This is a genomic window from Actinoplanes sp. NPDC004185 (assembly GCF_053603475.1).
Window position 1 is genome coordinate 55,692 of the sequence record NZ_JBSGFR010000013.1, and the last position, 55,691, is coordinate 111,382.

Here is a 55,691-nt window from a genome sequence, read left to right on the forward strand (position 1 = left end):
GGGTCTCAAGGCGCTGGCGGACTGCGGCAGCTGGATCGTGGTCGGCCTCAGCGGCGACTACTTCCGCAACAACTGCGGCAAGACCGTCGAGGGTCTGCGGCAGATGCCGAAGATGCTCCGCGAGCACCCGCTCGAACTGATCCACATCTCCGAGTGGCGCGACAACCCGGGCAAGGCGTTCGGGCTGACCCTGTTCGACGTCGCCTCGTTCGCGGTTCCGGGCGTGGGCGAGGTCGGCGGGGCGCTCAGCAAGACGCTCGGCGGGCTCAGCAACCTGTTGCGCCTCAGCGTCACCAGGCTCTCCGGTGGGCTGGGGCGGTTGGAGCGGTTCGCCCTGCGCGTCGTCGACGTGCCGGGCGCGCCTGCGGGCCGGATCGCCCGGATCACCGGTGTCGGGCTGCGGCTGGAGAACGGCGTCGCCAAGTTCGACGAGGCGATCGCCCTCATCGACGACAAGATCTACAAGGTCGGTCCCACCACCGCCCGGCTCGACGCGCCGGTCGGCGACCTCGAGGGTGCCGTCGTCCACTTCGACGGGGGCCCGGTCTCGGTCGAGAACGGGGTCGTCAAGATCCGGGACCTGGTGCTCAAGCCCGGTCGCGACGTCGACCTGCCCGAGACGCCGGCCGCCTGCCGGTTACTCGCCGCGGCGAAGGCAGCGAAGGCAGCAGCCGCGGCGGTGCCCTGCAACGGCACGCAGCCCGACGGGAGCTGGGTCAACCAGGAGAACGGCGTCACCCTCACCCTCAACCCGGCCGACAACGCGGCGGCCGACGCGGCGCTCGCGGCGGCCAAGAAGGTCGAAGAGGGCGTCAAGGGAGGTCCGCGGAGCCTGACCCAGCGGGTGCAGGAGTTGATCCAGACGGTCCCGGGCTCGACGCGGGAGGGTTACGACTTCCGGCTGAAGGGCGCCGACTCGCTCAAGCGCAAGCTGGCCGCCGACCGCAAGAAGGACCCGGACCTGACCCCCACGGAACTGGTCGGAGGCATCGGCGACAACATCCGGTACACCACGTTGTTCGAGGTGGACCGCTACGTCTCCGGAGTGCGGGACGCCGTCCGGACGCTCAAGGCCAAGGGGTACGAGCTGACCAAGGTCAAGAACGGCTGGAACGGCAGCATGGGCAACTACAAGGGCATCAACCTCACCTGGCGTGATCCGGAGACCGGCCACCTGTTCGAGCTCCAGTTCCACACCCCCGACAGCTTCTGGATCAACAAGGGCGAGCACCTCTACTACGAGATCAAGCGGCTCCCCGACGGCGACCCGGCCGACACCGGAGAATGGGGTCTGACCAAGCAGATGGCGAAGGATCTGTCCACGGAGATGTGGTCACACGCCGATCTGCCGGGCGGGGCCGACGAACTCGACTTCGCCCTGGGAAGGTGATCAGGTGAACCAGTACTTCGCCGTCACCGACGACCGGCACGACACCAAGGATCCGGTCACTGTCGTCCGGGTCGTCGAGGGCGCCGGGCCGTACGGGATCACCCGGCTCACCGACGATGCGGCCTGGGTGCGGACGACACTTCTGGACCGGATCGAGGCCGGCGAGGTGCCGTACCAGCTCCGGTCGATCACCCGGAAGGCCGCCGCCCGCATCCGGGAACGCCGGGAGAAGAAGATCGCCTTCCGCTACTCGATCCTGGTGCGGGACGAGGATCCGACCGACGAACCGATAGGTGTCCTGCGCGAGTGGGATGCCGCGAGCGGCGACGCGTCGTACGCGGAGACGTTCACCCGGGACGGCGAATGGGAGCACACCAGCGTGCGCCTGGACATCGAGCGGGGCAGCGACATCCGGAACCGGGTCGTGCCCAGCGACGCCGCCACCGTGCACCGGTTCATCGAATCGCTGCAGCGGCGATAGGACGAGGGAAGCAACGCGCCGGCCGGGTGGCTGTGACCACCCGGCCGGCGCGCTTCAGTGCTCCTTCTTGATGACGAAGTAGGAACCGCGGATGGTGCCGGCCAGCTTCGACTTCTGCCGGGCGAACTTGAACGACCCGAGCTCCTCCGGAACGTCCATCCCGTCGGAGAGCTTGAAACCGACTGCCCGCTTGCCGCCGTCATCGATCGTGTACATCACGTTGATCGACAGGCCGCTCTCGTAGAAGACGTAGGCCATCCGGATGTTCTCGACCTGAAAGGCTGTCGCCTCGAGCGGCCGGGAGGAGATGACCAGGCCGCGTTCCTCCTCGAGGATGCTGCTCACCCAGGCGATGGTCGACTCGGCTTCGCTCGCGGGCTCGACCGTGAAGGTGTGGTCGTACTTGTTCTTGAAATAGCGGGCCTCGTTCGCCCGCAGGCCGGCCAGCGCATCCGCCACCGGCGACGACTCCAGGCCGACGGTCGAAACGGTGCCGAAATCCACGGCATAAGACATGACAGATCCTCCGCGTGTCGGCACGTCCCTATCCGGCCGTGATCAGCGTAGCGGTGTGCATGGCCAGTCAAGGTAGGGTTCGCCGCCATCGCGGTGATCTCGGCGCAAGACTTGCAAGGAGGTCGGCACGGACACCGCCGCGCCCTGGAGCGTCGACTGGGACACCACCGGCTTCGACGGCCTCGTGCTGCTCAGCACCCGGGCCACCACGGCCGGCGGCACGCAGACGACGGACGGCTACCAGGTCACGGTGGACAACAAAGCCCCGACCGGGCTGACCGTCCGCTTCCCCCGCCGGAACGGTTACATCGGCCAGGGCGGCGAGCTCGCCGTGGACGCGACTGACGACATCTACGTCATCGGCTCCGAGCTGGTCATCGGTGACACAGTGGTCTCGTCGAAGGACCTGACCGGCGGCGGAAACCTCGATCTGCGCTGGAACGTCAAGGTCCCGAACGGAAAAACCACCACGACGATCCGGGTACGCGACCAGGCCGGCAACGCGACGGCGCTGACCAGGACGGTCACCGTCGACAACGACCGGCCCGCGATCACCGGCAGCACGACCGCAGGCGGCGCGGTCCGGGGCACCTTTGAAGTCACCCTCAGCGGCTACCGGGACGCCAGCCCGATCGCCGCGTTCGAGGCCTCCCTGGACACGGCGCGGCAACTCCGCTCGTACGCCCAGGAGAACTCCCGCACGGTCACCATCAACAGCCGCGAGGTCCCGAACGGCAAGTACACCCTGGGCTGGCACGCCATCGACGCGGCCGGCAACGAGGCGGTCCTGAAGCGGCCCCTCACCGTGGACAACAAGGCCCCCACGGTGTCGATCACCAAGGCGCCGAAGAACAAGGCCAAGGTCAAGAAGAAGTTCACGGTCACGGCCAAGGCGAGCGACACGTACGGGATCGCGAAGGTGCAGCTGCTGATCAACGGCAAGGTCGCGCAGACGGATGCAAAAGCGGGCTACTCGTTCACCGTGAACCCGAAGAAGTACGGGAAGAAATTCACCATGCGGTTCCGGGCGTACGACAAGGCCGGCAACACGAGCTACACCCCCACCCGAACGTACAAGCGTTAGCCGGCCGCGACCGCTGATCAAGCAGTGAACACTCACAGTGTTCAACAAGTGACTCAGAGCATTGAGGTATGGATGGGGACTTCATAACCTCGAAGGATGTCGATATCAACCGTGGGCCGCGTCGCTCGTGCCGGCATAGCGGAACCACCGGAACCGGCACTCTTCGCCCCACCCGACGGCTCGCCGGCCTTGTTCATCGAACCGGTGGACAGGCTGCGGCATGCTTTCCAGGCCGGCTATCCGCTGGAGCGGTACCGGCGCCTGTGGCGCTTCGGCCAGACTCACGAGGTCAACAGTTGTATCCGCGGCCACCTGGGATACGGGCGGGAGAAGAACGCGGCTCTGTGGGACCTGAACAAACAGGACTTCGCCAACGCCCCCGTACCCAACGGCGCCGCCGCGCCGTTCGTGATTCGGCTGTCGGATTTCACCGTCGTCTTTCAGCCGAAGCCCGATCTCCGGCTCAACTCCTTCATCGGCGCCCTGCAGGCGATGATCCGCACGCAGACACGCGAGACCGGATGGCGGGTAGCCCCGCTCACCGGGGAGGTGTCCTTCGACGATTGGCGCACTCAGATCGATCTTGTCACCCGGGTTCGTTTCCGTATGACCAGGTCCGGTTCCGAGCAGACGCAGAGCCGCCTCATCGCCCTCCTCGGAGAGTCCGGAGCCGACCTGGCATCCGTCGAACTCCGCGCAGCGGACGGCCTTGAGACTTCCGCTCCCCTGGTCATCGAGTTGGCCCACCTTGCCGAGAGCGGCTACGGCGAGTTCGCCGCCAAAGGGCTGGTGGGGCAGGGTTCCGGAACCATGCGTGAATGGAGCAGCAATCTCGGTGGCGAAAGCATCATGACCGAAGTCGAGCTTGAGGCAGACAGCGGCGAGGCGTCCTGGAAGGCGCTGGATGAGCAGCTCGCCGAGATAAGTCCGCCCCCTCCCGGCGACGCTAACTCTGAGCCTTGGGAGTGAGCAGATAGTCGTCGGCGTCGGGGCTCCACTTCAGGTCGACCGCGTTGCTTGTTGCGGCTGCTTTGCAGAATTGCAGGAAGCTTCGGTATCCCAGCTTCTTCTCGCTGAAGTCCGGCGCCACCTTGCGGACCTGGTTCTTCAGGCCCGACAGGGCCGCGGAGCCGTTGCTTCCCGCCAGGTCCGAGACCACACCGCGGAGCAGCGCGAACGCCGCCTCCCTGTCCCCGTGCTCCGGCAGCGCCACCTCCGGGTCCCCCTTGGCCGACCCACCGCCGACCAGCTCGACCACGTTGTGCCCGGCCAGGTAGCGGAGCATTTCGCCGAATGCCCGGAACCCGTAATCCGCCTCGTTGAACGTCGGATCCTTTCGCAGCAGTGTCCGCTTGAGCGTCGACGCAGTCACCGTTCCACTGGAACTGCGCTGCAGCCCCGCCACCGTCTGCGCCACCAGAGCCGAGAGTGTCTCCACGTCGCGTACCGGCTCGCTCGGCGCCGGCTGCGGCTCCTTTACCGCTACCGCCGGGATCTCCACGCCTTCCAGGCGGTCGTAGTAGAGGAACTCGTCGCAGGCCGGCGGGAGCAGGGCCGAGGTTGATCTTTCGACCCCGACTCCGATCACCCGCTTGTTGAGCTCGCGCAATTTGTGCACCAAGGGAGTGAAATCGCTGTCGCCGGTGCACAGCACGAACGTCGAGATGTACGACCGTTCGAACGCCACCTCCAGCGCGTCCACCACCATCTTGATGTCCGCCGCGTTCTTGCGGGAGGCGCCCATCCGCTGCGGGATGTCGATGAGTTCGACGTGCGAGCGGGTCAGCATGCGGCGGTCCTCGTCGAAGTACGACCAGTCCGCGTACGCCCGGCGGACCACCACCCGGCCCCGCTCGGCCAGCGCGTCGGCCACCGGGCGCAGTTCGAACGACATGCCGCCCAGGTGGTCACGGGCGCTGATCGCCAGGTTCTCGTAGTCCAGGAACATCGCGATGCGTTCTTCGTGATCCACCCGCTCAGCGTACGCAGGCAGAACAGCCCCGCGGACGAAGCGTGAGAGGATCCCGCCCATGGAAAACGACCGGCTCGCCCTCGCGCAGGACCGTACGACCGACGCCGCGACGCTTTACCAGCTGGCTTCCGACCCTTCCGTTCAGGTTCGCGCCGCCGTCGCCGCCCGGCCGGACGCGCCGGCGGAGGCGCTGCGGCCACTCGCCCGGGACCGTGACCGGACCGTCCGGCAGGCGGTCGCCGCGAACCCGGCCACCAGCCAGGGCAACCTGCTGCGCCTCGTCGGCGACGCCGACCGGTGGGTGCGCTGGGCGGTCGCGGCCAACCCGTCGTGCGATGCCCGGGTACGCCAGGTGATGGTCAAGGCGCAGGACAAGGAGTTGCGCGGGCTGCTCGCCGAGATGGGTGAGCTCGAGCCCGAGCTGGCCGCCATCCTCGTCAAGGACGCCTCCCCCGAGGTACGGGAGCGGCTGGCCAGTCACACCTACGACCCGGACGTCATCGCCGCTCTCCTGCAGGACCGGACCGTCCGGGTGCGCAAGGGTCTGGCCATCAACGAGCAGACCACCGCCGAGCATCGGCACGCCCTGGCCCAGGACTCGTCACCCGACGTCCGCGCCGCGCTGGTCCGGGCGTTGCCGCTGGACGAGGCCGACCTGCAGACCCTGGTCAACGACCGGTCGGTGGAGGTGCGACGTTCGCTGGCCACGTCGGCCGTCACCCCGCAGCACATCCGGCAGGCGCTGGAGAACGACGCCGACGAGACGGTGGCCGACGACGCCCGCCGGTATCAGGCCACCGCGGCACCGGTGACGGCTCCCCGCCCCGGGAACCGCCGGCCGATCGGCAAGCGTTTCCCGGGACGGGCCGGTCGCTGATCAGCCGGCGGTGAGCTGGAGTGCCCCTCGGAGCAGGGCTACGGCCCGGGGCGCCACCGAAGCCTCGTCCAACGGGCGGGCCGGGTCGGACAGCATCAGGCTCGCCGTGACGAGGTCACCGTCGGCGGCGCGGGCGAAGTAGTTGAGGGTCAGTACGCCGGGCTCCGACCCGCCCTTGAACCACACGGTCGGGAACTCCGCGGTGGGCAGGCCGACACCGCCGTCGTTGATGGTCAGAGCCGCGTTCACCGCCGGCTCGTGCTGCCGCCACAGGCCGGCGTACGCCTGGCACATGTCCACCGGTGAGCCGAACCATTCGACCTTGTCGATCATGCGCGGGTTCGGCCAGGCGGTGATCGACGTGAGCGGCACCCGGTCGAGCAGCGGCAGCATCCGCGCCCGCAGGGCCGGGCTCAGGGCGGCGTACGACGACGCGGCGGCCGGGTAGTGCCACCCCTTGAGCGCGAAGAACTCGCGGGTGGTCAGCACCGGGGCGTTCGGCGCCGAGTTGCCGAAGCGGGTGAACTGCCGCCGCACCGCTTCCCGGCCCACCCGGTGGATCAGGTGGTCGGTGGCCGTGTTGTCGCTAATGGCGATCATGTGGTCGGCGTACTCGGTGAGGGTGTGCACCGTGCCGTCCGGCTCGTTCTGCATGACGCCCGACGGCAGCGACTTCCAGGCCGGGTTCAGCGGCAACTCGGTGTCCCAGGACAGCCGGCCGGACTTCACGGCCTCGGCGAGAGCGCCCAGCACGTACAGCTTGAAGGCGGATCCCCATGGCCGTACCGTGTCGGGATTTCGGCCGTGCACCAGCCGGCAGCCGGCCGGCGAGATCCGCATGGCCGCGAAGGAGACCCGCGGCGCGAGGGTGCGCAGGCTGCTGTCGACGGCGGTCCAGGTGGTCGGGGCCGGCAGGTACGGCGTCAAGCGCAGTCCGGTGATCAGGCCGGAAGCGTTGACGGTGAGGCTGACCAGCAGAGTGCCGGCGGGGCTGGACACGAGCTGCCGCAGCTCCGTCGGTGACGACGAGATGACCGCGGCCGGCGTGAACGGGGCCAACGGGCGCAGCGCCTCGTTCAGATCGGCGGCCAGCAGGGCCTGGTCGAGGTGCTGCGCCAGCTCGTCGGCCGGCACCGGCAACCGGGCCGAAGCGTCCATCAACCAGGCGAACTGGGTCTCGGCCGGCGAAGCGGCCAGTACGGGCGCCGCCGGCAGACCGAGCGTCAACGTCAGTGCCGCGATGACCGCGACAATTCTCCGGACCATCAGAACCCCCGGGGGTACGGGCGAGGTCAGACCGGCCGGATGAACAGCCCGGCCACCGTCCCCTCGCGACGGAAACTCACCTGGGCTGTGCTCTGCCCGGCCTCGAAATGCATCAGGACGTCGACCACCGTGAACTCCCCGGCGGCGTGCACCACCGGATCGCCGAACCGCTCGAACGCGCCGACGCTGCCGACTACCACCGCCCAGACCGAGGCGAGGGCCTGGGTGTCGAGCTCCCGCCGCATCGTCTCGTCGAAGTCGCCGCGGACCCGGTCGAAGCGAGCGGCCGCGAGGTGGGTGAGCAGGTCGAGCGCCTTGTCGCCGGCGCCGGGCAGGATCCCGGCCGACATCGGCTCACCCGTACGCGGATCGACCGGCCGTCCGAACCGCTGGAACGCCGCCTGCCGCGTGGTGCCCAAGACGTCTCCGATCTCCTGCCAGGTGTGTCCCTCGGCCCGCGCACGATCGACCGCGGCGCGCAGGGAGTCCTGGGCTTCGAGCACCTGCCGGTGCACAGCCTGTACTTCCCCGAGGGTCCCGCCGACCCTGGATGATGTCAAGCCTGAATTGACAGATTGGCGCTGTCGCCGAGCCGCACTGCGACACGTCGAGTTGCAAAACCGCTGCTTACGCCCTGGTCCAGGACGGGCGTCGAGCGGATTACCGCAGTATTCGCAGTCCACAGCACGTAATGGTAATCCGTGACGGCGCAGCACGGAATACCGCACGGAAAGACTAGGACGGATGAGTGGCGAGGTGCCGCGTCAGCAGCGTGGCCACCTGCTCGGATGCCTTCTCGGGCAACCAGTGCGACACCCCGGCAAGCGTCTCGAACTGGTAGGGACCATCGACGTAGCGGGTCGAGTCCGGAGCTCCGCAGAGACGCCCGCATCGCGTCGCCGTTCCGGCGCGACAGCATGAGCTCGGGCAGCCACGGCACTTGCAGAGCGGCCATGTACCAGGACCGCACTGCCTGGCTGCTGGACGCAAGGGACCGCAGGAAGGCCTCCGGATGCGGTACTGACAGGGCAGCCACCGAGATGACCCGGTCGGGGTGGTGGCCGGCCACGTGCCAGGCCAGGCCGCACCCCAGTCGTGACCCACCAGATGGAAGCGTTCGGCGCCGGCCGCGTCGGCCAGAGCCAGCACGTCCGCCGCCAGCCGGGAGATCGCGTACGCCCGGCGGCCCGCCGGCCTCCCACCGGCGGAGTAGCCGCGCTGGTCGGGGGCGAGCACCCGATAGCCGGCGCTGGTCAGGGCCGGCGTCACCGCGTCCCAGCAATGCCGGTCCTGCGGGAAGCCGTGCAGCAACACGACTACTTCTCCCGTTCCAGTGCCACCGGCCGCGTGCGTGTCGGTCACCTCGAAGATGAGGCCCTCGCTGGTGAAGCGTTCCATCCCCGCATCCTCATGGACGGTCGCCGATACGGCCAGCGATGACATACTGCGGACCGCATCGAGCTGGGGGAGAAAGTGATCACTGGAACGGACTCCGTCCTGGTGCTGGGCGTTGACCCGGCCGGCCTCGTCCACCGGTTCTTGCGGTCGTGGTCCGCTTCCTGGCCGGCCATGCGGGTGACGATCGGCGAGAGCGACACGGTCCCCTTCCAGGACTGGGACGGTACCGGTGCACTGCCACCAGGACCTGGGGAGATCCTCGTCGCCCGCGACGAAGCGATGGAGAGCCGTACGAGATGGTGGTGGTCGGCGCTGGGCTCACCCTGCTGACCGTCGTCAGCCCGGACGACGCCGACGACTTCACCGCGACGATCATCGAGAGGCTGCTCACCGAAGCGACGACCCTGTCGTGAAGGGCAGGTCGGTGCGCACGCCCTCAGGTGCGGGCCGGATATCCGAGGAGCTCGACCATGTCGCCGGTCGCCCCGGCGAAGGCTTCGTGGATGTCGTCGTCGAAATGGCTGTGCCAGTCACCGGACTTCCCCTTGCTCGTCACGAGCCGGCCCGATCGTCACGCTGCGCGTTCCCAGCAGGATTCGAACCTGCGACCTCGACGTTCGTAGCGTCGCGCGCTGTCCAGCTGCGCCATGGGAACTTGTACCGCGTACCCGGAGAGGGATTCGAACCCCCAACCTTCCGACCCTGAATCGGACGCCTCTGCCGTTGGGCCACCCGGGCAGGAAATGGTTTCACCGAATGCGTTCAGGGGCGATTCGGCAATGAAAAAGCCGCCCTCTCCTCGGCTCGAGGGGGGCGGCACAGACGCAGGCTCTGCTGCGTCAACCGCTCCACCACCCCAGCTCAAGGCGGGTCTGAAGGCCGCGAAGGAACAGCTCGGCCGGCAGGTCGGACAGGGTGAGCGAATAAGCGGTCTGCTGCGACATGACGGTCAACTCCCTTCAAGGCCTCGGTGCGGTGCCGGTAATAAGAATGGCCGACCTCGCCGTTGGAGTCAACGCATTATGACCGCTCACGTGCCGGCCGGGCCGTTGTCGATGAACGCGTAGGTCGTCAGCAGCGGCGCGTCGCCCAGTTCCTCGGCGATCAGGCCGGTGCGCGGGAAGACCTGCAGGAAGGCGCCCTGATTGCTGATCGCGTACGTGGGCCGGCCCTGCTTGTCCTTCGCCTTCAGCCGGCTGATCGTGAACAGCTGGCCGTCCCGGCGGGTGTCGCAGGCGGTCGCCTCCACGGTCAGCGGTCCGCTGCCGTTGTTCTTGATGCCCATGCAGGACTGCTCACCACCGGCGCCGGCCTTCGCGGTCTTGATCAGGAACTTGTCGCCAACCGGGGCCAGCACGAACAGCCCGAACTCGGCCTCGCCGTCGGTCAGATTGAGCCGGCCTTCGTCGTCGACCGCGACGATCGACTCGCTGGACGGGATCGGCCTGATCACCACCTGCCGCCGGCCGGCCAGGATCGGGTCCTTGGTGCTCACCGCGGGCTTGTTGCCGCTGCCCGCCGTGGTCGGCTTGATCGGGGCTGGCGTCGTGCCCGCGGACGCCGGGGTGGTGAAAGCGACCGGCTTGCCGGACTGCCGGTCGCCGCGGGTGCACGCCTGCTGGGTGAGCACGAGGCCGGCGGCCAGCACGCCGAAGAGAACAGTGGAACGACAGGTCCGCACGGGATTCCTCCAGATCGATGTGTTCCGACCCGGCCCATGCTGTCGATCAACCGGCGGCCACGGCGCGATCGCGGCCCACAGTGGCACGAATCCTGGAGGCGGCTATCCGGTGATCGGCAGCGCCGTCGCGAGCGGCCAGGCCACCACGAGTGACCCCACGAGCGCGATGAGCCACGCCGGCGCCGAGAAGCGGTGCAGCACGGCGCTCCAGACCGCCTGCCACAGCAGCAGCACGGCGAGCAGCGGCACGATGAGCAGCACAAAGCCGAAGGTGAGCCCGACCACCGCCGCGCCCGTCAAGGCGACCACGGCCACCGCGGAGACGGCCAGGACACCGAAACTGTTGCCGTTGGTGACCCGCTCGGCGGCGTACGCGAGGACAGCGAAGCCCGCCCAGAGCAACGCGAGCAGCCACCACCTCGACCCGCCGGGGATGGCGTAGGTGAGGCCGAGGTGGGTGGGCACGGCGATCGCCGTGGCCGCGTACCCGATGAGCAGGGGTGTGGCGAGTGCGAGCCGCAGCCTTCCCGGCGGGGTGACCGGCTCGCGGTCCGGGCCGACCGGGCCGCGCAGGCGGAGATAGCCGAGGATCACGGCCCCGGCGACGCCGGTGAATCCGATGACATATCCACCGATCGACAGCGGCAGGTGATTGGTCGGCAGCACCCGGGCGAGCACGGCGGCGACCGCCGTGGCGCCGGCGGCGACCGCGAGGACCCCGCCGAGCTGCGACACCGAGAGCCGCGGCCACCGGCCCCGGGGGCTGCCGAAAACCAGCCGGGCGAGGGGGAACATCCCGGCCATCAGGGACAACAACAGCATCGCGGCCCCGGCGATCCGGCGGATCGGCGACGGCATCGCCGGCTCCTGCACGGGACGGCCGAAGCTCTCGTCCAGCCAGGCGGCGGTCTCCCGATGGGTACGGGGCGAGTAGAGGATGGAGATGTGCTCGACACCGGGCACGACCACCATCCGCCCAGCGGCGCGTTCGGCCTCGGCCCGGAAGCCCGGGAACTCCAGCGCGCCGACCAGCAGCAGCAGCCGCGCCGGACGCTGCGGCAGCACAGTGGAGGCGTCCGGCAGCGAGAGCGCGACCGTCGCTGCGATCTCTGGGTGCGCCACCGCGTAGCGGGTCACGGCCGAGGCGCCCATCGAGTGGCCCACCAGCGCGATCCTGGACGGGTCGACGTCAGGCAGCTGCCGCAGGTGCGTTGCCGCCACGTCGAGGTCGCGCTGCAGGGCGGCGGTGGAGGAATCGGTGGCGGCAGCATTGTCCGGCAACGGCCTGGCGTTGGCACCGTGGCCGGAGAAGTCGAGCAGCACGACCACATAGCCCCGGGCGGCCAGGGAGTCGCCGAACTGGGTCATCAACCGGGCCGAGCCGGCGAAGCCGTGAGCGACCACCACTCCTGGACGGCGGGCACCGGCGGGTGGATGAACCTCGTCCAGCGGCACGCCGCTGACGACCACGTGCGTGCGGGTCGCCTCGCCGGACGGGCCGGCCAGCAGCCACACCCCGACGACCGCCACCAGGACGGCGAGCAACGTCACGACAAGCACACCGAAGCGGGACCGGGCAGCGTTGACCACGCACGAGTGTGACATCAAACCGGCTTCCTTCTAGCATCGTCCTGGCGACCGCACGGCGTCGACAGTCCGAAGAGGGAGCCCTGTGGGTGGTCCACGCGCGTTGAGGCTGGTCCCGATCAGCCCGTCGGTGCGATGGCCCGATCAGACTCTCGACGTCGCCGCCCTGCGCGCCGCCGGCCACCGGCCGGTTCCGTTCCGGGACGTGGTCCTGAAGGTCCATCAGCGGTGCAACCTGGCCTGTGACTACTGCTACGTCTACACGATGGCCGACCGGAGCTGGCGCGACCGTCCGCTGATCATGGAACCGGCGACCTGGCAGGCGACCGCGGCACGGATGGCCGAGCATGCGGCCGCGCACAGCCTGCCCGCGATGCGGCTCGTGTTGCACGGTGGCGAGCCACTGCTGGCGGGCCTGAAGAGGCTGTCCCGCCTGGTGGCCGACTTCCGCGCCGCCTTCGACGGTGGCTGCCGGCTGGACGTGCAGATCCAGACCAACGCGGTGCTGCTGGACACCGGGCTGCTCGACTTCTTCGTACGGGAGAACATCCAGGTCGGCGTGAGCCTGGACGGGACAGCGACTGACAACGACCGCCACCGACGGCGCGCCGACGGCCGGGGCAGCTTCGCGGAAGTCGATCGGGCGCTTCGCCTCCTCGACAGCCCGCCGTACCGGGGGGTCTTCGCGGGGCTGCTCTGCACCGTCGATCCCTCGACCGAGCCCGTCGCGGCCTACGAGGCGCTGCTCGCGTATCACCCCACCGAGATCGACCTGCTGATTCCGCACGCCAACTGGTCCGCACCGCCCGAACGGGACTCCGCCGACTGGCTCATCTCGATCTTCGACCGGTGGTATGGCGCCCCCCGGCAGGAGACACGTATCCGCCTCTTCGAAGATGTGATCGCGTTGCTGCTCGGCGCCCCGAGCCGGTCCGAGCAGGTGGGGCTCAGCCCGGTGGCGGTGGCGGTGGTCGAGTCGGACGGCGCCATCGAACAGGTCGACTCCCTCAAGTCGAGCTATCCGGGCGCCTGCGGCACCGGACTCACCGTCTTCGACGATCCGCTCGACGCCGCTCTCGACCATCCGGGCATCGTCGCCCGGCAGATCGGCGTCGACGCCCTCTGCCCGACCTGCCGGGCCTGCCCGATCCAGCGCGTCTGCGGTGGTGGTCATTACGCCCACCGCTACCGGGTCGGCACGGGTTTCCTCAATCCGACTGTCTACTGCGCTGACATGCTGAAGGTGATCGGGCACATCGGCGATCGCGTGGGCACCGACCTGCGCCGCCGGATCAGACCTGCTTGACGTGGGTCTTGACCACCTCGGCCAGCTCCGGCGTCCACTCCATCGGCTGGTGAACGGACTTCGTGTGCAGCTCCACGTGCTGCAGCAGCTCCCCCTCCTCCGGCGTCGTGAACTGGGCGGGACAGTCGTTGTTGAAGTCGGCGCAGCGGATCGAAACAGTCATGCGCCAGGGCTACCCGGCGCCTTCCGCCTGAAACGGCGGGGAACGGGTACTGCCGGTTCAACCGACGAGAGGACGTGGTGATGAGCATCGAGCAGGAGCCCGAGGACATGGTCGAGTCGGCCGAACAGGGTGACGCCCCCACGGTGCCCGAGGGGGAGGACGTCCGGGTGGGACCGGAGGAGTCCGATGAGCCACAGGCCGGAGGCGCCGAGCCGACCGACTGAGCGCTATCCGGCGCAGTGGAAGTACGACAGCGTCGTGTGGGTCTTGGTCTGCTGCTCCCCGGTCAGGTCGATCTCGTACGCCCGCAGCACCGACGCGAGCTGGGCGGCCACCGGGACCGCGGCCCGGGCGGCACAGCGGGTGGACAGCTCGAGGATGCTGGAGCCGTCCGGATAGGTCCAGCGTTCGACGGCCAGCCGGAAGTCCGCGCCCTGGGGGAGAATCTTCTCCCGGCGTACGTCGACCGGCCCGAAGATCGACAGATCGCCGATGCGGATCCGGCCGGGGAGCAGCGCCAGCTGCTCCTTGGAGAACAGGGTCCGCAGCGGCCGATAGCCGCGCACCGCCTTGCGCACGTCGTTCTTGCCGAGCCGCCGGGCGATCGCGCCGGTGCAGACGAACTGTCCGGGCATCGCGTCGACCTCGACGCCGAACCGCTTCGACCGGCGCAGCCGCGCCGGGAGCTCGTCGGCGACACACGGCCGCAGTTTGACCACCGAGTCGTCGGCGCGGTCCCCGACGCTGCGGATGCGGGCCACCACCCCGTGCCGCTTCAGCTTCAGATCGTCGGTGTCGAGGAAGTACACCTTGCGGGCGGACGCCCGGGAGAAGTCGACGCCCAGCGACGCGCAGGTGGCCTCGTGCGCGGTCACGGGCACGACCAGCTTGAGCTCTACCCGGTCCGCGTGCCGGGCCGAGGCGAGCAGCCGGTCCAGCTCACGGCCGGGCAGCTGCCAGAACTGCTGCGCGTCGGCCGTCGTTGCCGGATCCTGCACGAGCTGCATGTGGGGGTTCCTCCGGTGTCAACCATGGTCGAACAGATCCGGGTTCCCCAGCGTACGCAAGACATGCGTACCCGTGTTGTGCCGTGCGTCATGGCCGCGCCCGGATGCGCGGCGCCGGCAGGACCGGCACCGCGCATCCGGGCGGTCACGCCGGCCGGCGCCGGTTGAGCAGCGGGACCAGGTTGAGCAGCAGGCCGACCAGGGCCACGCCGGTCACCAGGTTGACGCCGGGGTGGAAGCCGCTGAAGTCGGTGCCCGCTCCCCCGTCGACGAGCAGCGCCGTCAGCACGGCCAGCACCAGGGCCGCGCCCACCTGTCCCGAGGTCTGCACGAGACCGGAGGCCAGGCCCTGCTCGGAGTCGGCGATCCCCTGCGTCGCCTGGGCCATGATCGAGCTGAAGCCGAACGCGAAACCGCCGCCCAGCAGCAGCATCGTCGGCAGGACGGTCACGGCGTAGTGCGGCGCGTTGCCCGCCGTCAGCAGGAACCACGCGTAGCCCAGCAGCAGCGAGGTCATCGAGCTGATCAACAGGCGCGGGGTGCCGTACCGGTCGATCAGCCGGCCCACGAAGGGTGACCCGAACGCGACCAGCAGGCCCGCCGGCAGCAGGGCGAGCGCCATCCGCAGCGGCGACCAGTGCAGGACGTTCTGCAGGTACAGCGTCATCATGAACTGGAAGCTCAGGTAGGAGCCGAACAGCGCGATCATGCTCAGGTTGGCCCGGACGACCGTGCCGGTGCGCAGGATGCCCAGCCGGATCAGCGGGTGCCGGACCCGCTTCTCGGTGATGACGAAGCCGGCGAGCAGCACCACGGACAGCAGCAGCGAGCCCAGGGTCAGCGGGGCCGTCCAGCCGCGGTCCGGTGCCGACACGACGGTGTAGACGGCCAGCAGCATTCCGGAGGTCAGGGTCGCGGCGCCGACCAGGTCGTGGCCGCCGCCCGCGGCCGGGCGGTCGCGCGGGATCAGCGCCATGCCCGCGACCAGGGCCCCGATCGCCAGCGGTACGGGGATCAGGAACGTCCACCGCCAGCCGAAGCTGGTGAGCAGCCCGCCCAGGATCAGGCCGGACGAGTAGCCACTGGCGCCGAAGACGGAGAACACCGACAGCGCGCGGTTGCGGGCCGGGCCCTCGTGGAACGTGGTGGTCAGGATCGACAGGGCGGTCGGCGCGGTGAAGGCCGCGGCCAGGCCCTTGACGAACCGGGTGGCGATGAGCAGCGTGCCGTCGTCGACGAGACCACCGACGAGCGAAGCCACCGCGAAGACGGCGAGGGCGAGCAGGAAGACCTTGCGCCGCCCGAGCAGGTCGGCGGTACGCCCACCCAGCAGCAGCAGTCCGCCGTAGCCGAGCACGTAGCCGTTGACGATCCACTGCAGCGACGTGGTCGACAGGCCGAGTTCGATGCCGATGGACGGCAGCGCCACGCCGACCATCGAGACGTCGAGCCCGTCGAGGAAGAGCACCGCGCACAGGACCGCGAGCACACCCCAGAGTCGCGGGGTCCAGCGCTGGTCGACCGGCGTGGTCGGAGCTGCCGCCGGGAGGGCGGCTTCTGAGATAGTCACGAGCCAGAAGTTACATGCGTGCGCATCAAATGTCGAAGCATCAAATCCGCGTGCATATAATTTGAGTGCATCTACTTCCCCCAGCCGTTAGGATGCGCGACATGACGTCCGAGCCCGCCCTGGTTGAGCGCTGGCGCTCGCTGTTGACCAGCTACAACGAGGTCGCCGGACACCTGGAGCGGGCGCTGCAGGAGACCCACGGGCTCACCATGGGCGAGTTCGAGACCCTCGACCGGCTGATCACGGTCACCTGTGAGAAGCGCCGCATGCAGGAGCTCGCCGCGGACATGTACCTGAGCCAGAGCGCACTGTCCCGGACAGTCGCGCGCCTGGAGAAGGGCGGGCTGGTCTGCCGCAGCCTGTGTGAGGACGACCGCCGGGGGATCTTCGTCACGGTGACGGAGGAGGGGCTGCAGCGGCACACGGACGCCCGGGCCACCCACCGGGCGATCCTCGCCGAGCACCTCGGCGCCCCGGCCACGGCCGGCTGAGGCAGACCCCGCGCCGCCGGGTCACTCCGCCGTCGAACGGTCCTGCCAGGTACAGAGGCAGACCTTGTTGCCCTGCGGGTCCGCCAGCACCCAGAAGCTCGGCGCCTCCGCGTCGCTGACCACGGTGCCGCCCGCCGCCACCGCCGCGTCGATTCTCGGCTGGACCTGGGCCGGGTCCACCCACACGTCCGGGTGCCAGCGCTGCCGGGGCTCCTCGCTGCCGGACTGCTGCAACCACATGACCGGCAGTGCCCCGTACGGGTCACGTAGTTCGTCGCCGGCCGGTTCCATCGCCAGCACGGCGCCCCAGAACGGCAGGACCGCGGCAAATTCCGGGCTGTCCAGCGCAAACTCGAGCCGGGACACGGTCGCGCCTTCGGTGGCCGTGCCGGCGTCGGCGGCGATGGTGGAGATCGTGCGGGCCAGCCGCAGGTCACGACCGGTCACCGCGCCGACGTCGTGGCTGGTCAGGCGGATGTCGACGTGGGTGTAGCGCAGGTCGAGATCCGGGTGGTGGTCCATCGCCTCCGCGGCCGCGCCGATCGCGTTCACGATGGCGAGCCCGGCCGCGAAGTCCCGGGTGCGGATCCTGGTCTGGAGCCCACCGAGCAGGTAGACCCATCCGGCCGGGGCCTCGTCGGCGATCTGCTGTCCCGTCAGCTTGGTCATGCAGGGATGCTCGCATACCGGCGGCGCTGCCGCGATCAGCTCCAGCCGGCGTCCCGGCAGGCCTTGGTGAGCGCATCGGCGTCGGCCTTCCAGGCCGTGGTGCTGTCGTTGGCACTGTCACCCACGGCCAGCACCCGGTCGGCGATCGCCTCGTTGTCGGTACCGGCGGCGGACTTGCTGACCTTGTCGGCCAGGGCGAGCCGGGCCGCCGCCGTACGAGCCTCCGGATAGCCGTCGGCGAAGTCGGTGCACGCGCGCCCGGCCGGGGCGTCGAGCACGCCGCCGCCCTGCTCCTCGCGGGCCGACCTGCCCACCGCCAGTCCCACCAGGACCACCGCGAGCACCACTGCCCCGATGATGACCTGACGCTTGTTGAGACTCAGCTTCACAACACTCCTCTGGAGAACGTACGGGCCGGAATCCGGTAGGCAGATTATCCGCCGGCCGGGCTCCGGCCCGTCAGGACGAGGGTGCGCGTGCGGGGGATCAGCCGGCGCGGTGCGGCAGCTTCCAGCCCGGCCGCGGGAAGTGGCAGGTGTAGCCGTTCGGGATGCGCTCGAGATAGTCCTGGTGCTCCGGCTCGGCCTCCCAGAACGGGCCGGCCGCGGTCACCTCGGTGACGACCTTGCCCGGCCACAGCCCGGACGCCTCGACGTCCGCGATCGTGTCCAGCGCGACGCGCTTCTGCTCGTCGTCGGTGTAGAAGATGGCCGACCTGTAGCTGAGGCCGATGTCGCCACCCTGGCGGTTCAGCGTGGTCGGGTCGTGGATCTGGAAGAAGAACTCCAGGAGCTCACGGTACGACGTGACGGCCGGGTCGTAGACGATCTCGATCGCCTCGGCGTGGGTCCCGTGGTTGCGGTACGTCGCGTTCGGCACGTCGCCACCGGTGTAGCCGACCCGGGTCGAGACGACGCCCGGGCGCTTGCGGATCAGGTCCTGCATTCCCCAGAAACAGCCTCCGGCGAGTACGGCCTTCTCTGCGGTCATCGCGATACACCTCTTTCTCGGCGGCCGCAAGACGGCGGCTGCCTGCCCCACGAACGGTAGCGCGCCGCGGTGCCCGGCCGCGGGCCAGCGGCGACCCGATCAGGTGCGGTTCGCGCCGGTGGGCTTAGCGGTCCTGCTCCTGGGTAGGTGAAAGGGCTGACGCGCTGGTCAGCACGGGTCGGCGTCGGAAGCAGGACGGAGATGATCATGACCGAGACACAGTCGCGCACTGTGTGGCCGGCGGAGGCGTCGACCGCACAGCTCGTGAGCCAGATGACCGAGCAGGTGTCCACCCTCGTGCGGGACGAGCTGGCGCTCGCCCGCGTGGAGATGGTGGAGAAGGGCAAGCGCGCCGGGACCGGCGCCGGGCTCCTGGGCGGGGCCGGCGTGCTGGCCATGTACGGCGTGGGCGCCCTGCTCGTGACCATCGGAGCAGCCCTGGCAGTCGTGTGGCCCACCTGGCTGGCGGCCCTCGTGGTCACCGTCGTGGTGTTCGCCATCGCCGCAGTGGCCGCGCTGCTGGGTAAGAAGCAGGTCCAGCAGGCCGTACCGCCGGCGCCGACCGCCGCAGTCGACAGCAGCAAGCGGGACGTGGACGCGGTCAAGGCCGCCGTCCGGGACGGGAGGCACGGATGAGCAGCGACACCACCACCCGGCTGAACGGCACCGCCCCGCAGGATCCGGCGCAGCTGAAGGCCGAAATCGCGCGTACCCGGGAAGACCTGGGCCAGACCGCCGCGGCCCTGGCCGCGAAGACCGACGTGAAGGCCCGCGTACGCGCCAAGGCCTCCGATGTCGCCGTCCGGACCACCGCGCTGGCGGGCACGGTCCGCGACCGGGCCGCGACGACGGTACGCCGTCCCGTGCCGGTGGCGATCGTCGCCGCGGTCGCCTCCGCGGCCACGGTGGCGCTGGTGCTGATCCGCCGCAGCCGCCGCTGACCCTCGACGCCCGGCAGCCCGTCCCACACCGGGGCGGGCTGCTGCCGTTAAGCGAGCTGTTTTCCGGTTTCGTCGGTTTCCAGGGCCGATCCGAGGCGTAATAGGGCATGTGAAAAGTCTTCTCACTGTGCTCAGCACCCTCGTCCTGACCGTCGCGCCGATTCTCGTCCCGGCCACCCCGGCAGCCGCGGTGACCCCGGCCGACGCAGCGCCGGCCTATCACGTGGTCCGCCCCGGCGAGACGATCAAGAGCATCGCCCGAGCCCGCGGCCTGCGCCCCCGTGACCTGCGCGCCTGGAACGGCATCGTCAAGCCGAACCAGCCCAGCGCGGACGGGGTGCTGAACCTGGCCCGCCCGGCCGCCGGACGGCTCTCCGGCTGGCGGTCCTCGATCGAGGTCGTGACCCCGGGGACGGTGAACTGGGATCCGGCCAAGAAGTGCCCGGTAGGCCCGGCCGACCTGCGCAAGGTCTGGGTCACCTACATCGACTTCTACGGCGTGTCGCACCAGGGCAGCATCATCGTGCACCGGACCATCGCCACCCGGACCCAGCGGGCGTTCCGGACGCTGTACCGGATGCGCTTCCGGATCCAGGGCATGAGCCCGATGACCCTCAACGCGCCCTACATCTCTGACATGGCCGCGGTCACCTCGGGCTACAACTGCCGGGTGGTCAGCGGGAGCAAGACCTGGTCGCAGCACGCGTACGGCAAGGCCATCGACGTCAACCCGGTGCAGAACCCGATGGTCCGCGGCTCGTACGTCGACCCGGCCGCCGGCACCGAATTCCTGCGGCGCGACGTCTACCGCCGCGGCATGATGCACCCGGCCGGCGCGGTCCGGGCGTTCACCGACCAGGGCTTCTACTGGGGCGGACGGTGGAACAGCCTCAAGGACGACATGCACTTCAGCATGAACAACCGCTGATCACGTCCGCGAGGTGCCGTACGCGGCGAAGGACCGGCGGTCACCGTGCCAGGTCTGGGCGGCCAGCGCGGCCAGGTCCGCGTCGTTGAGCCGCACCCGCGCGGCGGCGGCGTTCTCGGCCAGGCGCGCGGGACTGCGGGTGCCGGGGATCGGCACGACGTCCGGCCCCTGGGCGAGCAGCCAGGCCAGGGCGAGCTGACCGGGTCTGATCCCGTACGCGGCGGCCATCGCGGTCAGCTCCTCGACCAGGGCGAGGTTCGCGGTCAGGTGCTCACCGGCGAAGCGCGGATCGTCCCGGCGGAAGTCACCGTCGCCGTACGAGGCCGGCAGCACCCCGGTCAGCAGCCCCCGCCCGAGCGGGCTGTACGGCACCAGCCCCACCCCGAGCCGCCGCGCCGCCGGGACGACGTCCCGCTCGGGCTCACGCCACGACAGCGACCACTCGAACTGCACGGCCGCGATCGGGTGCACCGCCACCGCCTGCCCGAGCTGCCCCGGGTCGACCTCGGAGAGCCCGAGGTGCCGGACCTTGCCCGCGGTGACCAGCTCGGCCATCGCGCCGACCGTCTCGGCCACCGGCACGGCCGGGTCGACGCGGTGCAGGTAGTACAGGTCGATGGTGTCGACGCCGAGCCGCTCCAGCGACACGTCGCAGTACCCGCGCACGTGGTCGGGCCGGCCGTCCAGCCGTACGCCGTGCTCGCCGCGGACGATGCCGAACTTGGTCGCCAGCACGACCTCGTCCCGCCGCCCGGCGATCGCCCGGCCGATGAGCCGCTCGTTGTGCCCGCCGCCGTAGCTCATCGCGGTATCGATCAGCGTGATCCCGAGGTCGAGGGCGGTCCGCAGAGTGGCCACGGACTGCTCGTCGTCGGCCGGCCCGTACGCCTGCGAGAAACCCATGCAGCCGAGGCCGAGCGCGGAGGTGGACAGGTCACCCAGATGTCGATCCATGCCCTCCAGCCTGCGGCGGTGGCTTTCATATGTCCAAGACAGCTTTGCGCTTCGATTAATCGCGCAGCACGATGAGTGGATGGAGCTGCGCCAGTTGACCTACTTCGAGGCCGTCGCCCGGCACGGTGGCTTCACCCGGGCCGCCGAGCAGCTACGGGTGGCCCAGTCCGCGGTGTCGGCGCAGGTCCGGGCGCTGGAGGCCGAGCTGGGCACTGCCCTGTTCGCCCGGACCACCCGCCGGGTGGCGCTCACCGAGGCAGGCGAGTTGCTGCTGACCCGTTGCCGGCGGGTATTCGGCGAGCTGGACGGCGCCCGTACGGACCTCGCGGAGCTCGCGGCCGTGCTGCACGGGCGGGTGACACTCGGCTCCATGGCCGTGCTCGGCGGCTATGACCTGCCGGCCGCGCTCGCCGGCTTCCACACCCGTTATCCGGGCGTCTCGCTGGCCCTGCGCACCGGGCTGATCGCCGGGTTGCTGGCGCTGCTGGACGCGGGCGAGGTCGATCTGGTGCTCGGGCCGGTCCACGACGACCTGCCGGCCCGGTTCACGGCCCGGCACCTGGTGGACGAGCAGGTCGTCCTGGTGCTGCCGCCCGGCCGAGCAGCGGTCCGGGACCTGGCCGAGGTGCGCGACGAGCCGTTCGTGTGCCTGCCGGCGGGCAGCGGACTGCGGGCCATTCTCGACCGGGCCGCCGCGGCTGCGGGCTTCGAGCCGCGGGTGCAGTTCGAGACCCACAGCGCGGCCAGCATCCGTGAGCTGGTCGGGGCCGGGCTGGCCGTGGCCCTGCTGGCCCGCTCGGCCACGGTGGCTCCGGGACCGGCCGTCACCGTCGTACGGCTGGACCCCGCGCCGGCCCATCCGGCGATCGGCCTGATCCAGCACCGGGACCGGCAGCTGAGCGCCGCGGCCCGGGCCTGCCGTCAGGAGCTGATCAGGCGGGCCGGAGCAGCGCCACCAGGAAGTCCGCGCCGGGGCCGAACGGGCGCACATCCCAGGTGGCCAGCAGCACGTCCTCGGCCAGCCCGGCGGCGGTCGCGTCGGCCCGGAAGTCGTCGAACTCATAGCCCCGCTCGGCGCCGAAGCCGATCACCACCCGGCCGGTCCCGCTCAGGTGGGCGCGCATCCGCCGCAGGATCTCACCGCGGGTGTCCGGGGCCACGAAGGTCATCACGTTGCCGGCACAGACGATCACGTCGAACCGGTCCGGCAGCTCCAGCTCGGCCAGGTCGCCGACCTGCCAGTCGGTGTCCGGGTAGTCCTGCCGGGCGGCCGCGATCAGCTCCGGGTCGAGGTCCACGCCGGTCACCCGGTGGCCGGCGGCGGCAAGCCGGCCACCCACGCGGCCGGTGCCGCACCCCGCGTCGAGGACGCGCGCGCCGCGCGGGACCATCGCGTCGATCAGCCGCGCCTCGCCGCCGAGGTCGGCGCCGTTGCTCGCCATGGTCCGGAAACGCTCGACGTACCACTGCGAGTGGCCGGGATTCGCCGCGATCTGCTGAAGCCAGAGGTTGTCCACGTCGAAGAACACTGCCAGACGCGACGGGCCCGGTCTCACGAAGAGACCGGGCCCACATTGATCCGGGACCTACCAGTTACGGAAGTTGTCCTGGGACTGCGCGTTGAACTCGTCCGTCAGGAACCGGCGGGCCGGGTTGGTCCGCGGGTCCTTGAGCTTGAGGACGTCGAGGCCCTTGACGATGTCGTTCGAGAAGACGTAGCCGTTGTACCAGTACGCGGACCACGAGCCGCCCAGCACGAAGCTGTCGGCCGAGAGCGGGCCCCGCTCCCAGTACGCGATCTCCTTGGGCTTGCGGGAGTTGGTGAAGTCCCAGACCGAGACGCCGCCCTGGTACCACGCCTGCACCATGATGTCGCGGCCCGGGACCGGGATCAGCGAGCCGTTGTGGGCCACGCAGTTCTCGTTCTCGGTGTTGGTCCGCGGGATCTTGAAGTAGCTGCGGAACTCCAGCTTGCGGTTCTTGCCCTTGCCGACGATGTCGTAGACCGCGTCGGCGCCCCGGTTCGGGCCGATCTCCGGGTTGCAGGTGGCCGCGCCGCCACCGCCGAGCTCGTCGGTGAAGACGACCTTGGTGGCGCTGTTGTTGAAGGTGGCCGAGTGCCAGAACGCGAAGTTCACGGTGTCCCGCACGCTGGTGATCACCTTCGGCGCGCTGCGCACGGAGATGTCGAACAACACGCCGTCACCCATGCACGCACCGGCCGCGATGTCCTTCTCCGGGTACGCGGTGATGTCGTGGCAACCGGTCGTCGGGGACTGGCCCTCGGTGCCACCCGGGTAGCCGCCGTCCGGGAACAGCACCGGGGTCGCCACCACGGCGGCCGCGGTCGGGTTCTGCACCGGCACGCGCACGACCGAGATCTTGTCGTGCGGCAGCGGGCAGTTCGGCTGGTCCGTGCCGGCCAGGTTGTACGACGACACGTACAGGTAGATCGAGTTGTCGCCGCGCTTGCCCGGAATCATCGTCTGGGTGTGCGAGCCGCAGTCGGTCTTGACCGACTTCAGGTACTTGGGCGACAGCGGGTCGCTGATGTCGAAGATCTTGATGCCTTCCCACCGCTCGCCGGGGGCGGCGGTGGTGGAGCCGGTGTTGTCGCAGGAGTCGTTCGTCCGCTGCGAGTCGGTGCCGAGGAACAGCAGGTTCCCCTTGACCGAGACGTCGTTCTGCGAGCCGGGGCAGAGCACCTGCGCGGCGACCGCGGGCTCCTCCGGGTCCTTGATGTCGTAGACCGTGAAGCCGTTGTAGTTACCGGCGTATGCGTAATCGTCCTGGAAGGCGAGGTCGGAGTTGGTCGAGGTGGCGAACGGGCCCGTCTTCGGCAGGTTGGCGACCTGGTTGAGGTTGGGGGTGCTGGCGACCTCGTCGACACCGGGCGGGGTGCCGGGATCGAGTGCGGGGGCCTGTGCGGCGCCGCTCGACGGCGCCGACAACAGTCCGATGAGGACCGCTGCCGTGCTGACGCACGCCAGGCGCTTGAGCTGCCGCCCTCGTGAGGCAGAGTGCTTCATGGAGCTCCTTCCGGCTGCTGGCGCACCGAGGGGCAGGATGTAGTCACGGTCGGTGCGCATTCACCTTCGTCGCTACAGTAGTGGCCAGAAGCGGCACGCGGGGGACATTGTTATCCGGGCGAGAGGACCTGATGACTCGGCAAAGGACATTCACGCTGGTCAGTGCGGCAGCCGTGGTGCTGGCGGCCGGCGGGACAGCGCTGGTCGCGCAGGCGGGCGACGACCGTTCGGCTGCCGCGCCGCGTCCCGCCGCGAGCTCCGCGCCGCCGGTCCGCGTCGTGCTGCCCGGCAAGCCCGGCGAGTCGGCCCGGGTGAGTGACTCCGATCAGGTACGCGCACCCGACGGCTCGACGTACAACACGATCGATGTCGCCTTCGTGCAGATGATGATCGTGCACCACACCCAGGCGATCGAGATGGCCGACCTCGCCCCGGAGCGGGCCGGTGGCACCGGGCTGCGCGCGCTGGCCGCCCGGATCAGCGCCGCCCAGGGCCCGGAGATCACCTGGCTCAAGCGCTGGCTGCAGGACCGCAAGCTGCCCGCGACCGACCCGGGGCACGACCACAGCACCATGCCGGGCATGCAGTCCCCGGCCGACCTGGCGGCGCTCGGCGCGGCCCGCGGCGCCGACTTCGACCGCAAGTTCGTCGCGATGATGACCGCGCACCACAAGGGCGCGATCCAGATGGCCGGCGACGTGCTGGGCGGCGGCAGCGACGAGGTGCTGCGCGAGACGGCCAACGAGATGGCCGTCGAGCAGGGCAGCGAGATCCGGCGGCTGGAGCAGCTCTGATCCTTGTTGCGTCGGTCACCTGATCGAGCTCGGGAGATGCGTTCCGTCCCGGTTCACCGATAGGTTGTCCGGTGTGGATATGAGGAGTGTGCTTCGCCGTGCGCGGCTGCCACTCGTCGTCTCCCTGTTCCTGGCCGCGCTGCTCGGGGCCCCGACCGCAGCCGGCCCGGTCACCGATCCCCTGCCGGCGCCCGTCATGGCCGCCGCGGCAGCCGCCCCGGCCGCTCCGGCGCCCGCGCCGCTGCCCGAGGAGATCGTCACCGACCCGCCGGCCGCCGCCACGGCACCGGCCGGGCCCGTCCGGCTCGCCGCTCCCCTCCTGACCGACCAGGTCAGCACCGCTGCCACCGCGCCGCGGGGTCCCCCGCACACCGCCTGAACGTCTCGTCACGCCCTCGGCTCGGTTCGAGGGTGCTCGATTACTGGCCTCTCGCGGTGGACAAGGGATAGATCATGGACTTCGCTGTAGAAATCTTCGTCGGCAACAGCGGCCGGATGGCCGCCATCTGGCTCACCCTGATCCTGCTGGCCCTGGTCGCGCTCTTCGCGCTGGCCCTGCCGCGCGGCGTGCACCGCCCCCGGCAGATCTCCGCCTGGCTGGCCGCCAACGCGGAGCAGAAGCGCGCCGAGGCCGAGCGCCGGGCCACGGAGGCGGCCGAGGCGATCCGGTACGCCGACGAGATCACTGTGGCTGCCCGGGGCGCGGCCCACACCGCCGAGCGCCGCCGCGAGGAGTGCCAGCGGGCGCAGGCGGCCGTCGAAGGCGCCTGGCAGGCGTACCAGCGGGCGGACGCGTCCCTGGCCCGGGCTCGCCGCGCCGCCGCGTACGGGGTGCCGCAGAGCCCGATCACCGACGAGGAGCGCGCGGACCGGGCCCAGGCCCTGCGCCGCTCGGCCCAGGCCGCCTACCGCCGGGGCGATCTCTCCGACACCCAGCTGCTGGACGCGCTGACCCACCGCAACGGCTGGGACCCGGCCCTGCACCCGGTCGAGCAGGAGCTGTTCCTGGCCCGGGCCGCCGTCACCCACCGCTTCAGTGCCTACCAGGACGCGCTGGACGCCGAGCAGGCCGCCTGGCAGGCCTCGGACATCGCGACCGCCGCCGTACGCAGCCTGCGCCAGGAGGTGGCCAACGCGGAGGCGCTGGCCGAGGCCGCTCGAGCCGTCCTCCCGGAGAACGCCCTCCCGGCCCGCAGCGCCCGCCGCGTCCCGGCCGCCGCCTGAGCGGCGTCGAGCTGAGGTCTGCGCGGCGTCGCGGGTCCCGGCGGTGCCGTCAGGCCACGCCACCGTTGACGTAGATCGTCTGGCCGTTGATCCACCGGGCCGGGCCGGCCAGCGACGAGATCACCTCGGCGATGTCCTCCGGCCGGCCGAGCCGCTCCATCGGGTTCATCTTGGCCATCCGCTCGATCGTCGCCTCGTCCTTGCCGTCCAGGAACAGCGCGGTCGCGGTCGGGCCGGGCGCCACGGCGTTGACGGTGATGTCGCGGCCGTGCAGCTCCTTGGCCAGGATCGGGCTGATCGCCTCCACGGCCGCCTTGCTGGCCGCGTACGCCGCGTAGGTCGGCAGGTGGAGCCGGGTCACCGAGGTGGAGAAGTTGATGATCGCGCCGCCGGCCCGGATCCGGCGGACGGCCTCCTGGGCCATGACGAAGGTGCCGCGGATGTTGGTGCGGTGCATCCGGTCGAGCTCGTCGAGGCTCAGCTCGGCGACGGGCGCGAGCAGCATGATGCCGGCCGCGTTGACGACCACGTCGATGCCGCCGTACCGCTGCTCGGCCAGGTCGAAGGCCGCCCGGACGGCGGTCTCGTCGGCCACGTCGGCCTGGACCGCGACCGCGGAGCCGCCGGCGGCCTCGATGGCCGCCACCGCCTTCTCGGCCTCGCTTTGGTTTCCCGCGTAGACGATGACGACGCTCTGCCCGTCGGCGGCGAGGCGCTCGGCGGCCGCGCGGCCGATGCCGCGGGATCCGCCGGTGACGATCGCGACGCGGTTCTGGTTGCCGGTCATGGGGACTCCTTCATAGGCGTGATGACATCGATAACGTAACCACGTTATCATCGCTAACGGCAAGGTGCTAACAGTTGAGTGTTATCGTCGTTACATGGCGCCGACCACCCGCGAACGGATCATCCAGGCAGCTGCTGCCCTGCTCACCGAGGGCGGCCGGGAGGCCGTGTCGACCCGTGCGGTCAGCGCGGCCGCCGGCGTCCAGGCACCCACCATCTACCGCAGCTTCGGTGACAAGCAAGGCCTGCTGGACGCGGTCGCGAGCCACGGCTTCGCCACCTATCTGCGCAGCAAGGCCGCCCTGGAGCCCGGCGACGACCCGGTCGAGGACCTGCGCCGGGGCTGGGACCTGCACGTGGCGTTCGGGGTGGAGAATCCGGCGTACTACGCGCTCATCTACGGCGAGCCGCGGCCCGGCGTGCAGTCACCGGCCGCGCGCGAGGCCGCGGTGATCCTCGCCGGCCAGGTACGCCGCATCGCGGAGGCCGGCCGCCTGCGGGTGAGCGAGGAACGCGCCGCGTACCTGATCCACTCGGCCGGCGCGGGCATGACTTTCCAGCTCATCAGCATGCTCCCGGAGGACCGCGACCCGGCTCTGTCCACGCTGGCCCGGGAATCGGTCATCGCCACCGTGACGACGGACTCCCCCGCGACCGGCCCCAACGGCCTGACCGGCCACGCCGTCGCTTTGCGCGCCGCATTGCCGCAGGTCACCGAGCTGTCCGGCGCCGAGCGGGCCCTGCTCGACGAGTGGCTGGGCCGCATCACCGGCTAACGCAGGCGCACCCACGCGCCGCTGTCCACCGACTGGGCCATCGCATCCAGCGCCAGCGCACTGTGCACGGCGTCGTCGAGGGTCGCGCCGTACGGCTTGTCCTCGGCGATCGACCGCAGGAAGCGGTAGGCCTCGATGACCTTCAGGTCGTCGTAGCCCATCGCGATGCCGGCGCCCGGCTGGAACGCCGCATACTCCCCCGCCTCCGGTCCGACGTAGACGGTCCGGACCGGCAGGTCCTGGTAGCCGTCGCCGGTGCTGACGCTCAGCTCGCCCATCCGGCGGAAGTCCCAGGCCACCGAGCCGCGCGTGCCGTGCACCTCGAAGCCGTAGTTGTTCTGCTGCCCCACCGCGATCCGGCTGGCCTCCAGCACCACGCGGGCCCCCGAGGCGAGCCGCAGCTGACTGGAGACGTAGTCCTCGTTCTCCACCGGGCCCAGCTCGCCACCACTGGCCCGGGTGTGCCCCGCGGTGGCACCGGTCGGCCGGGCCCGCTCGGTCACGAACGTCGCGGTGTCGGCGACCAGCGCGTCGATGTCACCGAGCAGGTGCCGCACCAGGTCGACACCGTGCGCGGCCAGGTCGCCGAGCACCCCGCTGCCACCCCGGGCCCGCTCGAAACGCCAGCTCAGCGCCCCCTCGGGGTGGGCGGCGTAGTCGCTGAACAGCCGGAACCGCGCGTGCGTCACCGTGCCCAGCTCACCGGCGGCGATCAGGTCACGGGCGGCCGCCACGGCCGGGGCGTTGCGGTAGTTGAAGCCGACGGCCCCCTGGACGCCGGCCTCGCGCACCGCATCGGCGACGGCCTGCGCGTCCGCGGCGTCGAGGCCGACCGGCTTCTCGATCCAGATGTGCTTGCCGGCCCGGGCCAGCGCCACTCCCAGCTCGCGGTGCAGGAAGTTCGGCGCGGTGATGCTCACGGCCCGGACCCGCGGGTCGGTGGCCAGCTCCCGCCAGTCGAGGGTGACTCCGGCGAAGCCGTACTGTTCAGCCGCCCCGGCGGCCCGGCCGGGCACCTCGTCGGCGACCGCGACCAGCTCCGGGCGGACCCCGAGCTGCGGGAAGTGGTGCGGGACCCGCAGGTAGGACTGGGTGTGCACCCGGCCCATCCAGCCGAAACCGGCGACGGCGACCCCGAGGGCTTCTCGACTCATCCGGCCAGTCTGCCTCCTAGCGCAGAACCTGACCGACTTCCAGCCGGCCCGGCTGGACGACGTCGGCGTAGGTGCCGAAGCAGGCGGCGCGGCCGAGGCCGGGGACCTCGATGCGGTATTGCCGGGCCAGCGCGCTCAGCACGGACTTGTCGGCCGGCAGCTCACCCTGCCCCAGACCGGGAATCACGCAACGCGGGGTGGGCAGGTCGACCCGCAGCACCACGTCGCCCAGCCGCAGCTCGGTGCCGGGCTCCGGGTCCTGCGGCAGGTCGAGGATCACGTTCGGGCGGAACCGGGCCGCGGACATCGGAGCGCCACCGCTGCGCTCACCCAGCCGGCCCAGTTCACCCGTGGTCACGATGTGCAGCGCGCCGAAGTCGGCGAACCGGCCGAGCCGTTCCACGCCGCCGACCGGGCTGACGGTCTCCTCCCCGGGCAGACTGCCCGCCATCCACTCCGGGACCATGCCGGCGTCGTCGGGCAGCACCCGGTGCAGGCGCGGATCGGCCGGCGCGGTCCGGCTGAGCCGTACCGGCCGGCCCAGATGGGCGGTCAGGGCCGCGTCGGCCTCAGCGCTGCCCGCTCTTACGGCGGAGCCGCCGACCCGCAAGGTCAGTTCATCCTCGTGCAGGGACGTGCCGACGTCGAGGAGCCGGCCCCAGCGCCTCGGGTGCTTGGCGCTGCCGACCATGCCGTCCTCGCCATCGACGCAGGCCCAGATCCGGTCGCCGGACAGGCCGGTGCGGTCGACGTCGGCCGCGTCGAGGGCCTCCCCCAGCGCACTCTTCAGGGGATAGCGCCGGAGCGCGACGATTTTCGGCATCCCACGATCCTATTTGTCCCGCACGCCGGCTCGCCGCTTCCCTTTCTCCACGGGCCGGCTCGCCGTCTCCCCTGTCTCCACGGACCGGCTCGCCGTCCCCCTTTCGCCTCGGGCCGGCTCGCCGTCTCCCCTTCTCCTGGGACTGGCCCGGTAACGATGTCTGCCCGGCCCGGCACCTCCACATTGTCCTCGGGCTGGCCTGGCACCTCCGCCTTATCCACAGGCCGACCCGGCGCCTCGCTTCATCCACAGGCCGACCCGGCGCCTCCGCTTTCTCCTTAGGCTGGCCCGGTGACGACGTCGACCTGTCCCGCGACTTCCGCTCTTCGGCCGAGCAACCGGACGGCGACGATGATGATCGGCACGAGGACCAGGTGGCAGAGGGCGAGAGTCACCTTGCTGGTGGCGTCGAGGTTCGTGGGCAGCGTCATGGCGACGATCGTGGCGACAGCCAGCAGCGGGCCGACGATCAACGCGGTGCGGACCACCCACGCGCCGAAGCGGGACAGCAACGCGACCGCCACGAGCCCGGCCAGCAGTGGCAGGGCGCTGAAGGCCGCCACGGTGACGCCGTCGACGACCGCCGGGCCGGTAGGCGCGGTGAAGCGGAAAGTGCCGCCGACTACCCGGCCGATGCCGTACAGGATCAGATTGATCAGCACTGCCGCCCCGACGGCGGCCGCGATGACCTGCACCCGGCTACGCATCCGCCGGCTCCGTGCCGCGGAGCAGGAACGCCTCGATGCGGTCGAAGGCTCCCACCCACACCTCGCTGACGAAGAAGTCGCGGACCTCGGGCACCGGGAAGCCGCTCTGCACGACGGTCATCAGGGTGCCGTCGCCCGCCGCCTCGAAGGTGACCTCGATCCGGGTGGTCATCGTCATGCCGTCCGGGCCGGTGCCGGTGGACTCGGTGACCAGGCGGTGCGGCCGGTCGATCTCCACGAAGGTCTGCGTCTCCCGGAACAGGGAGTCGCGGTCCGGGCCCCACACGGCGGTCTGCTGACCGCCGACCCGCAGGTCCACCTCGATCTCGACGATGCCGGGCTGCTCGTCGAGGATGCTGAACCAGACCTTCTGCTGCTCCGCATCGGTGTAGGCGTCGAAGACCTCGGCCGGTGGGGCCGGGAGCCGCCGGGTCATGCGCAGGTCGAGGGTCACGATGCGTTTCCTTCCGTGCCGTTGCGAAGGGTGAAGTAGGCGTCGAGGCCGTCGAGCTTGCGGGCCCAGAGCCGCTGGTAGAAGGCGATCCACGCCATGGCGTCGTCCAGCGGAGCCGGGCCCAGGCGGCACTGCCGCGACCGCCCGACCTTCTCCGTGACGACGAGGCCCGCGTCTTCAAGCACCTGGACGTGCTTCTTCATGCCGGTCAGGCTCATCCCGACCGGCTCGGCCAGCTCGCCGATGGTCGCGGGGCCTTCACCGAGCCGGACCAGGATCCGGCGGCGCTGCTGATCGGCGAGCGACGCGAACACCCGGTCGAGAACCTCTTGCTGAACCATGTGGTTCACCATATGACACTGAACCAGTTAGTTCAACAAGGCTGAGGGATTGGCTGCCGTCGGCGCGGGTACCCGGCGACCATGCGATTCGGAAACGTGGAAGTGCGACCGCTCGGTGGCGGGATGGGCTGCCTGTTCATGGTCCTGGGGTCGATTCTGCTGTCGGTGCTGTGCACCCTCGGCGCGAATCTGTTCGTACGCTGAGGGCGGGCGACCCCCGTGGCCGCCCGCCCTCTGCTCAGTCCGTCCTCACCAGGCGGTGGGGGCCGGCGGCGCTACGACCGGCGGACGGTCGTCACAGGTGATCGTGTTCGGCAGCTCCCAGGGCGCCAGCCACGGGCCGGTCGTGCCGCCGCCGTCGTTGCCGCCGAGGTCCGTCACGGTGAACTCCGAGCCAGTCGGCTTGAAACCGAACGAGCCGCAGTTGTTGATACCGACGGCACCGACGTTGCGGGCGTCGACGTTGGCGAAGGAAGCTGAGCCGGCCACCCGGGCACTGAGCACCGAGGTGCCGGTGCCGTCGACCCGGATGTCCTGGAAGGCGACCCCGTTGATCGAGTAGAGGTCCTTCACGCCCCAGTCGCTGACCAGCATGATCGCGTTGTAGGTGCTGTCCAGGTAGTGGTCGCCGGTCACCCGGATGCGGGCGTCGATGCTCCTGTCGAGGGCGTAGAACCAGATCGCGCCGAGGCCGATCTTCCAGTTGAGTTCGAACGTGCCCGCGCGTACCACGGTGTTGTTCTTGATCGTCAGCTCGCCGGCGAACGGCTCGGCGCCGAACCGGGAGCCCACGTGGATGCCGCTGCCCTCGCGGATCGGGTCGGCGACCAGGTTGTTCGACACGGTGTTGTCGGTGCCGCCGTAGATGGCGATGCCGTTGGCCAGCGTCGGCGTCTGCACGGTGTTGTGGTCGAAGGTGTTGCCCGCGTCGGCCGTCTTCTCCGACCACATGGCCAGGCCGTCGTCGCCGGTGTTGCGGATGAAGTTGTTGCGCACCACCGAATTCGTGACACCGGTGTGGAAGTTGAGCGCGTCGGCGATCTGGTCGACGATCACGTTGTCGGCGACCCGCAGGTTGCGCATCGGGCCGTCGAACCACATGCCGACCTTGGTGTGCCGGATGAACAGGCCCTCGATGCTGGAGTCGCTGAGCGCCCCGCCGACGCCGTTCACCTGGTCGGTGTCGATGCGTTCGCGGACGTCACCCTCGATCGTGAAACCCCTGAGGTGCACGTTGCGGCTGCCACCGTCGGCGGCGTCCTTGCCGTAGAAGCCGACGCCGGTGTGCACTGAGCCGTCCGGGGCGGGCTCGGCCAGTGTGACCTGCTTGCCCTTGATGATCGTGTGCCAGCTACCGGCACCCTCGATCGTCACGTCGTCGACGATGATGTGCCGGTTCACCTGGAACGTGCCCGGCGGTACGTACACCTTGAGCCGGGCCCGCTTGGCGAAGGCGATCGCCTTGTCGAACGCGGCCGCGGAGTCCCGCCGGCCGGTCGGGTCGGCCCCGAAGAGCAGCACGTTCGCCGCGACCAGGTCGACGTGCGGACGGGCGACCAGCTGCGAGTCGAGCAGGTCGATGACCGTCCACGCGGCGCCGGCCGAGGCGGTGAGCCGGATCCGGTCACCCGCCCGGTAGGTGCGGCCGAGCAGCATCCGCTGCTCGTCGAAGAAGTGCATCGGCCGGAACGGCTTGTCGACCTGCGGCGTGGGCGAGGTGGCCGACGGTACGCAGCCGCACTCGGTGATCCACCAGTCGGGGTGCAACAGGTCCGCGGTCGGGTCGTTACTGAACGGGTACTGGTTGTAGAGGTACGCGTACTGCGAGGTCAGCGTCATCGTGCCGGCCCGCTTGCCGTTGACCGCGACCTGCAGGGGTGCCGTGATCCCGCCGCCGGTGGGAGCGTCGGGAATGCTGTAGCGCACCGTGATCGCGTTGGCCGCGGCGGGCAGGACGAACTCGACGTGCTGCCCCGGGGTGAGCTTGACCGCCGTACGCCCGGAGGCCTCACCGGCCACGGTGTAGGCAGCCCGGTCGGGGCCGATCCGGGAGCCGGTGAAGGTGGCGTTCTCCGCCTCCTGCTCGGCGAAGTCCACTGTCGCGCCGCGGCCGGCGACGAGGGCGGGATCGAGGCCGGCGCGGGTCACGACGGCGGCGGCCGGGGCGGCGCCTGCCGGGACGCCCGCGCCGAACACCAGTCCCAGCCCGACCACTGAGGCGGTAGCCAGGACGGGCCACCTCACGTTCACAGACATCGAGGAGCTCATTTCTCTCGGGGAGCTCGTTCATCTCGGGAGCGACCTGACCTTAGGTCGGCTGTGACGAACTCCACAAGAGCCTGTCGACTAATTTCGTACTTCTGCTCGCTTCTTTCAGGCCGGCTCGGTCGGCAGCACCACGAACTTGCCGACGGCGAGGCCCGCCTCCATGTCCGCGTGCGCCTGGACGATCTGGTCGAAGCGGTAGGTGCGGTCGAGCGGCACGACGGCCTCACCCGCGGCGACTGCGTCGAGGAAGTCCTGAAGAACGGCCGGCGGCAGATCGTCGGCGTCGCCGCCGTAGCCGGTCAGCCGGACGCCCCGGGGGATGTACCCGATGGGATAGAAGTCGGGCACGATCCACTCGTTGGACAGCATCCCGGCCATGCAGACGACCCCGAACCGGCCGGCGGACCGCAACGTGTCGGGCAGCGTCGGCGTGCCGACCAACTCGAGGGCGTTGTCCACCCCGTCCGGCAGGATCGCGCGCACCTGGGCGGCCACGTCTCCGTCGTCGATGAGCACGTGGTCGACCCCGATGGCCCGCAACGCGCCCGCCTTGGCGGGGTTGCGAGTGGTGGAGAGCACGGTCAGACCGCGGCGCTTGGCGAGGATCGCGGCCGCCATACCCACGGACGAGGTGCCACCCCGGACGAGCAGCGACTGGCCGGGCTGGGCGTCGAGGCCTTCGGTCAGCGCGCCGTACGCGGTCTGCAGCATCTCCGGCACCGCGCCGAGCGTGGCCCAGTCCAGGTCGCTGCGGAACGCGATCACCTGGGTCGCCGGGACGCAGGTGAACTGGGCGTAGCCGCCGTCGAAGGTGCGGCCCATCCCGCCCATCATCGCGACGACCTGCTGCCCGACGGCGAACTCCCCACCGGGCGCGGCGGCGACCACGCCGGTGGCCTCGATGCCCGGCACCCGCGGGAAGGTGACGCCCTCGGCCAGGCCGAGCCGGGTGTGCAGCTCGGAACGGTTCAGCCCGAACGCCTTGACCTGGATCAGCACCTGGCCGGGCTGCGGCACCGGGATGGGCAGCTCACGGATGTGCAGGGCTTCGGGTGGGCCTGGTGCGTCGAGCACGATCGCTTCCATAGAATTAGATTCCATGGAAGCAATGTAGCCCGGGTGGGCGGGGAAGGCGTGGTGGCCTTGCGCACACATGTCAGCCGCCAGGCCGACCCGGAGATGGGCATCGGGCCCAGCTCACCGCATGTCGGCCGCCTGTCCGACCCGGTTGGCATCGGGCCCGGCTCACCACATTCCGGCCGTCAGGTCGACCCGCTCGGCTCACCCTCATTCCGGCCGCCAGGTCGACCCGGAGATGGGCATCGGGCCCGGGTCACCGCATGTCGGCCGCCAGGTTGACTCGGAGGTGGGCGTCGACCCAGGCCGCGACGGCCGCGTCGCCGGGGTCCGGGCCGAGCCGGCCGGCCAGGGCTTCGACGGTCTCCGCGACCCGGCGCAGCCCGGCCTTGCGCAACCGTCCCGCTGCTGCGCGCAGTCGCCCGGGCATGGTGGCGGGCGCATGCTGGAGACCGACATGTGCCAGCTCGGCGAGCAGCGCTGCGGCCTCGTCCAAGGCCAGCCCGATCGGGTCCGTGGCCAGAGGCGGAACGTCGTCGGGATCGGCCCCGCGCGCAGCCTCGGCGAGGTCGGGAACCACCACGGAGCCGTCGAGAGCGAAGCCGATCGGGTCGATCACCACGCCACCGCCGGCGCGGCGGACACTGCCGGCGACGTACCGCAGCTCCCCACGCAGGGCGGCGGCCATGCTGTCGAGCCGGCCCGGAGCGCAGGCCGCGTGGGTGGCGGACACCACGGCGGTGGCTCCGGCGGCGTCGGCGATGACGGCGTCGAGGCGCTGGGCACCGGGTGCGTAGCTGACCGCGTGGACCTCGGCGACCGGGATGACGCGTACCAGCTCCGCCTCGACCCGGGCCCGGACCGGGCGGGGCGGCAGCGCATCGAGCTCGCCGGAAAGGGCGGCCAGGTCGTCCGCGATCAGCGCCCGCGGCAGATCCTGCCAGGAACCCCGCGACGTCATCGCCTCCGTGCGGCTCAACCGCCGGGTGCCGAGCCGGACAGCCCGGCTCGCACTGCGGGCGGCGGACTCGGTGACGACGGCGCCACCGGCCAGCGCACCGATGCTGACCCCGGCCACCCGCCGGCCGGCGAGCTCGGGCCCGCTGCCACCGGTCTCGTAGGTGCGACGCAACACGAGCACGGTGGCGCTGTCGGCGTGGGCGAGGAAGATCTCAACCGTTCGCTCGTCACCGGCTGCGGACACCCGCGCCCCGAGCCCGTCGAGCCGGGCGCGGCGCAGCGGGGTCTCGGAAGCCTCGTCGGTCCCGAGCACCCGAGACCGCAGCGCCCGGTGTCCGCCGGTGCCGGTCACCGCACGCCGGCGGGCATGCAGTTCGCCGACGTGCTCGGCCAGGGCCTCCGGCCGGTAGCGGGCGCTGCGGTCGCGGTAGGCCTCCAGCTGAGCGACGAGATCATCGACGGCCAGAAGCGGCCATCGCATCCGGGCGGCTTCCAGGGCGCGGCGGACCGCGGTGACCTCCGCCGTGATTCCGGCGCCGACGTGGACGGCGCCCTCGCGGAGGACCACGCTGGTGAGAGCCACGGCCGCGTCCAGGGCCGGACCGCCGGTGGCGGCCGCGGTGCCGCCTACCTGCACCTGCAGGTCGGCTCCGGCTTCGGAGGACGCGTCCGCTTCGCGGAACGCCCAGACGGCCAGGGCCAGGACGTCATCGCGCGCTCCGGCGACCGCGTCGGTCCGGGCGAAACCCAGATCGCCGGGTACGAGGAAACGCACGGTTGCGGTGGGCAGTTCGACACTGGGCACCGGGTCCCCGGGGCGCGCTCTGTGCACACGGGCGACATATCCCGTGCGCAGGATCCGGCGCGCGGCGGCCATCATGCGCGCGCCGATCCGGGCCACGAGCTGGTCGTCGGTGAAGTCGCCCGGCGACCATCCGATGTGGGCAGTCGTGGTCATCGCGGAGTCCCTGGATGGGATGGGCAATTCCGCGGTGTGGCCGGGATCGGGGCTGGAGGATGGCCCGACTGAGGGGTCCCGATGCTCGCCGGTCGGCACGGCCGCTAGGTCCGGGTGCCCGACGGCCAGCGCCGCTGTCGGACCCGCCTCATCAGTTGGCGACACCGCCGAGTGATTGAGTTGGCCGGCAGGCGACACCGCCGGGTGGCCGACGGCCGGCGGCACTGTCGGACCCGCCTCATCGGTAGGCGAGACCGCCGAGAGATTCGCTTGGCCGGCAGGCGACACCGCCGGGTGGCCGACGGCCGGCGCCGCTGTCGGACCCGCCTCATCGGTAGGCGAGACCGCCGAGAGATCCGGTTGGCCGACAGGCAGCACCGCCGGGACAGCCGGTTGGCCGGCGGGCGACACAGCCGGGTCGCCGGCGAGCGGCACCGCCGGGACAGCCGGATGGCCGGTGGCCGGGACCGCCCCGGCATCCAACTGCCCGACGGCCAGCGGGGGTGGGGCCTCCGGAGGGGCGGCGGCCGGCTGACCGGTTTCGTCGATGTGGTCGAGGTAGGCGAGGACCAGGCCGACGATGTGCCGGCACACGCCCGGCGCGCCGCAGCTGCATCGTCCCTGTTCGAGGCCGCCGGTCGGTAATGCCGTGGTCACGCCGTCGTCGTAGGTGGCGTGGACTGTCGCTTCGCCGTCCTCGGTGATGGCCGGGGCGGAGCGCTCGATCTCGCGCGCTGCCCGTTTCACCAGGCCTCGGTTTGTCAGCTCCGCCAGCGTCGCGGGCGTCAGCGCCCGCAGGTCCGCCCTCATGTCGCCCTCCGACCTCCGCCTGCGCTTTCCGAGCCTGTGCCGGCGCTCATCGGCCCACCTGTTCGGCGACGAAGGTCGCCAGCTGGCCCGGAGTCATCGCGCCCACGGAGGCTCCCACGTCGGCCAGTTGCTGGGCTGTCTCGCGGTCGTAGCTGGGGTTCGCGTCCTGGTCCAGGGCGGCCAGGCCGAGGACCTTGGTGCCCTGCTCGACGAGCTCCCGGACCGTACGGATCAGCAGCGCCGGCGAACCGCCCTCGTAGAAATCGGTGATCAGGACGACGATGGCCCGGCGGGGCTGGTCGATCAGGCCCGCTCCGTAGCGGACCGCCCGGCCGATGTCGGTGCCGCCGCCGAGCTGGACCTTCATCAGCAGCTCCACCGGGTCGTCGACCTCGCTGGTCAGGTCGACCACATCGGTGTCGAACGCGACCAGGTGCGTCCGTACGCCCGGCAGTCCCCACAGGCAGGCCGCCGTCACCGCGGAGTGGATGACCGAGTCGACCATCGAGCCGGACTGGTCGACGAGCAGGATCACCTGCCACTGCTCGACGTGCTTGCGGGTACGGGAGAAGAAGTGCGGCGTCTCGATGTACAGCCGGCGCTCGTCCGGGCGGTAGTGGCCGAGGTTGGCGCGGATCGTTCGCCTCATGTCGAAGTCGCGGGCCTGCTTCCACCGGCTCGGCCGCCGGGCCCGGGTGCCGGTGAACGCCGCCCGCACCTCGGTGGCCATCCTCGCCATCAGATCTCGGACGACGGCTTCGACGATGCGGCGGGCCAGCCGCAGCACCTCGGGGTTCATCAGGTGCTTGGTCTGCAGGACCGCTTTGAGCAGCGCCTGGTTCGGGTCGATCCGTTCCAGCACAGCCGGATCCGTGACGATGTCGGTGATCTCGTAGCGTTCGATCGCGTCGCGCTGCAGGCGTTCGACCGTCTCGCGGGGGAAGAGCCGGTTGATGTCGTTGAGCCAGTCCACAGTGGTCAGCGCAGGGGGTCCGTCGCCGCCGGCCCGGCCCTGGCTGCGCCGGACGTCGCGTTTCTCGAGTTCGCCGTCGCGGCCGTAGAGCCAATCCAGCGCCGCGTCGCGGGCGAGACCGTCCGCTCCGAGCGGTCCCAGCTTGGCCGCCGGGGCACCGAGGACCAGCCGCCAGCGTTCGAGATCCGGATCAGTCATGGTCTCCACCCGTCAGTCCCTCGCGGCGCAGTACGTCGTCGACCCGGTCGTCCAGCACCATCCCGGCGGCGACCAGCTCCGGATCGGTGACGCCGCGCAACAGGCTGCGCCCGGTGCCGGCGAGGCCACGGCGTTCCAGCAGCCGCCCGGCGATGATCTCCCGCTCGCGCGGCGGGAAGAACTCGAACGCCTGCCGCAGTCCCGGCACCGCGACGAGGAACTCGTCCGCGGCCATCGCAGACAGCAGCTCGTCGAGCAGGCCGATCACCGCGGGGGTGTGCAGCACTTCCTCCCGCGCGAGCGCGAACAGACCGGCCAGCCAGTCCCCCGCCGACTCGGGATGGAAAGCGCCGCGCACCGCGCGCTCAGGGTCAAGCTTCCCGACCTGGGACTCCGGCCGCGCCGACGTGAGCGGAACGCCCGAAGGCGCCGGGCCGAGCGGGCCATCGGCTGGCGTCGACGTAGGCGGAACACCCGCGGGCACAGGCGTCAGCGGATCACCCGCGGGCGGAACGCCCAGAGGCGCCGGCCCAACCGGAACACCCGCGGACTCCTCGCGCGCGCCATCAGCCGAGGCTGGTTGCAGGGCCCAGCGCAGCCCGAAAGCGGCACCGCGCAGATCAGGCGGCGCCTCCGCATCGGCCGCGACGCGCGCCGCCACCTCCAGCGCTCCCGTCAGATCCAGGTCCAGCTTCGGGCGGGCGTACCGCAGGGCGTCGCGGCAGGCGGCCAGCGCCCCGATCCGCCCCAGGTCAGCGGCCGCGGACCGGCCGTGCACGCCCTCGGCCAGCCACAGGATGCGACGCACCGACGCGACGATGACCACCGCGAGCGTCGCACTGTGCGCCGTCCCCAGGATGCGGTCGTGCCGCCACATGGTGAGGACGACCGCGAGCATCCGGCCGAGTGAGCCCAGGTCGGCCGCCGCCGCGACCGTGCTCTCGATGGCGGCCAGCGCCTGCTCGGACACATCCGCTGTGCCGGACAGAGCCGCGTCGAACAGGACGGCCGCGAGCAGGTCCACGTCGCGGCCGGCCTGAGCGGCGCGCTCGGCCAGGACCGCCGCGCACGCGTCGGCCAGGGTCGCACCGTACGCGCCGGCCTCGATGAACGCGGTGAGCCGTTCCGGGCCCGGCCGCAGCGTCCAGTGTTCGTTGAGGATCGGGTCGAGGCCCGTCGACGGTCCCGAGTCCCGGCGGAATCCTGGCACGGCCAGCACGCGGACCCGGTGCAGGACCTGGCTGCGGTCCCGGTCCGCGGCGACGGTCAGGTCCAGGTCGAGGTCGTCACTTCCGTCCAGGCCGAGGCGTTCGAGCTCCGCGTTGACGTGGTGCACCAGCGGCGGCGCGGGCGTGCCGGGGTGCAGGCGGCCGACGCGGGTGCCGCTGAGCGCGGCGACCATCTCGACCACGACCGGATGGCTGCCGGTCCGGAGGGTGCCCCGGGCCGCCCACGGCAGGGGTACGTCCAGCGCCTCGTTCACCAGCGCGGACGCCAGCCCGTCCAGCACATCGGTCCGGGCCGGATGCCGATGCCCCCGTACGGTGGCCAGCCCCTCCGCGGTGACCCGGGCCGCGATGAGGTCCGCGGTGGACACCGGCTGTTTGCGTTCGCGGAGCCGTCCCGCCACCGACTCGGTGAGGTGTCGTGCCGCTGCCTCCGGCCCCGATTCCCACAGCTCCTGGTAGTAGCCGGGAGACGGCATCCCGCTCTGGTAGCCGTCGAAGGCGTCCAGGCGGCGGAACGAGTACGGCACCAGGAAACTCCCGCCGACCGCGTCCGGCGGCAGCACAGGCACCTCGGGCCACCCCGCAGCCGACGGGTCACTCGCGAGCGCGGACACCAATGCGGGCCGGTGGAACCCGCCGGTCACCACCACGACCGGCCGATCCCCCGCCTCGGCAGCCGCGGCTCGTACCCACTGCGCCATGTACGCCTCGCGTGCGGTGTCCGACTCGCCGGCCGCCGACTCACCGCGTACGAGATCGAAGTAGACCGCGAGCCGCTCCGCCAGATCGTCGTCGGCGGCGATCTCGAAGAGGTGGTCCCACAGCACGTCCACGTTGTCGACGCCGAAGCTGCCGCACAGCCGCTGCATCACGTCGGCGTAGCGCAGCTCGGCGTCCGCATAGCGGTTGCTGCGCCCGGCGAAGGCGGGATGCCAGGCGGGCAGGTCGATGAACTTCAGCTCGGCCCCGACCGCCCGGCCGTGGGTGAGCGCCACCCATTCCGGCGAGTAAGCGCAGAACGGCGCCCACGACCCGTGTCGCCGCTCGCCGTCGCGGTAGCTGCTGAACACGGCGACCGGCAGCTCGTGACCGAGCAGCAGCTCCCCGATCCGCTCGTTGAGGTCCGCCGGCCCCTCGATCAGCACGTACGCGGGCCGCAGCTCCTCGATCGTGGTGGCGACGAGCCGGGCGCACGCCGGGCTGTGGTGGCGGACCCCGATGAACGTGACCGTCACGGCTCAGCCCGGCAGCAGGTGACGGGCGTTGTGCAGGGCCTGCCACTGCTCGCCGCTGCGCCAGGTGACCTGCTGGGCCAGGTAGCGCCGCAACTTCGCCAGATCCTCCGGGTTGTCCTTGGCCGCGGTGCCGGCGAGGCAGGACACCAGGTCCTCGGCAGTGCCGGGCTCACCGCGCAGGAACCAGCCCCGCAATCCGACCGCGTGGGCCACGGAGACCGCCTCGGCGGTGCTCATGACCGCCGACAGCCGGTCCATCGAGTCGCCGCGGGCGGTCTCCCCGGTGCGCAGCTCCCGGAAGGTGGTGACCAGCACCTCGAGGACGTCGCGCCGGGGCTCGGCGGTGACTCCGGAACGCCGCAGCAGGGCCGACGCCTCGGCCTCGACCAGGGCCAGCTCGGTGCCGAAGTCGGCGATCGGGAAGACCGTCTCGAAGTTGAAGCGCCGCTTCAGCGCGGAGCTCATGTCGTTGACGCCGCGGTCGCGGGTGTTCGCCGTGGCGATGATGCTGAAGCCGTCGCGGGCGAAGACCATCGACTCCGGGCCGGTCAGCTCCGGGATCGCCAGCACCCGGTCGGACAGCGGGGAGAGCAGGCAGTCCTGGACCTCCAGCGGACAGCGGGTGATCTCCTCGAACCGGACGGTGCGCCCCTCGGCCATGCCGCGCAACAGCGGCGCGGGCACCAGCGAACGCGGCGACGGCCCGTCGGCGACGAGCAGGGCGTAGTTCCACGAGTAGCGGATCTGGTCCTCGGTGGTGGCGGCGCCGCCCTGGATGGTCAGGGTGGAGTCGCCGCTGACCGCGGCCGCGAGCAGCTCGGACAGCAGGGACTTCGCCGTGCCGGGCTCGCCGACCAGCATCAGTCCGCGGCTGGTGGCCAGCGTGATCAGGGCCCGTTCGATCAGCGAGGGGTCGCCGACGAACTTGCGGCTGATGCCCAGCTTGCTGTCCCCGACGACGAACCGCCGGGCGGCCTGCACGCTGAGCACCCACCCGGGCGGGCGCTCGGCGGTGTCGGCCGCCCGCAACCGGGTCAGCTCATCGGAGTAACGCACCTCGGCCGGCGGTCGCTGCACCTGACCGGCGGGCTCGGAAACCTCCACAACAGACTCCGGACCGAGCCCGGCGGTGGGATGAGTGGGGGTCATGCGGTCAGCTCCGTCAGGTCGCGGATGATTTCGGAGGCGATGACCGGGTCCAGCCGGCCCAGCGGGACCTGGCCCGGCGTGGTGTTCCAGCGCCCGCCCGTGCCGTCGGACACGAAGATCGCCTGCAGGGTCTGCTCCGGGAAGATGTCCAGCGCGCCGATCGCGACGCCCGGGTCCAGGTCGATGACGACCTCCTGGCCCGGTCCCACGGCCAGCTCGATGCGGCCCTGCACACCCGCGTCCTGCGGGGTCTCGCGCCGCCAGCCCTTGCGTTCGAGGCCGATCACCCGTCCGGTCGGCACGGTGTGTCCCTCGAAACGGGTCAGCCGGCCGCTCGCCGCCTCCTCCGCGGTCAGGCTGAACGTCTCGCGGCTGAGCTGCGCGAACGGCTGCAGGATCTCGTAGTCGGCGAAGACCTCGACCCAGTCGGCCAGGTGGTCGCCCAGATGCAGCGGGTGGGCGACCCCGACCGACGCGTCGTCGGCCAGCGACACCTCGTCGTCGTGCACGTCCGAGAAGCTCCTGTCCTCGGCCACCCGGATCGCCCCGGTCGGTTTGCCGCTCTCGTCGTAGACCGCCCAGACCAGGCGCCGGACGATGTGCCAGAGCAGGGGGTGCGCGACGAACAGCCGGCGGAACTCGGCGCCGGTCCAGCGGCGGCCGGTGACCATCGCTCGTTCGAGGCGGCGGATCTGGTCGGCGGCGACCGTGCGGACGTCCTTCTTCAGCGCGGTGAACCGCTGGTGGGCCAGGGGTGCGAGCTCGGCGTCGTCGCGAGCGCCAGGCTTGGGCAGGGCCTTGAGGTGCTTGCCGGTGGTGTCGGCCACGTACGGGCGGAGCTGCTCGTCGAAGCCGACGGTGAACTGGCGGGGGCCGTAGTCGAGCACCATGCTGCCGGCGTCGTCGAGCCCGAAGCGGGGCACCAGCCGGTCGGCGAGCTGGTCGGCGCTGAGCCCCAGCCCGGCGGCGACCTCCGCCATCTTCTGGCCCGCGGCCGCCTTGAGCCCCTTGAACTTCGCCCGCTGCGCGATGCCGTGCAGGTGCATGAGGGCGACGTCGGTGCCGATCCGGGCCAGCACCTGCACGCCGGTGACCGCCCGCGCGTGGCCGCCCTCGCCGGGCCAGGCCAGGATCACCGGGGTCAGCCGGCGGACGGTTTCGTCGTCGCCGACCACGCCCAGGGTGTCGAGGACCCAGCCCTCCTTGCTGTTGGCGCCGGAGGTCTGCCAGCGCTGGAAGAGCCCCCAGGCGAACTCGGCGAGGTCGGCCGGCTCGCACGCCTGCCGGACGACGTCGACCCCGGCGTACGGCGTGCCGGCCCGGCCCAGCGCGAGCACCATCACCAGGTTGGTGACCGCCTCGGCGGGCAGGGCGCCGGCGCCGTCCCGCAACCGCACCGGGGGCAGCAGTCCGGGAACGGCCCAGGCGGGCACGGCCGGGAGTTTGGCCGGCAGCACGGACAGCGGATCGGTCTCCAGCAGCGTCCGGATGGCCGCGGCCGCCGCCTCGCCGTAGCTGTGGGCGGCCGAGCGCACCACCTCGGTGTATCCGTTGGCGTGCAAGGCGAGCAGCGCCTCCTCGGCCTGGCGGCGTGGGACACCGGGCTTGTCGAGCGCCGCCGGCACCAGCGCCCGGGCGGCTGCCTCGGGGTGCCGGCGCAGCCAGGTGAGGGCGGTCTCGCGGACACTCTTGAGCCGTGCGTACGCGTCGGCCATCAGGACCGCAATCTCCGGAGCGGCGAAGGGCAGCAGCAGACCGGCGGCCTCCGCGGGGCTGCGCCGGGCCAGATCCAGGGCCGCCGGCAGGGCGTCGAGCTCGAACCGGGCGACGACGATCCGCATCCACAGGGCGGCCTGCCAGGTCTCGCGCACCCGCCACGTCGCCAGCAGCGGGCGGGCGAACTCCTCAGGCGCGGCGACGAAGAACTCGGCCGGCTCGGACCAGCGGCTGGTGCCGGCCGCGATCCGCTGGGCCTTGCCCTGCCAGTCGCCGCTGCCGTCGGCATACATCTCGTAGCGGGTCTGCCGCCAGCTCTCCCGCTCGTCCTGGAGCCAGCTGATCGAGGGTGCGTCGGCGCCGGCCAGGCCGGTGATCACCACCGGCTTGGCGGCTCGTCGCGGCTGCCGCCACGGCGGGTCGAGCAGCAGCGGCGGGACGGCTGACAGTGCTGCCGGCACGACCGCCGCCGCCTGCTCGCGGATCGCCTCCACGCGTTGCCGGGCCGGGGCGCTGAGCAGCGGCAGGACCGGCTCGACGACGCCGGGGTGGGCGAGGACGTGGGCGCGCAGCAGCTGGGCCACGGTGGGCTTGGTGGCGCTCTCGGCGAGCATCCGCAGGGCCCGCGCGGGACTGCGGTCGGCCGCCTCGAGCAGGGCCGGCGCCACGTACTTGGCGTCGATCCGGTCGATCAGCCCGCGCATCACCTCGTCGCTCGGCAGCACGGCGAGCACGGTCACGAGGCGCCGCTGCGCTTCCGCGAAGTCGATGGTGTCGAACCAGTGGAACAGGGCCGGTCCCGCACCGACGCCGACACCGTCGATGACTGTGGCCAGCATGGGCAGGGACGAACCGACGGAATAGGGGCTGACGATCGCCGCGAGGGCGGTCGCCTGCTTCTCCGAGCTGACCGCGCTGAGCAGGGCCGCGGCCCGACAGCTGTCCGCGTCGGTGATCGCGGTGTCGACGTCCTCGGCGACCCACTCCAGCCGAGCCGGCACCAGCACCGACGTCGCCACCCGGGCATAGGCCCCGGCCGCGCGGTACGGCGTCACGGCCTCGATCACCGCGGCACACTCCTCGTCGGAGGCCGCCGCGAGCGCCGCGCGGACGCGCAGCACGGTCATCAACGCCGGATCGCTGTGCCAGCCGCGACGCTCCTCGCCGGGGCGCAGCACGCGGACGCCGAACTGCTGGCCGGTGTGGACGCGCGGGCCGGGCGGGAGACCGTCGTCAAGCTTGAGGGTCATCAGCTCGACCGCGGCCACGGCGGCGAAGCGCAGCCCCCGCTCGGCGATCCAGAGGTCGGCGAAGGCGACGAACTTCTCGTGGACGTCCCAGTTGCTCAGGGTTGCGGCGGCGGCCACGGCAGCTGCTCCGAGCGCGGTGGCCTGCGGATCGCCCTCGAGCCAGTCCATGCCGGCCCGGGCGACGGCCGGATCGGAGGCCGGTGCCCGGAACGCCTGCTGGACTCCGCCGGGGCGGCGGGTCATGAGCTCGTCGGTCACCGCACGCGCACCCGGGTCGGGCACGAAGGTCGTGGGGCCCGCGCTGCCCCGGCGGGCGTAGCGGTGCCGGTGCCAAGCGGCGGGGAAGACGAAGGCGTCCTCGTCGGCAGGGGCGGGCGGCGTGGGATCCGGTGTGCGGGAGGGGGACGCCGGTGCGGTTGTCGCGGCCGTCTCGCCGTACCCCTTGCGGAGCTTCTCCGCGATCAGCTTGCCCTCGTGGGTCGCGGCCTCGGCCGCCGTGGCGAAGGTCTTGACCTTGGTCTGGCCCGCCGTGCCGACGCGCCTCCAGCGGACCGTCACCTCGGTGCCGGCCTGGTCGATCTCCCAGAACTTCGCCGACGTGCCGTCGGCGAACTCGAAACTGCGCATGTGCGAAACCCTCCATCGGCACCGGTGCGAGGCACGGTAGCGATCCGGTACGACAAAATCATCGGATGGGCAGACCGGTGGTGGGAGTTGGATTGATCTTGGTGGATCCGCGGGGGCGGGTGCTGCTCGGCCACCGCATCAAGGCCGGCGAGGAGCCGACCTGGTGCCTGCCCGGCGGTCACGTCGAGGGCGGCGAGACCATTGAGCAGGCAGCGGCCCGGGAGGCGGCCGAGGAGGCCGGCATCGGGGGTACGCAGCCACAAGTCATCGCCATCGGCGTGCAGACCACCGGCAGCGGGATGACCGCGGCGGCCGTGGCACCGTGGCCCGGCACCCCGCCGCAGGCCCTCGAACCGGACGTCATGACCGACTGGGGCTGGTACGCCCCCGACGAGCTGCCCGAGCCGCTCTACCCGCCGTCGGCCATGATCCTCGCCGTCTGGCGCGGCCTGCCCCCGCCCGACGGCTGGCGCGTCTACCCGGTGCGTTAGCCGCGTTCGGCCGCGACCAGCTCCCGGGTGGCCGGGGCCACCTCGGCCGCGAAGCGTTCGATCGTCGCCGGGTCGTCGGCGGCCAGAATGAACGCGCTGACGCCGTGTTCCAGGGTCAGCCCGGCCAGGTCCCCGGCCCACTGCTCGGCCGGGCCCTGCAGGAAGGCCCGTCCGTTCGGGGCGAACTCGCCGCTGATGTTGAGCAGCCGCCGGACCGCCCGCGGATCGCGGCCGGCCGCCTGCGCGCCCTCGTCAATGTGCTGGTTGATCGCTGTCAGGTCGTCCGCGCCGTTCGGCAGGTAGCCCAACGACGGCAGGACGCCGTCCGCGGCCCGGCCGATCAGCCGCAGCATGCGCGGCTTGTACGCCCCTACCCAGATCTTGATGTCGTGCGCCGGGGCGGGTCCCCGCTTGGCCCCACTGACCCGGTAGAAGTCGCCTTCCACCCTGACCGGCCCGGCCTTGTCCGCGGACCAGATCTCCCGGATGATCTCGATGCCCTCGGCCAGCGCCGCCACCGACTCCCCCGGGCTCAGCCGGCGGCTGCCCATCGCCTCGATCGCGTCCCAGAAGCCGCCGGCGCCGATGCCGAGTTCGATCCGGCCGCCGCTGAGCAGGTCGAGGCTCGCCGCCGCCCGGGCCAGCACGGCCGGCGGGCGCAGCGGCAGGTTGAGCACGTTGCCGCTGAGGTGGATCCGCTCGGTACGGGCCGCCGCGTACGACAGCAGCGTCCAGGTGTCGTGGAAGCGCGGCAGGTACGGGTGGTCCTGGAAAGTGGCCAGGTCCAGCCCGGCCCGGTCCGAGACGACGGCGAGTTCCGCCGCCTGGTGCACGGGTTGCGCGGTGGGCGTGATGAACGTGCCGAAGAGCAGGTTGTGCCCGTAGTCGGTCATCGGGTCTCCAGGGTCGTCCGGATCGGGAAGTTGTCGCGGAACAGGTGCTGCGGGTCGTAGCGGCGCTTGAGCTCCCGCAACCGTTCCAGGGTGCGCGGCGGGAAGGCGTCGGCGAGGCGTTCCGGGCGCTGGTCGCTCTCGAAGCTCAGGTAGAGGCCGTCGAAGTGGGCGGCGAGGGCGTCCCAGAGCGGGTCGAGCCGGCGCCGGCTGGAGCCCATGACCACCACCGAGAAGTTGGCCGAGCGGTAGCCGTAGGCGGTGGCGTCAGCCGGGACGTCGGCCACCGCACCGCCGACCGTGCGGATCTGGAACCAGTGGATCGCGCCGCTGGCGATCAGCGCGGCCGCGGCCGCCGCGAACTCGGGCGTGAGGTGCTCGATCAGCCCGGACCGCGAGACCGGTTCGCCCTCGGCCTGGTGGTAGCCGTCCCCGGCCCGAGCGAGGACCTCCGCGTACGGCGCCAGCACCACGTTCTGCTGGTACAGCGGCCCCACGCCGGCCACCGGGGTGAGCTGGTCGATGATCGTCTGCGGGTCGTCGTTGTCGACCATGGCCATCAGCTGGGCGACGCCCGGCTGTCCCGGGCGCGGCCGGCCCATGATCAGCTGCCCGCTGAGGTCGCGCGGTGCGGCCTCGATCGCCGCACCCCAGCGCACCAGCAGGTCCGCCGGATCGTCCGCGCCCACCACGAACTGCGCCCAGCCGACCTCGCCGACCTCGTCCACCTCGAAGTCGAACGACGTCACCACGCCGAAGTTGGCCCCGGCCCCGCGGACGGCCCAGAACAGCGCCGGGTTCTCGTCCTCGGCGGCGCGGACCACCGAGCCGTCGGCCAGCGCCATCTCCACGGCACGCAGGTGGTCGATGGTCAGCCCGTGCTTGCGGGCCAGCCAGCCGACCCCACCGGCGGTGGCCAGGCCACCGACCCCGACCCCGCCGTAGTCGCCGGAGCTCAGGGCCCAGCCGTACGGCCGCAGCCCGTCGGCCACCTCGGACCAGCGGGCACCCGGCCCCACGCGGATCAGCCGGCGCTGCTCGTCGAGCACCTCGACGGTGTTCATCGCGGCCACGCTCAGCACCAGGCCACCGTCGTTGGTGGACCGTCCGCTGATCCCGTGCCCGGCGCTGCGTACCGAGAAGGGCAGGCCGGGATGGGCGCGGACGAAGGCCAGGGCGTCGACCACCTCGGCGGTGCTGCGGGCCCGCAGGACGAGACCGGGAGCCCCGCCGCGCATGTACGTCGAGCGCACCCGGGCGTAGTCCAGGTCGCCGGGCTCGACGGCCCGCTCGGCCAGGCTCGGGGGCACGTTGTCGTAGTCGATGCCGGGACGGCGCTTGGCGCGTACCGCCGCGGGCCGGAAGACGGCCGTGGGCGCGGCCGGCAGCTCGCGGGCCACGGCCTCGCGCAGCGCCGGCATCACCTCGCGGGCGAAGCGGTCCAGCGTGGCGGTGTCGTCGGCCCGGACGACGAACGTGCTGACGCCGTCCTCCAGCGCCAGCGCGAGCAGCTCCGGAACGGTGTGGTCGGCGGTGATGTGCAGCAGGCGGCGGATCTCGGCGGGCTCGCGCCCGGCTTCGAGGGCGGCCTCGTCGATGATCTTGTTGGCGGCGGCGTACTCGCCGGGCCGGAACGCGGTCAGGGTGGCCGGCCAGCCGTCCGCCTTGCGCCCGGCGAGCCGCAGCATCGCCGGCTGGTCCCCGTCGAGCCAGATCGGGATGCGGTGGGCGGGCAGCGGACCACGCTGGGCCTGCGGGATGCGGTAGTGCGCGCCCAGGTGCCGCAGCGGGCGCGGCTCGCCCGCGTCCAGGACGCCACGGACGATGTCGATCGCCTCGTCCAGCGCGGCGGCGGCCTGGTCCGCCTCGGTCCGGCGGCCACCCATCGCTTCGATCGCGTCCTGCTGGCCGCCCCCGCCGAGTGCCAGCTCCAGCCGGCCGCCGGAGAGCAGGTCCAGGCTCGCCGCGGCGCGGGCCAGCACCGCGGGGTCACGCAGCGGGACGGTGAGGGCGGCCGGTGCCAGCCGCACCCGCCCGGTACGCCCGGCGACCCAGCCCAGCACGGTCCACGCGTCGAGCAGCCGCGGCTCGTCCGGGCGGTCCTCGACGGTGACCAGGTCGTAGCCGAGCTCCTCGGCGTGACGGGCCAGGTCGGCCGCCTCCACGGGGGTCCCGGCCGACGACGGGACGAGGGCGCCGAACGTCAGCGGGTGTCCGTAGTTCATCGCCTACTCCTCAGCACCGTGCGTCAATACGGTGGTTGACACATCAACCTAGTTGATACATCAACCGGCGGTCGTCCGGCAAATGGAAGTACGATTCCGGCGTGAGTGCGACCGCCGACGTCTCCGCCGCCTGGCAGGCGTATCAGCGCATGCGCCTGCAGCTCAACGGCCGGATCAGCCGTGAGCTCTACCGCTCCACCGGGCTGTCCGAGGCCGATTTCGACATCCTGTTCTTCCTGGAGGAGTCGCCCGGCGGCAGCGTGCGGTCGATCGCCCTGCGCTGCGGCCTGGAGTGGGAGAAGTCACGGCTGTCCCACCAGCTGCGCCGGATGCAGGGCCGCGGGCTGATCACCAAGACCGCCGACGCGGTGGTGGAGCTCACCGACAAGGGCCGTGAGCAGATCGCCGCCGCCCGCGCCTGTCACGGCGCCGCGGTGCGCCGCTACTTCGGCGACGTGCTGACCGATGACCAGCTCGCCGCCCTCACCGCGATCTCCGACCAGGTCGTGGCCCGGCTGACGGACGACTCCGCCCGGGACCACGCGCACGCGCGGCCCCGGGCGGGGGCCTGACCTACGGCTGACTGCGCGGGCTGTCCGGCGCCAGCGTGTCGATGAACTCGTGCGGGCTGTGCACCTCGACGGTCCGGCGGGCGGCGTCGGCCTCGGCCGCCAGCGCCTTGGCCGCACCGGCCGGGTCGGCCCCGGCCCGCTTCGCCCCGGCGACGACCTGGTTGTAGGCGCCCTCGGCGAACGCGTACGCGGCCCGGTAGTCGTGCCGCGCGAACGCCTTGGTCGACAGGCCCAGCAGCACGTCGGCCGCGCGCAGCTGCACCTTCGCCCGCGACGCCCGCGGTGCCGCCAGCACATCGGCGGCCAGCCGGTTCGCGGCCTCGTGGTACGCCGCCGTCAGGAACCGGTCGCTGTTGTCCCGGTCGAACTGGCTGAAGTCCCAGTTGAGGTCGATGTAGCTCATCATCGAGTTGCTCTCGTCGCCGGCGTTGGCGAACAGGAAGCGGCCCTCCGGCCCGTAGTCCACCCCGGTCTCGCTGTCGTAGCCGTCGTGCGGATGGCTCATGCCCAGGTGGTGGCCGACCTCGTGGATCTGGGTGGTGGTCAGGCCGTACCCGGCTTCGACGACCTCCGGAGAGATGAACGTGAAGACCCCGGTCTGGGTGCCGTCGACGTAGTTGTCGTCGGCGAAGCCCAGCGCCGGCACGCCCACGCCCGCACCGACGGCGTAGTTGAACACCGGGATCTCGTAGTCCACCCGGCCGGTGTCGTCCCTGGTGCGCTCCAGGTTGGCCCAGTTGTAGAGGTACAGGTTGGCGAACGCCGGGTAGCCCGAGTCGGGGTAGCAGCTGGTGTCGGTGAGCACCCCGAGGTAGCACTCCTCGGCCTTGGCGTCGTACGGCAGGTCCTGGTTGTCGAAGTCCATCCGGTTGCGCCAGCGCAGCTCGGAGAGCTCGTCGACCAGCAGCCCCGGGGTGATGTAGCGCTGCGACGCGTCGACGCCGGGCCAGCCCTCGTAGGTGTTGCTGTCGATGTTGAGCGACTTGGGCGGCTCCGGAGTGGGCAGCTCGACCGGGTAGAGCGGCGACGACGTCATCAGGAGGTTCAGCGCGACGTAGCGGGTGATCAGCGAGAGGTCACCGGCCAGGGCCCCGGGCGCCCGGAAGCCTCCCGCGGTGTACTCCCAGGTCGGCGGCATCCGGTAGTCGACCTCGCCGTCACCGTCGAGGTCCGGGTGGTCGACGTCGTAGTTGCTGGTCCAGGACTCGGGGCCGGCCGACAGGTCGTGGAACCAGACCCGCCGGGTGCTGCCCAGACCGGTCTCCTCGTCGTCGGCGGTGGTCCCGCCCCAGGCGATGACCTTGCGGCTGTCCCGTTCCTTGCCGAAGTCGTAGCCGGTGTCGGGGTCCGGTTCGCCGGTCTTGGTGTAGACGTGGAACTTGAAATCGGAGCGGCCGTACCAGTTGATGAAGAAGATCGTGTTGCGCCGGGTGTCGACACCGGCGGGCGGGTGGTACGCGAGCCACTTCTCCACGCTGGGCGCGTCGATGGCGTGGTTGGCCGTGATGTCCCTGACGTTCTTCGCCTGCTCGTTGTAGGCCGTCTGGTATTCGGTCAGCGGCGCGGGCTTGGCCAGCTTGCCCAGCTGCCTGAAGAACTTGTCCTCGTACGACCGGCTGCCGTAGCTGACCTTGTAGTCGTAGGTGTAGGTGATGCCCAGCTTCTCGGTCTGGCCGTAGACCAGCCGGTAGCGGACGAGAGGTTCGTACTTCTTCGGTAGGCCGGACAGGTAGGCGGCCCGGCCGACCTGGTCCGGCTCGTAGCCGAGGAAGACCACGTTGACGGGCACCTTCTCGGTCAGCCGGGGCTGGCCACCGGGGTGCAGGTAGGCGTACGAGGATTTCGGTGCGGCGCCCGCTGGTCCCGCGGATGCACCCACCATCGCCGTAATCAGCGCAACGACGAGCGCGGCTCTCCGTCTCATGTGGTCACGCTGCCACCCCGCGGACACCGGGTAAAGATTTACGCAGGTAAAGGCATGGATACGTTGGTGCCACGGTTACCGGGTTTCTCCGGGCGCAGGTTCTAAGCTCTTCGGGTGGCGAAGTATTTCGACGTACATCCGGACAATCCGCAGGCCCGGTCCATCGCCCAGGTGGTCCGCATCCTGCAGGACGACGGGCTGATCGCGTATCCGACCGACTCCTGTTACGCCCTGGGCTGCCGGATCGGCAACGCCAAGGGCCTCGACCGGATCCGCGAGATCCGCCATCTGGGCAGCGACCACCACTTCACCCTGATCTGCCGCGACTTCGCCCAGCTCGGGCAGTTCGTGCACATCAACAACGCGGTCTTCCGCGCGGTCAAGGCGGCCACCCCCGGCAGCTACACCTTCATCCTGCCGGCCACCCGGGAGGTCCCGCGGCGGCTGATGCACCCCAAGAAGAAGACCGTCGGGGTACGCATCCCGGAGAACACGGTGACCAGCGCGATCCTCGCCGAGCTGGGCGAGCCGCTGCTCTCCAGCACCCTGCTGCTGCCGGGCGAGGAGGAGCCGCTCACCCAGGGCTGGGAGATCAAGGAACGGCTCGACCACGTGGTGGACGCGGTGATCGACTCGGGCGAGTGCGGCACCGTCCCGACCACCGTCATCGACCTGTCGGGCGGCGAGCCGGAGATCCTGCGGGTCGGCGCGGGCGACCCGACGCGCTTCGAATAACGGTGGCGGCCGCTCCTAGGCTGATGGGTACCACGTTCCGAGAAGAGGAAACGACGATGTATCTACCCGTGCCGGCCCAGGTCGATCTGGGTGCGCTGGACCACGACGTGCTGCATTTCTGGCAGGCCGAGAGCGTGTTCCACCGCAGCCTCGAGCAGTCCGCGGGCCGCCCGGAGTGGATCTTCTACGAGGGCCCGCCCACCGCGAACGGCATGCCCGGCACGCACCACATCGAGAGCCGGGTCTTCAAGGACGTCTTCCCGCGGTACAAGACGATGAAGGGCTTCCACGTCGCCCGCAAGGCCGGCTGGGACTGCCACGGCCTGCCGGTCGAGCTCGCGGTGGAGAAGGAGCTCGGCTTCACCGGCAAGCAGGACATCGAGGCGTACGGCATCGCCGAGTTCAACGCCCGCTGCCGCGCCTCGGTGACCCGGCACACGGACGCGTTCGCCGAGCTCACCCGGCGGATGGGCTACTGGGTCGACATGGACGACGCGTACCGGACCATGGATCCCGGCTACATCGAGTCGGTCTGGTGGTCGCTGCAGCGGATCTTCGACAAGGGCCTGCTGGTCGAGGACTTCCGGGTGGCGCCGTGGTGCCCGCGGGACCAGACCGCCCTGTCCGACCACGAGCTGGCCCAGGGCTACGAGCAGGACATCGATCCTTCGGTCTACGTGCGCTTCCCGCTGACCTCGGGACCGTTCGCCGAGCAGGCCGCGCTGCTGGTCTGGACCACGACGCCCTGGACGCTGGTCTCCAACACCGCCGTCGCGGTCAACCCCGAGGTCACCTACGTGGTGGCGACCGACGGCAACGAGCAGCTCGTCGTCGCCTCGAACCTGCTGGCGGAGGTGCTCGGCGAGGGCTGGACGGTGGTGGCCACCTTCGCGGGCAAAGAGCTCGAACGCTGGACCTATACGCCGCCGTTCGACCTGGTCGAGGTGCCGGACGCGCACATCGTGATCCTGGCGTCGTACGTGACCACCGACAGCGGCACCGGCCTGGTGCACCAGTCGCCCGCCTTCGGCGCGGACGACCTGGCCAGCTGCCGGGCCTACGGCCTGCCGATGGTCAATCCGGTACGCCCCGACGGCACGTTCGCGCCGGAGGTGCCGCTGGTCGGTGGCGTGTTCTTCAAGTCCGCCGACGCCGCGCTGGTGACCGACCTGCAGAGCCGCGGCCTGCTGTTCCGCGAGACCCCGTACGAGCACAGCTACCCGCACTGCTGGCGCTGCCACACCCCATTGATCTACTACGCGCAGCCGTCCTGGTACGTACGCACCACCGCCGTCCGCGAGCAGCTGCTGCGCGAGAACGAGCGCACCAACTGGCAGCCCGCGACGATCAAGCACGGCCGCTACGGCGACTGGCTGACCAACAACGTCGACTGGGCGCTCTCCCGGCAGCGCTACTGGGGCACCCCGCTGCCCATCTGGCGCTGCCCGGAAGGACACCTGACCTGCATCGGCTCCCTGCACGAGCTGAGCGAGCGCACCGGCGAGGACCTGTCCGCGCTGGAACCGCACCGGCCGTTCATCGACGCGGTGACCTTCGCCTGTGAGTGCGGCGCCACCGCCACCCGGGTGCCCGACGTCATCGACGCCTGGTACGACTCCGGGGCGATGCCGTTCGCCCAGTTCGGCTACCCGTACCGCAACAAGGAGCTGTTCGAGCGCAGCTATCCGGCGCAGTTCATCTCCGAGGCGATCGACCAGACCCGCGGCTGGTTCTACACGCTGATGGCGATCGGCACGCTGGTGTTCGACCGGTCCGCGTACGAGAACGTGGTCTGCCTGGGGCACATCGTGGCCGAGGACGGCCGCAAGATGTCCAAGCACCTGGGCAACATCCTCGAGCCGTTGCCGCTGCTGGAACGGCACGGTGCGGACGCCGTGCGATGGTTCATGGCCGCGGTCGGCTCGCCGTGGTCCTCGCGCCGGGTCGGGCACACCACCTTGCAGGAGGTGGTGCGCAAGACCCTGCTGACGTACTGGAACACGGCCGCTTTCCAGGCGCTGTACGGGCGTACCGCCGGTTGGACGCCGTCGGGGTCGGACCCGGCGCCGGCCGACCGCCCGGTCCTGGACCGCTGGGTCCTGTCCGAGCTGCACACGCTGACCCGGGACGTGGACGCGGCGCTGGCCGCCTTCGACACCCACGAGGCCGGCAAGCTGCTCGCCGCGTTCATCGACGACCTGTCCAACTGGTACGTGCGCCGCAGCCGCCGCCGCTTCTGGCGCGGGGACCCGGCCGCGCTGGCCACGCTGCACGAGGCGCTGGCGACCGTGACGCTGCTGATGGCGCCGATCACGCCGTTCATCACCGAGCGGATCTGGCAGGACATGGTCGTGCCGGTCACGCCGACCGCCGCGCCCTCGGTGCACCTGGCCGCGTACCCGGTCGCCGACGAGTCCTTGATCGACCCGGCGCTGATCGAGCAGATGGCGCTGGCCCGCCGGCTGGTCGAGCTGGGCCGCGCGGCGCGGGCCGACTCGGGCATGAAGACCCGGCAGCCGCTGTCGCGGGCGCTGGCGTCGGCGCACGGGTTCGCCGGCCTCTCCCCCGAGCTGCTCGCCGAGATCGCGGCCGAGCTGAACGTCGGCGTGGTGCTGGCGGTCGGCGCGGCGGGCGACTCGCTGGTGGACACCACGGCGAAGGCAAACTTCCGGCCGCTGGGCAAGCGCTTCAGCAAGGGGGTGCAGCAGGTGGCGGCCGCTGTGGCCGCCGCCGACGCGACAGCGTTGAAGGAGTCCCTGCGCTCGACCGGCACCGCCACAGTCGTCGCCGGCGACGAGACCGTCACGCTCAGCCCCGACGAGGTGATCATCACCGAGACGCCGCGCGAGGGCTGGGCCGTCGCCGCGGAGGGCGGCGCAACCCTCGCCCTGGATCTGCACCTGACGCCGGAGCTGCGCCGGGCCGGCCTGGCCCGCGACGCGATCCGGCTGATCCAGGAGGCCCGCAAGACCAGCGGCCTGGAGGTCTCCGACCGGATCGCGCTGCGCTATGCGGCCACCGACGACGACACAGCAGCCGCCCTGG

At 71.2% G+C, this 55,691-nt stretch carries 51 protein-coding genes, 2 tRNA genes and 2 pseudogenes (2 of these 55 cut by a window edge); 20 read left to right on the plus strand and 35 right to left on the minus strand.

Translation table 11 applies throughout. The features are described 5' to 3' along the window. Both ACWEOZ_RS15580 and ACWEOZ_RS15585 read left to right on the plus strand, forming a co-directional pair. Window positions 1-1,390: the 3' end of a hypothetical protein gene (locus ACWEOZ_RS15580; RefSeq protein ID WP_451911353.1), read on the plus strand. Its footprint begins 2,810 nt before the window's first position; 1,390 of the gene's 4,200 nt are visible here — the last part of the coding sequence; the start codon falls outside the window, past its left edge; it ends in the stop codon at window positions 1,388-1,390. A gap of 4 nt (window positions 1,391-1,394) precedes the next feature. Continuing rightward, window positions 1,395-1,871 (plus strand): hypothetical protein, encoded by a 477-nt coding sequence (locus ACWEOZ_RS15585; protein ID WP_451911354.1) that lies wholly within the window; start codon window positions 1,395-1,397, stop codon window positions 1,869-1,871. 54 nt (window positions 1,872-1,925) lie between these two features. Here ACWEOZ_RS15585 and ACWEOZ_RS15590 read toward each other — a convergent pair whose 3' ends face one another. After that, a complete protein-coding gene (locus tag ACWEOZ_RS15590; RefSeq protein WP_451911355.1) occupies window positions 1,926-2,387 on the minus strand; it encodes a phage tail protein in 462 nt (153 codons plus the stop codon). 184 nt (window positions 2,388-2,571) lie between these two features. On the opposite strand from ACWEOZ_RS15590, the gene ACWEOZ_RS15595 reads away from it, so the two are divergent. Both ACWEOZ_RS15595 and ACWEOZ_RS15600 read left to right on the plus strand, forming a co-directional pair. Continuing rightward, the gene (locus ACWEOZ_RS15595; RefSeq protein WP_451911356.1) at window positions 2,572-3,471 is read left to right on the plus strand and encodes an Ig-like domain-containing protein; all 900 of its coding nucleotides are present in this window, start codon (window positions 2,572-2,574) and stop codon (window positions 3,469-3,471) included. Window positions 3,472-3,567: 96 nt separating this feature from the next. Beyond that, window positions 3,568-4,440 (plus strand): hypothetical protein, encoded by an 873-nt coding sequence (locus tag ACWEOZ_RS15600; RefSeq protein ID WP_451911357.1) that lies wholly within the window; start codon window positions 3,568-3,570, stop codon window positions 4,438-4,440. Here ACWEOZ_RS15600 and ACWEOZ_RS15605 read toward each other — a convergent pair. After that, the gene (locus tag ACWEOZ_RS15605) at window positions 4,418-5,443 is read right to left on the minus strand and encodes an NYN domain-containing protein (protein ID WP_451911358.1); all 1,026 of its coding nucleotides are present in this window, start codon (window positions 5,441-5,443) and stop codon (window positions 4,418-4,420) included. The genes ACWEOZ_RS15600 and ACWEOZ_RS15605 overlap by 23 nt on opposite strands. 58 nt (window positions 5,444-5,501) lie before the next feature. On the opposite strand from ACWEOZ_RS15605, the gene ACWEOZ_RS15610 reads away from it, so the two are divergent. Then, a complete protein-coding gene (locus ACWEOZ_RS15610; protein WP_451911359.1) occupies window positions 5,502-6,320 on the plus strand; it encodes a hypothetical protein in 819 nt (272 codons plus the stop codon). Here the strand turns inward: ACWEOZ_RS15610 and ACWEOZ_RS15615 are convergent, their stop codons facing one another. From ACWEOZ_RS15615 to ACWEOZ_RS15650, 8 genes and pseudogenes are all read right to left on the minus strand, one after another. Continuing rightward, a complete protein-coding gene (locus tag ACWEOZ_RS15615; RefSeq protein ID WP_451911360.1) occupies window positions 6,321-7,586 on the minus strand; it encodes a serine hydrolase in 1,266 nt (421 codons plus the stop codon). Window positions 7,587-7,612: 26 nt separating this feature from the next. Next, on the minus strand, window positions 7,613-8,146 hold the full coding sequence (locus ACWEOZ_RS15620) for a DUF3887 domain-containing protein (RefSeq protein ID WP_451911361.1): 534 nt from the start codon (window positions 8,144-8,146) through the stop codon (window positions 7,613-7,615). A gap of 175 nt (window positions 8,147-8,321) precedes the next feature. Next, window positions 8,322-9,119: an alpha/beta fold hydrolase gene (locus ACWEOZ_RS15625; protein ID WP_451911362.1), complete on the minus strand. Its 798-nt coding sequence runs from the start codon at window positions 9,117-9,119 to the stop codon at window positions 8,322-8,324. 301 nt (window positions 9,120-9,420) lie between these two features. Then, a pseudogene (locus ACWEOZ_RS15630) lies at window positions 9,421-9,531 on the minus strand (sulfotransferase domain-containing protein); the annotation flags it as partial. A 34-nt stretch (window positions 9,532-9,565) separates the two neighbouring features. Continuing rightward, a tRNA-Arg gene (locus tag ACWEOZ_RS15635) sits at window positions 9,566-9,639 on the minus strand. Window positions 9,640-9,649: 10 nt separating this feature from the next. After that, window positions 9,650-9,722, minus strand: a tRNA-Leu gene (locus ACWEOZ_RS15640). A gap of 292 nt (window positions 9,723-10,014) precedes the next feature. Continuing rightward, window positions 10,015-10,665: a hypothetical protein gene (locus ACWEOZ_RS15645; protein ID WP_451911363.1), complete on the minus strand. Its 651-nt coding sequence runs from the start codon at window positions 10,663-10,665 to the stop codon at window positions 10,015-10,017. A gap of 102 nt (window positions 10,666-10,767) precedes the next feature. Beyond that, window positions 10,768-12,270, minus strand: a complete 1,503-nt coding sequence (locus tag ACWEOZ_RS15650) for a dienelactone hydrolase family protein (RefSeq protein WP_451911364.1) — start codon at window positions 12,268-12,270, stop codon at window positions 10,768-10,770. A 112-nt stretch (window positions 12,271-12,382) separates the two neighbouring features. Between ACWEOZ_RS15650 and ACWEOZ_RS15655 the strand changes: the two genes are divergently transcribed. Continuing rightward, window positions 12,383-13,558 carry an FxsB family cyclophane-forming radical SAM/SPASM peptide maturase gene (locus tag ACWEOZ_RS15655; protein ID WP_451911365.1) on the plus strand — a complete coding sequence of 392 codons (1,176 nt, stop codon included), beginning with the start codon at window positions 12,383-12,385 and terminating at the stop codon, window positions 13,556-13,558. Here ACWEOZ_RS15655 and ACWEOZ_RS15660 read toward each other — a convergent pair. Then, on the minus strand, window positions 13,545-13,721 hold the full coding sequence (locus tag ACWEOZ_RS15660) for a DUF1059 domain-containing protein (protein WP_451911366.1): 177 nt from the start codon (window positions 13,719-13,721) through the stop codon (window positions 13,545-13,547). The two genes, ACWEOZ_RS15655 and ACWEOZ_RS15660, sit on opposite strands and share 14 nt — an antisense overlap. 80 nt (window positions 13,722-13,801) lie before the next feature. Between ACWEOZ_RS15660 and ACWEOZ_RS15665 the strand changes: the two genes are divergently transcribed. Further along, window positions 13,802-13,945, plus strand: a complete 144-nt coding sequence (locus ACWEOZ_RS15665; protein ID WP_451911367.1) for a hypothetical protein — start codon at window positions 13,802-13,804, stop codon at window positions 13,943-13,945. A gap of 3 nt (window positions 13,946-13,948) precedes the next feature. Here ACWEOZ_RS15665 and ACWEOZ_RS15670 read toward each other — a convergent pair whose 3' ends face one another. Both ACWEOZ_RS15670 and ACWEOZ_RS15675 read right to left on the minus strand, forming a co-directional pair. Beyond that, window positions 13,949-14,728, minus strand: coding sequence for a hypothetical protein (locus ACWEOZ_RS15670; protein ID WP_451911368.1), 780 nt, complete (start codon window positions 14,726-14,728; stop codon window positions 13,949-13,951). A gap of 145 nt (window positions 14,729-14,873) precedes the next feature. Continuing rightward, window positions 14,874-16,298, minus strand: a complete 1,425-nt coding sequence (locus tag ACWEOZ_RS15675; protein WP_451911369.1) for an MFS transporter — start codon at window positions 16,296-16,298, stop codon at window positions 14,874-14,876. Between the two features lie 101 nt (window positions 16,299-16,399). Between ACWEOZ_RS15675 and ACWEOZ_RS15680 the strand changes: the two genes are divergently transcribed. Continuing rightward, window positions 16,400-16,789 (plus strand): MarR family winged helix-turn-helix transcriptional regulator, encoded by a 390-nt coding sequence (locus ACWEOZ_RS15680; protein WP_451911370.1) that lies wholly within the window; start codon window positions 16,400-16,402, stop codon window positions 16,787-16,789. A 21-nt stretch (window positions 16,790-16,810) separates the two neighbouring features. Here ACWEOZ_RS15680 and ACWEOZ_RS15685 read toward each other — a convergent pair whose 3' ends face one another. The 3 genes from ACWEOZ_RS15685 to msrA all read right to left on the minus strand — a co-directional run bounded on the left by ACWEOZ_RS15685 (window position 16,811) and on the right by msrA (window position 18,448). Then, a complete protein-coding gene (locus ACWEOZ_RS15685) occupies window positions 16,811-17,458 on the minus strand; it encodes a 4a-hydroxytetrahydrobiopterin dehydratase (protein WP_451911371.1) in 648 nt (215 codons plus the stop codon). Window positions 17,459-17,493: 35 nt separating this feature from the next. After that, the gene (locus tag ACWEOZ_RS15690; RefSeq protein WP_451911372.1) at window positions 17,494-17,847 is read right to left on the minus strand and encodes a hypothetical protein; all 354 of its coding nucleotides are present in this window, start codon (window positions 17,845-17,847) and stop codon (window positions 17,494-17,496) included. A gap of 97 nt (window positions 17,848-17,944) precedes the next feature. Then, on the minus strand, window positions 17,945-18,448 hold the full coding sequence (gene msrA / locus ACWEOZ_RS15695) for a peptide-methionine (S)-S-oxide reductase MsrA (protein WP_451911373.1): 504 nt from the start codon (window positions 18,446-18,448) through the stop codon (window positions 17,945-17,947). A gap of 207 nt (window positions 18,449-18,655) precedes the next feature. Here msrA and ACWEOZ_RS15700 point away from each other — a divergent pair, with 207 nt between their 5' ends. The 3 genes from ACWEOZ_RS15700 (at window position 18,656) to ACWEOZ_RS15710 (ending at window position 20,317) form a co-directional block, all read left to right on the plus strand. Then, the gene (locus ACWEOZ_RS15700; protein WP_451911374.1) at window positions 18,656-19,084 is read left to right on the plus strand and encodes a phage holin family protein; all 429 of its coding nucleotides are present in this window, start codon (window positions 18,656-18,658) and stop codon (window positions 19,082-19,084) included. Further along, the gene (locus ACWEOZ_RS15705; RefSeq protein ID WP_451911375.1) at window positions 19,081-19,389 is read left to right on the plus strand and encodes a DUF3618 domain-containing protein; all 309 of its coding nucleotides are present in this window, start codon (window positions 19,081-19,083) and stop codon (window positions 19,387-19,389) included. The genes ACWEOZ_RS15700 and ACWEOZ_RS15705 overlap by 4 nt, the downstream gene beginning before the upstream one ends. Window positions 19,390-19,498: 109 nt before the next feature. Beyond that, on the plus strand, window positions 19,499-20,317 hold the full coding sequence (locus ACWEOZ_RS15710) for a M15 family metallopeptidase (RefSeq protein ID WP_451911376.1): 819 nt from the start codon (window positions 19,499-19,501) through the stop codon (window positions 20,315-20,317). Here the strand turns inward: ACWEOZ_RS15710 and ACWEOZ_RS15715 are convergent, their stop codons facing one another. Next, window positions 20,318-21,271, minus strand: coding sequence for an aldo/keto reductase (locus ACWEOZ_RS15715; RefSeq protein WP_451911377.1), 954 nt, complete (start codon window positions 21,269-21,271; stop codon window positions 20,318-20,320). A gap of 79 nt (window positions 21,272-21,350) precedes the next feature. Here ACWEOZ_RS15715 and ACWEOZ_RS15720 point away from each other — a divergent pair. Further along, window positions 21,351-22,151, plus strand: a pseudogene (locus tag ACWEOZ_RS15720) (LysR family transcriptional regulator); the annotation flags it as partial. Between the two features lie 52 nt (window positions 22,152-22,203). Here ACWEOZ_RS15720 and ACWEOZ_RS15725 read toward each other — a convergent pair. Beyond that, entirely contained in the window at window positions 22,204-22,713 is a 510-nt protein-coding gene (locus tag ACWEOZ_RS15725) for a class I SAM-dependent methyltransferase (RefSeq protein ID WP_451911474.1), read from the minus strand. 144 nt (window positions 22,714-22,857) lie between these two features. Continuing rightward, on the minus strand, window positions 22,858-24,300 hold the full coding sequence (locus ACWEOZ_RS15730) for an LVIVD repeat-containing protein (protein WP_451911378.1): 1,443 nt from the start codon (window positions 24,298-24,300) through the stop codon (window positions 22,858-22,860). Window positions 24,301-24,431: 131 nt separating this feature from the next. Between ACWEOZ_RS15730 and ACWEOZ_RS15735 the strand changes: the two genes are divergently transcribed. From ACWEOZ_RS15735 to ACWEOZ_RS15745, 3 genes are all read left to right on the plus strand, one after another. Then, window positions 24,432-25,094, plus strand: a complete 663-nt coding sequence (locus tag ACWEOZ_RS15735) for a DUF305 domain-containing protein (RefSeq protein ID WP_451911379.1) — start codon at window positions 24,432-24,434, stop codon at window positions 25,092-25,094. A 79-nt stretch (window positions 25,095-25,173) separates the two neighbouring features. Next, window positions 25,174-25,473: a hypothetical protein gene (locus ACWEOZ_RS15740; RefSeq protein ID WP_451911380.1), complete on the plus strand. Its 300-nt coding sequence runs from the start codon at window positions 25,174-25,176 to the stop codon at window positions 25,471-25,473. A 74-nt stretch (window positions 25,474-25,547) separates the two neighbouring features. Further along, complete coding sequence (locus ACWEOZ_RS15745; RefSeq protein ID WP_451911381.1) at window positions 25,548-26,318, plus strand: hypothetical protein; 771 nt, start codon at window positions 25,548-25,550, stop codon at window positions 26,316-26,318. A gap of 49 nt (window positions 26,319-26,367) precedes the next feature. Here the strand turns inward: ACWEOZ_RS15745 and ACWEOZ_RS15750 are convergent, their stop codons facing one another. Then, a complete protein-coding gene (locus tag ACWEOZ_RS15750; RefSeq protein WP_451911382.1) occupies window positions 26,368-27,105 on the minus strand; it encodes an SDR family oxidoreductase in 738 nt (245 codons plus the stop codon). 94 nt (window positions 27,106-27,199) lie between these two features. Here ACWEOZ_RS15750 and ACWEOZ_RS15755 point away from each other — a divergent pair, with 94 nt between their 5' ends. Next, on the plus strand, window positions 27,200-27,880 hold the full coding sequence (locus ACWEOZ_RS15755; protein WP_451911383.1) for a TetR/AcrR family transcriptional regulator: 681 nt from the start codon (window positions 27,200-27,202) through the stop codon (window positions 27,878-27,880). Here the strand turns inward: ACWEOZ_RS15755 and ACWEOZ_RS15760 are convergent. The 12 genes from ACWEOZ_RS15760 to ACWEOZ_RS15815 form a co-directional block, all read right to left on the minus strand. Beyond that, window positions 27,877-29,034, minus strand: coding sequence for a Gfo/Idh/MocA family protein (locus ACWEOZ_RS15760; protein WP_451911384.1), 1,158 nt, complete (start codon window positions 29,032-29,034; stop codon window positions 27,877-27,879). The two genes, ACWEOZ_RS15755 and ACWEOZ_RS15760, sit on opposite strands and share 4 nt — an antisense overlap. A 16-nt stretch (window positions 29,035-29,050) precedes the next feature. Then, window positions 29,051-29,857, minus strand: coding sequence for an MOSC domain-containing protein (locus ACWEOZ_RS15765; RefSeq protein WP_451911385.1), 807 nt, complete (start codon window positions 29,855-29,857; stop codon window positions 29,051-29,053). Window positions 29,858-30,135: 278 nt separating this feature from the next. Then, the gene (locus ACWEOZ_RS15770; RefSeq protein WP_451911386.1) at window positions 30,136-30,564 is read right to left on the minus strand and encodes a DUF6069 family protein; all 429 of its coding nucleotides are present in this window, start codon (window positions 30,562-30,564) and stop codon (window positions 30,136-30,138) included. After that, window positions 30,557-31,018 (minus strand): SRPBCC family protein, encoded by a 462-nt coding sequence (locus tag ACWEOZ_RS15775; protein WP_451911387.1) that lies wholly within the window; start codon window positions 31,016-31,018, stop codon window positions 30,557-30,559. Before ACWEOZ_RS15775 ends, ACWEOZ_RS15770 begins: the two co-directional genes overlap by 8 nt. Continuing rightward, entirely contained in the window at window positions 31,015-31,359 is a 345-nt protein-coding gene (locus ACWEOZ_RS15780) for an ArsR/SmtB family transcription factor (RefSeq protein ID WP_360833086.1), read from the minus strand. The genes ACWEOZ_RS15775 and ACWEOZ_RS15780 overlap by 4 nt, the downstream gene beginning before the upstream one ends. Before the next feature lie 249 nt (window positions 31,360-31,608). Then, on the minus strand, window positions 31,609-33,615 hold the full coding sequence (locus ACWEOZ_RS15785; RefSeq protein WP_451911388.1) for a glycosyl hydrolase family 28-related protein: 2,007 nt from the start codon (window positions 33,613-33,615) through the stop codon (window positions 31,609-31,611). A gap of 117 nt (window positions 33,616-33,732) precedes the next feature. Next, window positions 33,733-34,728, minus strand: coding sequence for a zinc-binding alcohol dehydrogenase family protein (locus ACWEOZ_RS15790; RefSeq protein ID WP_451911389.1), 996 nt, complete (start codon window positions 34,726-34,728; stop codon window positions 33,733-33,735). Between the two features lie 232 nt (window positions 34,729-34,960). Next, window positions 34,961-36,622 carry a GspMb/PilO family protein gene (locus ACWEOZ_RS15795; protein ID WP_451911390.1) on the minus strand — a complete coding sequence of 554 codons (1,662 nt, stop codon included), beginning with the start codon at window positions 36,620-36,622 and terminating at the stop codon, window positions 34,961-34,963. Between the two features lie 856 nt (window positions 36,623-37,478). Further along, the gene (locus tag ACWEOZ_RS15800; protein ID WP_451911391.1) at window positions 37,479-38,603 is read right to left on the minus strand and encodes a VWA domain-containing protein; all 1,125 of its coding nucleotides are present in this window, start codon (window positions 38,601-38,603) and stop codon (window positions 37,479-37,481) included. Then, a complete protein-coding gene (locus ACWEOZ_RS15805; RefSeq protein WP_451911392.1) occupies window positions 38,596-41,067 on the minus strand; it encodes a DUF5682 family protein in 2,472 nt (823 codons plus the stop codon). The genes ACWEOZ_RS15800 and ACWEOZ_RS15805 overlap by 8 nt, the downstream gene beginning before the upstream one ends. A gap of 3 nt (window positions 41,068-41,070) precedes the next feature. After that, the gene (locus ACWEOZ_RS15810; RefSeq protein ID WP_451911475.1) at window positions 41,071-42,144 is read right to left on the minus strand and encodes an ATP-binding protein; all 1,074 of its coding nucleotides are present in this window, start codon (window positions 42,142-42,144) and stop codon (window positions 41,071-41,073) included. Window positions 42,145-42,212: 68 nt separating this feature from the next. Beyond that, complete coding sequence (locus ACWEOZ_RS15815) at window positions 42,213-45,809, minus strand: DUF4132 domain-containing protein (RefSeq protein ID WP_451911393.1); 3,597 nt, start codon at window positions 45,807-45,809, stop codon at window positions 42,213-42,215. A gap of 65 nt (window positions 45,810-45,874) precedes the next feature. Here ACWEOZ_RS15815 and ACWEOZ_RS15820 point away from each other — a divergent pair, with 65 nt between their 5' ends. Further along, a complete protein-coding gene (locus ACWEOZ_RS15820; protein ID WP_451911394.1) occupies window positions 45,875-46,300 on the plus strand; it encodes an NUDIX domain-containing protein in 426 nt (141 codons plus the stop codon). Here ACWEOZ_RS15820 and ACWEOZ_RS15825 read toward each other — a convergent pair. Further along, window positions 46,297-47,193, minus strand: a complete 897-nt coding sequence (locus ACWEOZ_RS15825) for an LLM class flavin-dependent oxidoreductase (protein WP_451911395.1) — start codon at window positions 47,191-47,193, stop codon at window positions 46,297-46,299. The genes ACWEOZ_RS15820 and ACWEOZ_RS15825 overlap by 4 nt on opposite strands. Next, window positions 47,190-49,415, minus strand: a complete 2,226-nt coding sequence (locus ACWEOZ_RS15830; protein ID WP_451911396.1) for an LLM class flavin-dependent oxidoreductase — start codon at window positions 49,413-49,415, stop codon at window positions 47,190-47,192. The genes ACWEOZ_RS15825 and ACWEOZ_RS15830 overlap by 4 nt, the downstream gene beginning before the upstream one ends. Window positions 49,416-49,516: 101 nt before the next feature. Here ACWEOZ_RS15830 and ACWEOZ_RS15835 point away from each other — a divergent pair, with 101 nt between their 5' ends. Then, complete coding sequence (locus ACWEOZ_RS15835; RefSeq protein ID WP_451911397.1) at window positions 49,517-49,987, plus strand: MarR family winged helix-turn-helix transcriptional regulator; 471 nt, start codon at window positions 49,517-49,519, stop codon at window positions 49,985-49,987. 1 nt (window position 49,988) lies between these two features. On the opposite strand, the gene ACWEOZ_RS15840 is transcribed toward ACWEOZ_RS15835, so the two are convergent. Next, on the minus strand, window positions 49,989-51,911 hold the full coding sequence (locus ACWEOZ_RS15840) for a hypothetical protein (protein ID WP_451911398.1): 1,923 nt from the start codon (window positions 51,909-51,911) through the stop codon (window positions 49,989-49,991). A 114-nt stretch (window positions 51,912-52,025) separates the two neighbouring features. Here ACWEOZ_RS15840 and ACWEOZ_RS15845 point away from each other — a divergent pair, with 114 nt between their 5' ends. Further along, on the plus strand, window positions 52,026-52,646 hold the full coding sequence (locus ACWEOZ_RS15845) for an L-threonylcarbamoyladenylate synthase (protein WP_451911399.1): 621 nt from the start codon (window positions 52,026-52,028) through the stop codon (window positions 52,644-52,646). Window positions 52,647-52,702: 56 nt separating this feature from the next. Next, window positions 52,703-55,691 carry the 5' portion of an isoleucine--tRNA ligase gene (gene ileS / locus ACWEOZ_RS15850; protein WP_451911400.1) on the plus strand. It continues 131 nt past the right edge of the window, so the window shows 2,989 of its 3,120 coding nt (coding positions 1-2,989); its start codon is at window positions 52,703-52,705; the stop codon falls past the right edge of the window.

Bases quoted from the DNA above. Each gene is read 5' to 3' on its own strand.
- ACWEOZ_RS15590 (WP_451911355.1), bottom strand. From the start codon at position 2,387: ATGTCTTATGCCGTGGATTTCGGCACCGTTTCGACCGTCGGCCTGGAG.
- ACWEOZ_RS15600 (WP_451911357.1), top strand. From the start codon at position 3,568: ATGTCGATATCAACCGTGGGCCGCGTCGCTCGTGCCGGCATAGCGGAA.
- ACWEOZ_RS15610 (WP_451911359.1), top strand. From the start codon at position 5,502: ATGGAAAACGACCGGCTCGCCCTCGCGCAGGACCGTACGACCGACGCC.
- ACWEOZ_RS15615 (WP_451911360.1), bottom strand. From the start codon at position 7,586: ATGGTCCGGAGAATTGTCGCGGTCATCGCGGCACTGACGTTGACGCTC.
- ACWEOZ_RS15650 (WP_451911364.1), bottom strand. From the start codon at position 12,270: ATGTCACACTCGTGCGTGGTCAACGCTGCCCGGTCCCGCTTCGGTGTG.
- ACWEOZ_RS15660 (WP_451911366.1), bottom strand. From the start codon at position 13,721: ATGACTGTTTCGATCCGCTGCGCCGACTTCAACAACGACTGTCCCGCC.
- ACWEOZ_RS15665 (WP_451911367.1), top strand. From the start codon at position 13,802: ATGAGCATCGAGCAGGAGCCCGAGGACATGGTCGAGTCGGCCGAACAG.
- ACWEOZ_RS15670 (WP_451911368.1), bottom strand. From the start codon at position 14,728: ATGCAGCTCGTGCAGGATCCGGCAACGACGGCCGACGCGCAGCAGTTC.
- ACWEOZ_RS15680 (WP_451911370.1), top strand. From the start codon at position 16,400: ATGACGTCCGAGCCCGCCCTGGTTGAGCGCTGGCGCTCGCTGTTGACC.
- ACWEOZ_RS15685 (WP_451911371.1), bottom strand. From the start codon at position 17,458: ATGACCAAGCTGACGGGACAGCAGATCGCCGACGAGGCCCCGGCCGGA.
- msrA (WP_451911373.1), bottom strand. From the start codon at position 18,448: ATGACCGCAGAGAAGGCCGTACTCGCCGGAGGCTGTTTCTGGGGAATG.
- ACWEOZ_RS15700 (WP_451911374.1), top strand. From the start codon at position 18,656: ATGACCGAGACACAGTCGCGCACTGTGTGGCCGGCGGAGGCGTCGACC.
- ACWEOZ_RS15705 (WP_451911375.1), top strand. From the start codon at position 19,081: ATGAGCAGCGACACCACCACCCGGCTGAACGGCACCGCCCCGCAGGAT.
- ACWEOZ_RS15715 (WP_451911377.1), bottom strand. From the start codon at position 21,271: ATGGATCGACATCTGGGTGACCTGTCCACCTCCGCGCTCGGCCTCGGC.
- ACWEOZ_RS15725 (WP_451911474.1), bottom strand. From the start codon at position 22,713: ATGGCGAGCAACGGCGCCGACCTCGGCGGCGAGGCGCGGCTGATCGAC.
- ACWEOZ_RS15730 (WP_451911378.1), bottom strand. From the start codon at position 24,300: ATGAAGCACTCTGCCTCACGAGGGCGGCAGCTCAAGCGCCTGGCGTGC.
- ACWEOZ_RS15735 (WP_451911379.1), top strand. From the start codon at position 24,432: ATGACTCGGCAAAGGACATTCACGCTGGTCAGTGCGGCAGCCGTGGTG.
- ACWEOZ_RS15740 (WP_451911380.1), top strand. From the start codon at position 25,174: ATGAGGAGTGTGCTTCGCCGTGCGCGGCTGCCACTCGTCGTCTCCCTG.
- ACWEOZ_RS15745 (WP_451911381.1), top strand. From the start codon at position 25,548: ATGGACTTCGCTGTAGAAATCTTCGTCGGCAACAGCGGCCGGATGGCC.
- ACWEOZ_RS15750 (WP_451911382.1), bottom strand. From the start codon at position 27,105: ATGACCGGCAACCAGAACCGCGTCGCGATCGTCACCGGCGGATCCCGC.
- ACWEOZ_RS15755 (WP_451911383.1), top strand. From the start codon at position 27,200: ATGGCGCCGACCACCCGCGAACGGATCATCCAGGCAGCTGCTGCCCTG.
- ACWEOZ_RS15760 (WP_451911384.1), bottom strand. From the start codon at position 29,034: ATGAGTCGAGAAGCCCTCGGGGTCGCCGTCGCCGGTTTCGGCTGGATG.
- ACWEOZ_RS15765 (WP_451911385.1), bottom strand. From the start codon at position 29,857: ATGCCGAAAATCGTCGCGCTCCGGCGCTATCCCCTGAAGAGTGCGCTG.
- ACWEOZ_RS15770 (WP_451911386.1), bottom strand. From the start codon at position 30,564: ATGCGTAGCCGGGTGCAGGTCATCGCGGCCGCCGTCGGGGCGGCAGTG.
- ACWEOZ_RS15780 (WP_360833086.1), bottom strand. From the start codon at position 31,359: ATGGTTCAGCAAGAGGTTCTCGACCGGGTGTTCGCGTCGCTCGCCGAT.
- ACWEOZ_RS15785 (WP_451911388.1), bottom strand. From the start codon at position 33,615: ATGTCTGTGAACGTGAGGTGGCCCGTCCTGGCTACCGCCTCAGTGGTC.
- ACWEOZ_RS15790 (WP_451911389.1), bottom strand. From the start codon at position 34,728: ATGGAATCTAATTCTATGGAAGCGATCGTGCTCGACGCACCAGGCCCA.
- ACWEOZ_RS15795 (WP_451911390.1), bottom strand. From the start codon at position 36,622: ATGACCACGACTGCCCACATCGGATGGTCGCCGGGCGACTTCACCGAC.
- ACWEOZ_RS15800 (WP_451911391.1), bottom strand. From the start codon at position 38,603: ATGACTGATCCGGATCTCGAACGCTGGCGGCTGGTCCTCGGTGCCCCG.
- ACWEOZ_RS15815 (WP_451911393.1), bottom strand. From the start codon at position 45,809: ATGCGCAGTTTCGAGTTCGCCGACGGCACGTCGGCGAAGTTCTGGGAG.
- ACWEOZ_RS15820 (WP_451911394.1), top strand. From the start codon at position 45,875: ATGGGCAGACCGGTGGTGGGAGTTGGATTGATCTTGGTGGATCCGCGG.
- ACWEOZ_RS15825 (WP_451911395.1), bottom strand. From the start codon at position 47,193: ATGACCGACTACGGGCACAACCTGCTCTTCGGCACGTTCATCACGCCC.
- ACWEOZ_RS15830 (WP_451911396.1), bottom strand. From the start codon at position 49,415: ATGAACTACGGACACCCGCTGACGTTCGGCGCCCTCGTCCCGTCGTCG.
- ACWEOZ_RS15840 (WP_451911398.1), bottom strand. From the start codon at position 51,911: ATGAGACGGAGAGCCGCGCTCGTCGTTGCGCTGATTACGGCGATGGTG.